Source organism: Bacillus sp. DU-106, assembly GCF_004799705.1.
In the GTDB taxonomy this organism is placed as follows: Bacteria; Bacillota; Bacilli; order Bacillales; family Bacillaceae_G; genus Bacillus_A; species Bacillus_A cereus.
Genome location: NZ_CP026607.1, coordinates 4,594,968 through 4,651,750 on the forward strand (window position 1 = coordinate 4,594,968; position 56,783 = coordinate 4,651,750).

Below are 56,783 nucleotides of genomic sequence, written 5' to 3' on the forward strand. Positions count from 1 at the left end.
TGCTACTGGCTCTTTTACCTTCATAACCATATCTTGATTCCATGCTTCTTCAGCAGTTTCTACAAGTTTCGCACCAGCTTGTACGTATTCTTCATCTGTAAAGCCAGATCCTAAACCTGCTCCTTTTTGAACAAAAACTTCGTGACCATTTTGTACTAAATGTACTGCTCCCGCTGGCGTCATTGCCACACGGTTTTCATTGTTTTTAATTTCTGTTGGAATACCGATACGCATGATTAGTTCCCCCTTGAGTTATGAAATGACCCCTGAATCATTTTTTAAAGCGCTTTCTACGCTCTTATATTTTAACATAATATCTCAATATTTGACAAAAAAATAACACGAGTTTTCCGATAGATTTAATTTTATATTAAAGGACAGTATTATCCGCACCTCTCAGCACAATGGATAAACTGTCCAATTATTCGAAACTTCATCTTATTTTATTCTATCGATGTCTATGAATAACATCCACTGCACCAGTCACTTCAATAATTGTACCGGTAATCATATCGGAATCGTCCTCACATAAAAACGAAATGGTTCTTGCAATATCTTCACCTGTTCCAGATCTACCAATCGGTGTGTTATGCTCTTTCAGCTGACGTGCTTCTTGAATAGTTGCCTCTTTCATATCGCCAATAATATCACCAGGACATACCATGTTCGCAGTGATACCATACTCCGCTTCTTCATAAGCAACTGTTTTCGTTAATGAAACAAGTCCTACTTTCGCTGCGGCAAAAGCTGAACGATAAATCCATCCCGGTGCACTATCCGCCCCTTGAAATCCGTAATTAATAATACGGCCAAAGTTCTGTTTTCTCATGACCGGAACGACAAGTTTTAATAAATGAAATACCGCTGTTAAATTTCCCTGAATCATTTCATTCCATTCATCTTCTTCATAATCAACTAACTTTTTTCGTTCAAATACATATGGACCAGCATTATTAATTAAAAAGTCAATTTTGCCAAAACGGCTCATCGCTTCTTCTACTATTTTATGTAAATCTTCCTTTTTCGTGACATCCGCTTGCACGAATTGTAGACGCTCTTCCACATCTTTATATGTTTCTTTCATCGTTTCCATAGCCGTGATATCGCTATGGTACGTTACTGTTACTGAATAGCCTTTAGCCAATAACTTTTCTGTTACTTGCTTTCCTAAACCTTTCGTACCGGCTGTAATGAGCGCATGTCTCACAAAACTGCCCCCTTTTAAATTGCTATACTTCATATGTAACAAGTTCTCGCTCCAATTACAACTAAAATGAATTGAAACAGAGTTTTCAAAATTCTGTAACGTTTCTGGCAAGCACGTTACCAAAATTTGTTTTATAATTAAGTTGTAAACAGTTATAAAACAGATTGGGAGGAATTTACTATGAATAATACATATACAAATATTTTAATCGCGGTGGATGGTTCTAAAGAAGCAGAAAAAGCCTTTAAAAAAGCAATTCAAGTCGCAAAGCGCAACAATGCAACATTAACAATTGCTCATATCGTTGATGTAAAAGCATACTCAGCAGTAGAAGCTTATAGCCGTGCAATTGCGGAACGTGCAAATCTATTTGCAGAAGACCTATTAGAAGACTACAAAAAAACTGCGCTTGAAGCTGGTCTTGAAAAAATTGAAACTGTATTAGAATTCGGTAATCCTAAATCAAAAATTTCAAAAGAAATCGCTCCAAACCATAAAGTAGATTTAATTATGTGTGGTGCGACTGGTTTAAATGCTGTTGAGCGTTTCCTAATTGGTAGCGTCTCTGAACATATTATTCGCTATGCGAAATGCGATGTCCTTGTTGTTCGTGGTGATGAAGAGCAAGGTGAGCTTTAATTTATAGATAAAACACCAAGTCCACATAGGCTTGGTGTTTTTCATTTTATAAACTTCACTATAAACAAAAGACATGCTACGACAACAACGGTAATTGCCAACACATAAGGCGGAAGAAACTTCAAAGACCATAATGCCATCATAATCGTCGCAACCGTTAAGTACGTTCGCCTTGCACCTTCTGTCATTTTTTTACGAAATAAGAAAACATACAAATAACCAATTGGCGGCGTAATAAAGCAAAGAACGTATATGATTTTTGATTTTAAATACCACTTTTGTTCTCCAAGTTTCTTTATATCCCCTTCTATTCTCTTATGCTCTTGTTCTTTCTCTTCTTCTACAAGCGGATTTTCCTCTTCTCCTCGCTTTTCTTTCATATAAGGAAGAAAGTGCATAAAAAAATAGTATGCGAATACGAATGCTCCAAATCCAATATTTACTCTTTCTAATGGAATATGTTCACTAAAAAAAGCAGCAGTAAGCACTAAAGACAAACAGTATGTCATCATCCAAAAGGAACGTTTTCTCTTTTTCCGTTCCATTTCTTTTTTGCCTTGTATATCTTTTCTTTTCGAAAGCCATATAGAAATAAAGCAATCTACCACAAATAGAGCAAAAATAAATATCGCAACGTGTACTGTTTCTAAATCCTCAAATGAAAAGATATTTGGGAATGCAACATGTAATACAATGAATGTGTACAAAATTAGCCCTATAAAATAAATACGTCTCATTTTCCATCCCTTTCTTATTTCCTAACATTACGTTAACATACATTTTTTAGAAATAGACGGACAAAATATATATGTGTAAAAAAGGAGGATGCTATATGGATGATTCTGAACGCATTATTTTAGATGTGAACGGCAAAGAAATTGAAATGCTAGATACGATTCGCACTCATTTTAAAGAGAAGCACGGCGTTGAACTAAGTAATGGTGCATTACTTCGTGATTTGATGGATATTGAGTATATTCGAATTACGGAAGATCGACATAAGTATGATTAAAAGAAAACGACTGCAGGCGAATGCCATCAGTCGTTTTCTTTCTTTATTTAAGCTCTTGATGTTTCCCGCCCATACCACCAGACTCATTGCTATCTTGGTGTACAGTTAGTTTATTTGTTTTCGCATCTTTTAAAACTCTATATGTATATGATTCATTTGGTTCATCTTTAAACTGTACATTCATACCATAAGAATCCATTTTGCTATAAAAGGCCGGTTTTATATATAAAATATCACTTTCTTTATATCCTTTATCTTGTAAATGCCACATCGTTGCGATAACCGCTTCTTCTCGCTTTTCTTTTTCACCAACATACATATATTTGTCCAAAAGAAACACTTTAGCATTTGCAATTAAGCTAATTAACAGTACAATGATCAACACTATTTTTTTCATAGACTTCCCCTAAATTGTTATTTTTTACTACATTGTAACTTAAATACTAGTAAAAAATAAAGTACGCCAGACTTTACTAGACTGGCGTACTTCCCAACTCAATTCTTAATAACTTCTTTCGTTAACCCCTTCGCCTTCTCCAAAGCGTTTTTGATTTGTTCAAACCCAGTCCCGCCAGCACTGTTACGACGCTTTACAGCTGCATATGGTGACAGCACTTCATACAAATCTTCTTCAAATAAGGAGCTCATTTCTTTATATGTTTCAAGAGAGACATCTAATAAATAAATTCCTTTTTGTGTGCAATATAGCACTAACTTTCCAACAATTTCATGAGCTTGACGGAATGGTAGTCCTTTGTTCGCTAAATAGTCAGCAATTTCTGTTGCGTTGGAGAAATCTTGCGTCACAGCTTGCCCCATTTTTTCTTTGTTTACAGTCATCGTTTCAAGCATGCCCGCCATAATATGAAGGCATCCTTCTACTGTTTTAACTGTATCAAACATTCCTTCTTTATCTTCTTGTAAGTCTTTATTGTAAGCGAGCGGTAATCCTTTCATTACTGTGAGTAAACTGAATAAATTACCGTATACTCTGCCTGTTTTACCACGGATTAGTTCCGCCATATCCGGGTTTTTCTTTTGCGGCATAATGCTGCTTCCCGTTGCATATTGATCGCTCATTTCAATAAATTGAAACTCTTGGCTACTCCATAAAATAAGTTCTTCGCAAAAGCGTGATAAGTGCATCATAAGCATAGAGGAGTTACTTAGGAACTCCAGTATGAAATCACGATCGCTTACTGCATCTAAACTATTTTCATAGATTCCATTAAATCCAAGAAGCTCCGCACTATACTCTCGGTCAATGGGGAATGTCGTTCCAGCTAACGCTCCTGCTCCTAATGGCGAAATGTTAATACGTTTTAACGAATCTTCATAACGATTCACATCACGCTCTAACATCCAAAAGTAAGCGAGAATATGATGAGCAAATGAAATCGGCTGGGCACGCTGCAAGTGCGTATAGCCCGGCATAATGGTTTCAATATTATTTTCTGCTTGTTGAACAAGAACAGTTTGCAATTGCTTTGTAGCTTTTATAATATGTTCTACCTTTTCTTTTAAATACAAATGCATATCTGTCGCTACTTGATCATTACGACTTCGGCCAGTGTGAAGTTTTCCTCCTACTTCGCCAATTTGTTCAATTAACATTTTTTCGATGTTTAAATGAATATCTTCTGCTTCTACTGAAAATTGTAGCTTATTCTCTTTTGCTTCTTTCAATAAATATTGAAGACCTATCTTTATTTTCTCTGCTTCTTCTTGCGTAACGATGCCTTGCTTTGCTAGCATCGTTACGTGTGCCATACTCCCATTTATATCTTGATTTACTAATTGTTGATCGAAGGAGATGGATGCTCCGAACTCTTCAACCCATGCTTCCGCTTCTTCTGTAAAACGTCCGCCCCAAAGTTTGCTCACGCTTCCACCTTCTTTTGATTCACTTGGCTGTATACTTTCGTCGGTAAACCGAATAATGAAATGAATCCAACTGCTGCATCATGATTAAATTCGTCCTGAGCAGTATATGTTGCTAATTTTTCATCGTATAAAGAGTATTCAGATTTACGTCCTTCTACAATCGCATGACCTTTAAATAATTTCACACGCACTGTACCTGTTACATTCTTTTGCGTTTCTTGTAAAAATGCATGAAGCGCTTGTTTTAAAGGCGAGAACCATAAACCATTATAAATAAGTTCTGTTATTTTCTGTTCAATCACTGGTTTAAAATGTGCTACTTCTTTTACGTGTGTTAAATCTTCCAACTCTTTATGCGCAGTGATTAACGTCATTGCTGCTGGGCATTCGTATACTTCACGAGATTTAATACCGACAAGACGATTTTCTACGTGATCAATACGTCCAACGCCGTGTTTTCCAGCAAGCGCATTTAACGTTTTAATTAATTCTGCAAGTGAATATGCAGTGCCATTTAAAGTAGTCGGTACGCCTGCTTCAAATCCGATTTCTACAAACTCTGGTTTATTCGGTGTATCTTCTAATGCCAATGTCATCTCATATGCATCTTCTGGCGGCGCTGCCCATGGATCTTCTAAAATTCCACATTCGTTGCTGCGTCCCCATAAGTTTTGATCGATTGAAAACGGGCTATCTAAATTAATCGGAATTGGTACATCGTTTTCTTTTGCATAGGCAATTTCTTCTTCACGTGACCACTTCCATTCACGTACAGGTGCAATCACTTCTAAGTAAGGATTTAATGCTTGGATAGAAACTTCAAAACGAACTTGGTCATTTCCTTTCCCTGTACATCCGTGTGCAACTGCAGTTGCGCCTTCTTGTTCTGCGATTTCTACTAATTTCTTCGCAATAAGCGGACGAGATAATGCAGAGACAAGAGGGTATTTCCCTTCGTATAATGTGTGTGCTTGCATCGCCATCAATGCATATTCATTCGCGAATTCTTCTTGAACATCAATCATATATGATTTAATTGCACCTACTGAAAGTGCCTTTTCTTTTACAAATGCTAAGTCTTTACCTTCCCCTAAGTCTAAACAAAGCGCGATAATATCATAATTCTTCTCTTGTAACCATTTAATTGCAACGGAAGTATCAAGACCTCCGGAATATGCTAATACAACTTTTTTCTTCTCCATTTTGCATCCCCCTAAGAATAAATATTCATTTTCTTTTATAATAATTCACACTTTACCACCTTTCACAAAATGTATCAAGAGTCATTTTCAAATTTTTTCAAACAATTTCGTCGAACTTCTTTCAGTTTTTCTGTACAATATAAGCAGGACAACGGGGGTGAACTTATGGAAAAGTATTTCTTATACGATGATCATCTAGGAATTGAAATTCCTCATTTACAAGAAGATTGGGAAGATATCCCCGAAAAAATTCAGCATGCTATTTTACTAAAATGGGAACAAGTTCGCGGGAAAATTCCTGATCGTATAAAAGAACTTGAGCACTATATTAATACAAAACAACATTATTTAAATAACGAAGAAGACTTCGAAGTTTCTTGTAAACTAAATTCAGAAATTGCCGATCTTGCTTCAATCATTAATGACCTTTGGCTTTGGTATCGACTCACTCAAAATGTATCTGAGGGGAAAGCACACCAATGAAAAAAGCATGCCCCTCAATTACTTTGGGTCATGCTTTTTTGTCGTAACATGATTTACAATATATTTCTTGTGCTGTTTTCGCCAAACATACATCGAATGGACCAACTAATATACTTCTTTCTTCCGGCAACTTTACAAAAGCAACAAGCTCTTCTTCATATTGAATTTTTTTCTGACATGAAATGCATATTAATTCTTTTCTTTTGAACATGTCTTTTAGCATACCTTCACTCTCCCCTTCATCTATCTATATTAATATAATCTCATAACAGTTAAGACTTGTAAAAAAATGACACATTCCGAATCGAATGATTCATATACTATGTACAAAGGGGGGTCTAAAGCTTATGCGTGCTTTCGTTATTATTGCTTTAACTTTTTTAAGTGTGATTAGTTGGGATGCGTTTTTTAAAGATAAAAGTGATGAAAAGAATACAACTGAATAAAACCCTTTTTTTCTTACTTATTGGACAAACCGTTACAAACTGTCCAATCCTCCGAAATAACTTAGGCTTTTCTACAAAAATATTTAAACATAACATTTTTTGTAGATTCCCTCCGTTTATTGTCGGTTTCCATCCGCATACATTTTTTAAAAGTATGATATAATAGTATAAATCTTGAAGGAAGGGATTTTGATATCATGATCGCTCGAAGGAGCATGTGGCATCGTATTGACGAATCATACACGTAGCGTATTTTTTAGCTCAGATACTTTAGTCTAGCGAAAAAAATACGAGAGTGGGGAAATTATGATTGCCCGAAGGATAATTTGGCAAAAAAAAGACTCTTCTTACACATAGCGTTTTGTTTAGGACTTAATTGTTACTAACTAAACAAAACAAAGAAGAGCAGGATTGCTAAATGACGAATCCTACTCCACGTTTTGTTTAGTCGTTTTAAGACTTAAACTAAAACGAAGGTAGGGAGAATTGATGGACGAGAGGATTATTCGTTATTTCTTCAGCGACATATAGCGTAGTTAGTTTTTTCGTAAACTAACTGAAAGCTACATGTGAGCTCGTAGTTAGTTTACAACACAAAAAGGACTACTAACTACGGAAAGAAGGAATAACGATGAGGAACATCCAAAGTCGGCAAATTATTAAAGAAATTTTTATGGTTTTAATCGGTTCATTTATTTTAGCAGCAGCGCTATATCACATTCACTTCCAAAACCACTTAACAGAAGGTGGCTTTGTAGGAATTGCACTATTCATTCAAAACTTTTATGATATTTCACCATCTATTTCAACTGTATTAATGGATATCCCAATTATTTTACTGTGCGCTTCATTTTTAGGTAGAAAAATGGTTGGTTATTCATTCCTAGGTTCAATTTCATTCGGAGTATTTTATTCCTTTATGGAAAATTATTCTCCATTTACGGTAGATTTATCAAATAACTTATTTATAGCTGCAGTAGTTGGCGGTGCGTTAGCTGGTATTGGACTCGGTTTTATATTACGATTTGGCGGTGCAACCGGTGGAGACGATATTTTAACAATTGTATTAAGTAAACGAACTCGTTTTACAATTGGGCAAATTTTCTTCGTCTTTGACGCGATTGTTCTTGCGCTTTCATTATATTATTTAAATTGGACAGAAATTGCTTTTACTATTCTTTCGATTGCCGTACAGGCAAAAACATTGGATTTAATTTATTATCCAAAAACAGAAAAAACAGCAGAAAAGCAGCCAGTATCTGTTCCAATGTCCAAAAAACATGCAACGAATTAAAAAAGCGAAAGGCTTCGGCCTCTCGCTTTTTTTATGCTCTTTTTTCTTTCTCGACTATATGGCGCACTTGATAAAATCTATTTGCAAATTCAGTAACGTTTCTTGTTAAACGATAATTCACTGTAGATCCAATTGCCATTCCAATTACCGGTATACCTTGGAATAATTTACGACGAAGAGCATAAATCGAAAATGTCTTCAAAATTTGTTTTAACACAACCTCAGTAGAAGCTGTTTGTAGCACTGCTTCGTCTCCTTCGTAAAAGAACGAATCTTCTTGCTCCAGCTCTTGCAATAAATTGTACCATGCATATTGCTGAAGTCTTCCTGGTAGTAATGACGCATGAAACACCTTTAACGCAAGCATCATTTCATACGGCTTGTTCACATCATGTCCAAATGATGTTGCAATAAGTTGGACTGCCTTCACATTTAACGCGATCATAACCGGAAAATCCGCCGTTAATAATAATAAACCTCCAGCACCTGTTGCCCCACCTTGTACAAATGAATATAGACGATGACGTGCTGTTTGCTGCTCTGCTATGTATGTTAATTGATCAATAGATAATGCTTTCAAATCTTCAAGCTGTTCAATCGATTCATCAAATAACCTTGATGTTCCTAAAATCCGATTACGTGCATCTAACTGTGCTTGTGAACTTTGAATAAATGCATGCAAATGAAAGAGCCATCCATCTGCTTTCGTGAAGAATTCTTTTCGCTTTTTCTCAGGTAATTTCGCAACTGTAGCATGTAACCATTTATCAAACACTTTTTGAAAATCGGTCGCTTCTTGCTCAACTAATTGCGCTTCCCATTCTTTTATATTGTCTAAAATGGCTTGTTCTCGCTTCGATCGCATCGTAACAACCACCTCGTTCGATTTTTTTCTATTGTAACATATTTCTGCTTATTCTTTGCAAATATGCTTGTCTATCTTTATTCACATACCATTTTTGAATGGCATAAAATATTAACAAAAAGGATGAGATAAATCACATGAATCTATCCGATATAAAAAAAGAATATAATGCGGTATTCAGCTTAGGACAAAACTGCTGGCCCGCTTGGGCATTATATCAATTAGAATTATCACCATTTTTTGGCGTTATTGATTTTATGCTAAGTCCCTCATTAGAAAAAGTGAATGTATTATTACAAAATCGATTTGACCGCTTTTTAAATTTCGAAAATTTATCCTTCATCTCATTTTGGGATGATGATGCAAAATTAAGATTAAGGGACAACCTTTATGAAATTGACTCCTGTCATGACTTTAAAACAGATGTAAATACACCAACTTCTTGGCCTTCTTATACAGAAATTAAGTTAAACTATGAACATCGTATTAATCGTTTTCTAGCTACAATTGAAACGGCAGAATCCATATTATTTATTCGAACTGGAGGAACATATGAAGAAGCATGTTCCCTAGAACAAATTTTATCTCAAATCGTTACACATACATTCTCTGTCCTGTTACTAATTCCTGCCGATATACCAACTATCACCCAAGAAGATTGGGGATTACAACGTATTTGCGTTATGAAATGTCCTATTATGGATGTATACCAATACAATGAAGCATTTTGGAAAGACTTATTTGATGGAATTACAATTAGACCGCACACTTAAATACACGATACTTTTATCACACCATACATTATAATCGTCCTTATACAAAACAAATAAGGAATGATTCTATATGTATCCACGTGCAAAAGCTTTCGGTCTTGCTATACATCAAGATCGCCTTCTCGTACAAGAATATTATACAGAAGGCGAAATATATTATCGTCCTCTTGGCGGTTCAATTGAACTTGGTGAAAAATCAGCACATACTGTTATTCGGGAGTTTAAAGAAGAGCTTCATACGGAGATAGAAATCACCAATTATTTAGGGTGTTTAGAAAATGTCTTTCATCTCGATGGAGACATTGGTCATGAAATCATTCAACTATATTCTTTGCGTTTATTAGACACGTCACTATATGAAATGAAAATATTAAATATACAAGATGAAGAAACAGTAGCGTATGCGAAATGGATTCCTATTACGGCATTCATTCAGAAAGAAAAAATATTATATCCAGATGGAGTTTTAAAATACATCCAAAAGAAAAAAGACGAAATCCTATAGGATCTCGTCTTTCTTTTCATATATTAACCAATATCTCCAAGACGTAGTACGTCACGAGCAATCATAACTTCTTCGTCAGTTGGAATTACGATAATTTTTACTGGAGAGTGTGGGAAGCTGATGAATGCTTCTTCACCGAATACGTTATTACGTTTTGCATCGAAGTATACGCCCATGTACTCAAGGCCTTCTAATACACGCTCACGAATAATCGCACTGTTTTCACCTACACCAGCTGTGAAGATGATTGCGTCTACACCTTTCATACGAGCAGTGTAAGAACCGATGTATTTGTGGATACGGCTTACGAATACATCAAGTGCTACTTTCGCACGGTGGTCGCCTTCTTCTTCTTTCGCAATGATGTCACGTAGGTCACTAGAGTAACCAGTAAGACCTAACATACCACTCTTCTTGTTTAATACGTTAACTACTTCTTCTACTGTTTGGCCTGTTTTTTCCATGATGTATGGAATTAACGCAGGGTCAAGGTTACCAGAACGTGTACCCATTGTTACACCAGCAAGTGGTGTGAAGCCCATAGAAGTATCGATAGATTTACCGCCTTCTACTGCTGCGATACTTGCACCGTTACCTAAGTGACAAGAAAGTAAGCTTAAGCTTTCAATTGGACGACCTAATAATTCAGCCGCACGCTCAGTTACATATTTATGAGAAGTTCCGTGGAAACCGTATTTACGGATGCCGAATTTTTCATAGTACTCATATGGTAAGCTGTATAGGAATGCAGATTCCGGCATTGTTTGGTGGAATGCTGTATCGAATACTGCTACTGCTGGTACGTTTGGTAATACTTCTTGGAATGCTTTAATACCAACAACGTTTGCTGGGTTATGAAGTGGTGCTAAATCGCTTAATTCTTCGATATCAGCTAATACTTCATCAGTAATTAAAACAGAGTCAGCAAATTTTTCGCCGCCGTGAACAACACGGTGACCGATACCGCCAATCTCATCTAGAGATTTAACGATTCCGTTTTCAGTTAACTTTTTAAGAAGCATATTAACTGCTACTGCGTGATCTGGAATGTTTGTAATTTCTTTTTGTTTTTCGCCATCTACAGTAATAGTGAAGATACTATCTTCTAAACCGATACGTTCTACTAAACCTTTTGTTAATACTGTTTCACTTGGCATTTCAAATAATTGGAATTTTAAGGAAGAGCTTCCTGCGTTAATCGCGATGATTTTTGACATCTAGTCTTTCGCCCCTTTTTCTCTTGGTAGTTGTGTGGATGTTTCCACAAACCGCTCGATTTTATCTGATCAAATTCACCAAATATGAAAACGTTTCATCATTAGCAAATTTTATACTCACGATTTTAATTTAAACATCGTCCGACATATATTTCAAGTGAAAAAATTGTAACACCAAGAAAAAATATATATTACAGATTTCAAAAAAATTCAGTTAAATCTTGTATATATTTAAAAATATGACATATTATATAAAACTGTACTACATGAATCACTAATGCTGTTACATATACCCAGCTTTATTTATGTGTTGCAAACCAAGTATTTAATTGATCCATAATGTCTTCCATCGCCTTCATGTTAGAGAATTTAGGCAACTCCACTAATAATGCCTGTTTTGGCATTGTTACATTAGCGCCTTTCTTTTGGAGAACAAATATACTTTTTGCATTTTTCTCGTTTTTAAACATGGAAACAGGAAGCTGTAATAACCCTTGAATAAAGCATGTTTCTTTAATAAATGCATGTAATTTTGGTGCCTGGTCACTTTCAAAAATGAAGTTTGGTACTAAGAAGAATAAGTAACCGCCCTCTTTCGTATGTTTCACACTTTGTTCAATAAATAAGTGATGGGCATACGACATTCCTTCATCTGCTTTTAATTTATATTCACTTGCACCGATTTCGTTTGGATAATAACCAACCGGTAAGTCTGAAACGACTGCATCAACTGGATCGATATAAAGTGGTGCTAGTCCATCTTGATGGAAGAATTCGATTGCATGCTTTTGTAAATTTGCATTTACTAAAGCAAGTTTAATTAGCACTTCATCCACTTCTACACCAAATCCACTCATTGTTAGTCCTTCTTTGGCGCTATTAAACACTGTAGTCATTAAATTACCTGTTCCAATTGCAGGATCTAAAACTGTGATCTCGTTTTGACCTTGCATAAATTTATGGAATAAGTAACTCATGAACATTCCAACTGCATCAGGCGTCATTTCATGATTCGCTTGTACGCCTTCTTTCATTCCTTTTAAGATGGCTAACTGAAATGCTTTACGAATTTCTTCACCTTTATATGTTTCTTCATTAAACGTACTATATTCACGATTCAGCCTTTCAATTGCTGATTCGGATAATTCCTCTTGTAAAATCGCTCCCTCAAACAAGTTATCACCTGTTTCTACAAGCGCCTCTAAATATGTTACATCTAATTCTTTACGTAAAACTACCGCAGAAGAATCAAAAATAGAAAATAATGTTTCTACTGTCTGACTCACGTACATTCCTCCTTCTCTCTTTTACACATAACTTATATCATACCACAAAGTGATTTTTTCCAAAAAGAAAAAGCGACCTCCTGTAAAGAGCTCCCCTTTAGTTATATATGATATAACGTTTTTTCTCATATATCGATGCTGTTACAGAGCAATATATGAGAAAAAACGACCTCTTTATAAGAGGTCATTCTCTTCACATTACTTCGCAGATTTAGCTGCTTCTAATGCTTCTTCATAGTTTGGATGGCTTGTACCTTCGCTTACGTATTCTGCGTAAACTACTTTGTCATTGCTATCTACTACGAATACTGCACGAGCAAGTAAACGAAGCTCTTTCATTACTAAGCCATAAGCTTCACCGAATGAAAGGTCGCGGTGGTCAGAAAGTGTAACAACATTTTCTAAACCGTTTGCTGCACACCAGCGTTTTTGAGCGAATGGTAAATCAGCGCTAATTGTTAATACTTTCGCGTTTTCAATACCTGCTGCATCTTGGTTAAAACGACGTGTTTGTGCATCACACACACCTGTGTCGATTGAAGGTACAACACTAATTAATTTCACTTCGCCTTTGTATGTTTCTAAACTTACTGGAGATAAGTCGTTTGCTAATACTTGGAAGTTTGGCGCTTGATCGCCAACTTTAACTTCTGTTCCAACTAAAGTCATTGGATTACCTTTAAAAGTTACGTTTGCCACTTGAAAATCCTCCCTTATTTAAACAAAATATGTACAATGTAAATGATAGTTTGTCCCTATCGATAATGCAAATAAAATCGCTTTATTTACAAAAAAATTAAAGAAGCTAACCTATTGATTAGCTTCTTTATTCGTTAAATTTGAAATTCAGGATCATCTTCTTTTCGTTTATCCATCATTTCTTTCACTTTATCAACAGCTTGTGGCGCTAATTCAATTATTTTATCGATGACGTGTGTTTGTTTATCTAAGTGCAATACTTTCACACCATCTCCATTTATAACAAGAAAGGCAACAGGATTAATAGAAACTCCTCCACCACTTCCCCCGCCAAATGGATGACGGCCTGAATGTTCTACTTTACCAAATTCACTTCCACCAGCAGCAAATCCGAAACTTACTTTCGAAACTGTAAGAATTACGCTTCCATCTGCCGCTTTAATTGGGTCACCAACAATTGTATTTACATCAGTCATTTGTTTTAAATGCTGCATTGCTGTTGTCATTAAACCTTGAATTGGATGGTCCATTCTATATCCCCCCTATGCTTGAACAGATTTTTCTGTCATACCAGATCTTTGTCTTCTCATAAATACGAGTAATTTGACGCCAGTTTTTATAGCGCGGAATATACGAAAAGATGCTGTTAACTCGCATCTTGATGCAAATCCTTTCCCTTGAAAAACTGGGGTAATTTCAAATTCTGGTACGTCGACAATATGCATATATTGTCCGACAACTCCAGCAGCCATACCTTTTGTCCCCCATGCATATCCAGTGACAATTCCAGTACTAGCTGCATCGCCTGCTCCAATTTGTGTATGCCATTTCCAACCATTGATTTTCACTCGTTTGAGAAAATCTTTAACAATAGTATGAACTTCTTGAAGCTTTTTTATCAGTTCACCAATGCTGTCAAGTTGCGCCATAATTTTATTATCGAGTCCGCCGTCCTCTTCAGCTTTTTCGATTTTCTGTCCTGTCTTTTTCTGCTGTTTTTCAATTCTTTCCAACACATCAAATGTATATCGAATCATCCATATTTTCACTTGAAGCAAACATTGCTTTTCCATTTCTGAATATAAAAATGTCACCTTAAGCTTTATTTTCGACAATAGTATAAACAAAATAAAAAGAAGAAGAATTATTATTCCAATTACGAGCCACTTCATACGTATCATCCTTTCACTCCGTACCCATTATCGACAAGTTTATTCATCGTTAAACAGAGTTCTATAAGATTGAATATAAAAATTTTTCTAAAAATAAAAAGGTATTTTGACAATTTATATCGAAATATATTATTTGAACATATCATCAGGGAACGGACTCTAATGATATGTAGCACGAAAAACAGAAAATTTAACTGCAGTGGAGGGATACATAATGGCAGATCGTCGCAATTTATTTTTCTTTTATGGTGATGACAAAGCAACGCTCGTTGAAAAAATGAAACCAATCTATCGTATTTTAGAAGAGAATGGATTTACCATATTAGATCATCCAAAAAATGCAAACGCTATCGTCAGTGTTGGAGATGATGCAACCTTCTTACAAGCCGTTCGTAAAACTGGTTTTAGGGAAGATTGCTTATATGCAGGGATTTCTACGAAAGATGAAATTTCGTTCTACTGCGATTTCCATATTGATCACGTTGATACAGCCCTTCAAGAAATTACAAAAAATGAAATTGAAGTGCGAAAATATCCAACAATTCAGGTAGATGTAGATCACAGTACATCTTTCCATTGTTTAAATGAGTTCTCATTACGTTCTAGCATTATTAAAACATTCGTTGTAGATGTTCATGTTGATGATTTATATTTCGAAACATTTAGAGGGGACGGTTTAGTAGTTTCTACCCCAACAGGAAGTACTGCTTACAATAAATCATTGCATGGTGCAGTTGTTGACCCGCTTATCCCATGTTTCCAAGTAAGCGAACTAGCATCTTTAAACAACAACACTTACCGTACGCTCGGTTCACCTTTCATTTTAAATCACGAACGTACATTAACTTTAAAACTAAGACCAGACGGTAACGATTATCCTGTTATCGGCATGGATAACGAAGCGCTTAGCATTAAACAAGTGGAAAAAGCTGTTGTACGCTTAAGCGATAAACAAATTAAAACAGTTAAATTAAAAAACAATTCTTTCTGGGAAAAAGTACAGAGAACGTTTTTATAAGATTAAAATAACCGCAGAATTATGGAATTCCATAATTCTGCGGTTATTTATTTACCCCGATTGACGCGAACAATACTCTCTTACTATCCGGCCGTTATTCTTGTCAGTTTTTGTCGGTAATTCGATATATTCCGAAAACCGCTCATATATTTTTACGCATCTTTTCTATAGACAACTTGGCCATCTATTACGGTCATTTCTGCTTGTACTTCTTTTATTTCTTCTGCCTCAATTTCAAAAATATTGCGGTCTAATATTGTAAAGTCTGCTTCATATCCTTTTGTAATTTGCCCTCGCTTCGCTTCTTTTCCAATTGCATAGGCACTTCCTGTTGTAAATAAAGAAACAGCCTCATATACCATTAATCTCTCCTCAGGCATATAGCATACACCGTCAATAAAACTTCTACGTGTAACAGCGCTATATATGCCTAGAAACGGATTTACTTGTTCAATGGGAGCATCTGAGCCACCGTTGCAGTGTAATCCTGCTTCCAGTAACGTCTTCCAAGCGTACGCATAACGAAGACGGTGCTCGCCTAGTTTTTCAATGACTGACGGAAAATCTGATGAAAGAAAGACTGGCTGTATATCGATAATGGCTTGCAAGTTTTTCATTCTTTCTATCAACTCTTCACGAGCAAGCTGACAATGAATAATGCGGTCACGTAACCCTTCTGCTGGTGGATATAATTCGAGTGCATCAATGACATATTCAAGCGATAAGTCACCGATAGTATGAATCGCAACTGGCATATGTAAATCTCGTGCTTTCTTTACTAATTCCGCAAGTTCTTCACGTGAGAAAATCGCAACTCCATTTGTTTCCTTCGCATCTTCATACGGTTCACTTAATAATGCTGTTCTTCCGCCAAAAGAACCGTCAGAGAAAATTTTCATTGCTCCAAATTCAATATAATGTTCATTTTCATATTCTTTTCGTTCATGTGCTACTTCATGGTGAACGAGCAAATGGGCTTTAAATGGCATTTCTTTTATAACGTGAGAAAACGCATTATATGTTTTTCTAAAACCACCATAATAATTTAAATCTTCCGTATGCCCGCCAACAAGTCCGTATTTCCAGCAATCTTTAATCGCTGTTTGCAGAGCTCTTTGTAAATAAGCTTCATCAATTTCTGGCTGAACATGTTTAATTAATTCTTGCCCTTGTTCATATAAAAGCCCTGTTAACTTATTTGATGAATCCCTACCAATTTTCCCGCCTTTTGGATCTTCTGTCGCTGCTGTTATATTCGCTTCTTGCAGTATGTATGCATTCACCCATGTAACGTGACGACAAACTCTCTTTAATAAAATGGGATGTTCTTTCGAAATTTCATCTAAATCACGCGCGTGAACATCTTTCGTATCTGTAAAGTTATTTTCATTCCATCCTTCTCCAATAATCCAAGAGCCCTTTGGAGCTTCTTCCACTCGCTTCTGAACAAGAGTAAGCACTTCGCCATAAGATGTACAATTTGATAAATCTAGACGGAGTAATCTCTCTCCATGCCCAATAAGATGCATATGACTATCAACGAGACCTGGGATCATTGTTTTGCCTTTTAAATCGTACAATGTAACCGCGGCATATTGGTTTTCTAACTCTTCTTTACTTCCAACATCAACGATCGTACCGTTTTCAATGTAAACAGCGTCCACTTTTTCATTTTCTTCTCTCATTGTGTAAATGGTGCCGCCATACCAAATTTCTCCCATATATCCCATCTCCTTTATTTTTTATTGTATAAAAAAAAGCACCATTTCAAAACATGGTGCTTTTCTAAAAATTACTTTTGTTCAGTAGTAGACGTTGTAACTTGCCATTCAATATTAAATTTATCTTTCACTTGTCCGTATGCTGGGCTCCAGAATGTTTCTTGAAGTGGCATGATAACTTCTCCACCTTCTTGTAACTTATCGAATACTTCTTTTGCTTTTTCTGCATTACTAATTTGAATTGCGATTGTTACTTGAGATCCGATTGCATGCCCTTGACCTGGGAATGTATCAGAAATCATAAGATCCGTATTACCAACTTTTAAAGTAGCGTGTAAAACGCGCTCTTTCGCTTCAGCTGGAATCGGGTATTCTGGATTTTCAGGCATGTCACCAAAAGTTTGCATGACTTCTACTTTTGCATCTAAAGCCTCTTTATAAAACTGTACAGCTTCTTGCCCACTACCATCTAAAACTAAGTACGGATTAATACCTAAAATCATACGGACACCTCTTTTTTAAATTTATAAAATCGAACTTGTGTTCGTTTTTATTTTATCATTGATTTACATTTCATTCAACTATTTACTTCACTGTTTTCAAAATTATTTTGACGGAATCTCCATCTCTTGTTTTCTAAGTTCAATACGGCGAATTTTCCCAGAAATCGTTTTTGGTAGTTCATCTACAAATTCAATTTTGCGAGGGTATTTATATGGTGCAGTGAGTTCTTTGACGTGTTGTTGGAGTGTTGGAATTAGTGTTTCTTCGTTCTTTTCTATATTCTCTCTTAATACGATAAATGCCTTCACGACACTTCCACGAATTTCATCAGGACTTGCGACAACTGCACATTCTCTTACGTAAGGATGTTTTACAAGTGCATCCTCTACTTCAAACGGCCCGATTGTATAACCAGAGCTAATAATGATATCATCGCCGCGCCCTTCAAACCAGAAGTAGCCGTCTTCATCTTTCTTCGCTTTATCACCTGTAATATAATAATCACCGCGAAATTGCATCGCTGTACGCTCATCGTCTTTGTAATATTGTTTAAAGAGGGCCGGCGTTTCAATGTGAACTGCAATATCACCAACTTCGCCTACTTTAACTGGAGTACCTTCCTCATTTACGATATCGACATGGTTACCTGGCGTTGGTTTCCCCATTGATCCTGGTCTAATATCCATCCCTTTCATTACACCAACAAGTAATGTGTTTTCCGTTTGTCCATAGCCGTCTCTCACTGTAATATGAAAGTGCTTTTTGAACGTTTCAATGACTTCTCTATTTAACGGCTCACCTGCCGATACAGCGCTATGTAATGCCTCTAAATTGTACTGGCTTAAATCTTCTACCTTTGCCATTAATCTATACTCAGTCGGTGTACAACAAAGTACATTCACCTTATTATCGTCTAATAAGTTTAGGTACGTTTTCGGTTCAAACTTACCGTGATATACAAACCCTGTTGCCCCTGATCCTAAAGTTGCTAAAAACGGGCTCCAAATCCACTTTTGCCAGCCTGGACTAGCTGTTGCCCATACAATATCATTCTCTTCAATTCCCAGCCAATTTGGAGCGCTCGTACGTAAATGAGCGTATGCCCACGCATGTGTATGAACGACACCTTTTGGATTTCCTGTCGTTCCTGACGTGTAAGATAAAAAGACCATATCTTCTTTATCTGTCTTCGCCATTTCTAACATGTCACTCTCTGTTTCTAACGCTGTTTTTAAATTAATCCATCCATCTACTGACTGCTCGCTCAGGACAAATTTTCGAAGAGATTCCATCGCTTCTATATCATCAAACTGCCTAATATACGGCTCATAGCTTACTATCGCTTTTACTTCTCCATGTCCAATTCGATATTCTATATCTTTTTTACGTAACATTTCCGAGCTTGGAATTACGACAAATCCTGCTTTAATAGCAGCAATATACGTCATGTACGCTTCAATTAAACGCGGCATCATAATGAGAAGCTTGTCCCCTTTTTGCAAACCACTTTTTATAAAAGCGTTTCCAATTTTATTCGCACCTTGCATTAATTCAGCGTATGTAACTTCCCTTCGATTCCCTTTATCATCTTGCCAAATTAAAGCTAACTTCCCTTTATCACCTGTATATTTCTCTATTTCAGAAACTAAATTATAAGACGGTGGCGCCAACAATTCTTCTCGCTTCATAAAATATCCTCCCTTTTCTTTATGCCTCCTTTATATAATAAAGAATTTTCAGTTAATTTTGAACCCTCTTCTTTTGACAAATTTTTCAGTTCTGTCGAATTAGTAAACGAAATTACATCGACTTACCGACAAATAGCGACACAACACAAAAAAGAAAGAGCGGGAGAACCCGCTCTTTCTAAGCCATCATATGGGATTATTTTTGGTAACCGCCTAATTGTTGCTCAGCTAGTGAAACTAGACGTTTAGTGATTTCACCACCAACAGAACCGTTAGCGCGAGCTGTTGCATCAGCTCCAAGTTGAACACCAAACTCTTGAGCGATTTCGTATTTCATTTGGTCTAATGCTGATTCAGCACCAGGAACCGCTAATTTATTTGTGCTACGTGACATGTTATATCACCTCCTTGTGAGTATAGAGTGTGATAAATAACATGACTTCATACACGTTTTAGATATGGTAATTTATGGTTTTAGAAAAGTTCTTCAAATTTTTCTTCTTCCGCCACTACTTCTACCGTTTGTAATACCATTGTTTCTTTGTTCGCTACAGCTTCATCGATTAATGGTGTGAAATCGTATTTCGCTTCAAAACGATTTGCTTTTTCACGTTTCGGCTTCGTCGCTGGGCTTGCTGGTGTGAATACAGTACAGCAATCTTCATATGGACGAATTGAAATATCATACGTGCCGATTTCTTCAGCGATTTTAATAATCTCTAATTTATCCATCGTAATAAGCGGACGAATAACTGGGTAGTTTGTTACTTCGTTAATCGTATGCATACTATCTAACGTTTGGCTTGCTACTTGTCCAAGACTTTCACCAGTCGTAATTGCAAGTGCGTTACGCTCCTCAGCAATACGTTCTGTAATACGCATCATCATACGGCGCATAACCGTCATTGAATAGCTAGATGGGATTTCTTTATTAATCGTTTTTTGCACTTCTGTAAACGGAACAAGGTGAAGCGTTACTCGTTTACAATACTTCGTTAACTCTTGTGCTAAATCGATTACTTTTTGTTTTGCACGCTCACTTGTGAAAGGTGGACTATGGAAGTGAACTGCTTCCACAGATACGCCGCGTTTCATCGTTAAGTAAGCTGCTACTGGGCTATCAATACCACCAGAAAGAAGTACCATTACTTTTCCGCCAACGCCAACTGGTAAACCGCCAGCTCCCATACGCTCATCGCACATGATATAGCTATAGCCACTGCGGATCTCTACGCGTACATTTACATCTGGATTATGAACATCTACTGTAATATCTTCTGTATTTTCTAGAATGTGTCCGCCAATCTCAGGTAATAATTCCATCGTTCTCATTGGGAAATGCTTATAAGAACGGTGTACAGTAATTTTAAATGTTTTCACATCACCTTTTACTTGTAAGAAAGCTGCTAATGCACCTTCTTTAATGTCTTCTAATTCTGATGGTACTTTCATCGCTAAGTTAAACTTATGAATACCAAATACATCCTTCAATCTTTCAGAGACTGCTTCATGATCTTCACCATTTAACTGGATGTACATACGATCATGTGTTGCATCGATTTTAATATTTGGGAATTTTTTCAGTTTGAACTTCACGTTATCTTTTAATGTGCTTACAAACTTAGAACGGTTCTTACCTTTTGTCGTCATTTCTCCGTAACGCACTAAAATATATTCATATTTCAACATAATTTCTTTACCTCATCACTTCATATAATTTTGGCATCGTCTCTTTTACAATACCTTCAAATTGTTTTACTTCTTCCATTGTGTTTTCTGGTGCCAAACTAATACGAATAGCGCTTGCAGCTGCTGCATGCGGCACTCCCATTGACACTAACACTCTGCTCACTTCATTTGCTTTTGAAGAACAAGCAGATTTCGTTGACACATATACACCGTGTTCTTCTAAAGCATGAACGACTACTTCTGGTTTTAAACCAACAAATGATACATTTAAAATGTGCGGTGCTGCATATGCAAGCGACGTGTTAATCGTTACATCTTCCATCTCTTTAAAGAAACGAACAAGCTCTGCTTGTAAACTTTGCAAATGAGCTACCTTTTCTTTCACTTGTTCCATTGTCATGCGAAGTGCTTTCACCATCGCTACAATGCCAGGTAAATTCTCTGTACCAGAGCGATACTTAAGCTCTTGTTGACCACCTGATAAAATCGGATCTAATCTTACGCCATCGCGTACATAAAGAAGACCCGTTCCTTTTACACTGTGGAATTTATGTCCAGATATTGAGCAAAGATCAATATGAGACGCATATAAATCAAGCGGTACTTTCCCTATCCCTTGTACATGATCTACATGGAATCTTATTTTCGGATGATTCGATAATAACGTTCCAATTTCAGCAACGGGCTGAATTGCTCCAGTTTCGTTGTTCACATGAATAATTGACACAAGAATCGTATCTTCACGAAGTGCTCGTTTCACATCTTCTACCGACACAACACCATGCTCGTTAACCGGTAAATATGTTACATCAAACCCGAGTTCTTCTAATTGCTTATATGCCTCAAACACAGACGCGTGTTCAATATTTGTTGTAATGATATGTTTGCCACGCGAACGATTCCTCATCGCTATCCCTTTAATCGCAAGGTTATTCCCTTCCGTTCCACCTGATGTAAAAATAATTTCAGAAGGTTTAACACGAAGAAGCTGCGCTGCAATCGTTCTTGATTGTGTTAATAGACGCTCTGCCTCTCCTCCAAGCGAATGAATAGAAGAAGGATTACCAAAATATTTCCCAGCAACCGTCACGTACGATTGAAGAGCTTCTGGATATGGCTTCGTCGTCGCACTATTATCAAAATAGATCATCGTTCTTCCCCTTTCAGCGCTATCACATCGTATAATCATATCATAAATACGTGTCATTACGCTAAGACTACGCAAAGGTTCCATTTTATCTCGATTGGTGAAGGCTAATAATTGTCGAGGATGCCCTCCTATTACAGTTTCACTTTATCCCGCATGAACGGGCAATAAGACTCTCACCTCAAAATCCAGTTAGAGCAAAGAAGTTAGGTAGGAGTCGGGCTGTCCGTAAATGCCCGATTGGTGAAGGCTAGTAATCAATGGGGATGAGTCCTCCTACTGATTACAGTTTCACTTTATTTTGAAACGAATAACCTTGCTGTATTCCGCTATTCATTATAGCAACATCGTCTGCAAAATTACACAAAAAAACAAACCCTTTTATGAAAGGGTTTGTTCATTGTCTACATATTCAGCTATTTTTTGAACAACGCCAGGTTCAAGTTGCTCTAATACTGAAGCCGCTTGTTCTAAAGCTGCATCGTATTGGTATTCACGGAATAATTTCTCAGCATAATTTAAACTTTCTGCTAGGTTTTCATCATGACTACGGTAACGGTTACCGTACTGAATTAATTTTTCCACTAAATATGCTTGTCCAATTAACTCTTCTGTCATTTCAGCCACACCGTTCACAGTTGTGTATGCTTCTTCTAAACTGCTATTTACAGCGTTCATATTTAACGGCTTCACTTCTAATTGTTCATATACAGCTTGCATTGCCATTTGCCCTCTTTTTAAATCTTCCATAATACTCTCTGGAAGACCTGGCAAATTCGACTTTTGCATAAAGCGTTTCGTTTCGAAAATAGTATTTCGCATTTCTTGTAACTTCTCACGTGCTTCAAATTCTTCTTTGCGCATCGCTTGCAGCATTTCTTTATATTCTGCATGAAGTACTTTTAACGTTTCACATTGCTCATAAACCTCTTCTAGTTCCTCACGAATAATAGAGAAGGCAATATCTTGTTCTGCAACGCGTAATTGTAGCATTTCAAAACGTTTCGTTAAAATGTGCATTTGCTTTTCAATTACTTTTTGAGACTCAATGTCTTTATCTTGTAACTGATAGCTTTGTTTTACAAGTTGTGTTTCTGTTTTCGTTTCAATCGTTTCGATACGCATTTCTTCTAAGTCATCGTAAACAGAAAGTGTTTTTTGCTCCACATAATGTCTCGCATGTACTTCTTGTTCCAATTGATCGTAGAAGCCATCTAAACGTGTTTTTAAGTTTTCTACTTTTTCAGCCGCTTCTGTTATATGAAGCTCCTGTATATCCATTAAACATGTTTGTAGTTGTTTCGTCATATCGCGAACTTCTTTAGGGACTTCCAAATAATCTAATACATAACCTTGTCTTACCATATCATTATGTCCGTGTAATAAATCTTCCAGCTGAACTGGTAACGTCGCTTGACACTCTACCAATAAATCTGGAATTTGGTGAATAATGATTTCTAAATCTGCTAAACCTTCTTCCAAACTAATAACAATTTCTCTCGCTTTTAAATAGTCGCCATTGTTTGTTGCTTCTTCAAAGGTTTTAAATTTCTCAGATTCAGCGTCTAGCATCTCTTCGATTTTCTGCTCTGCTGCTCCATACATATGTCTATGAGCAAGAACACTCTTTTTCATACTACGATATGTATCACGTAACCCTTCAATTTCCGAGCTATTTTTCTCATGGCTTTCTAACAATTGCTGTAATTCATTTAAAACACCTGTAATACGATTATCAGCGTCATCTAAACCACTTATGGATTCGTTCATCGCATGCTTTGCTTTTCGGAAGGAGAATTGCGAGGCGAATTTTCGCGCTTGCGCTAAATCTTTGTCAGCTTTCGGAAGGGTTGTTGATACAATTTCATCCCATTCTTCACGCCATTTACCAAACAGTTCTTCTGTTTGACCCGTCATGTTTAAATCTTTTACCCGTTTTAGTTCATCTGCCACAGGTTTATCTTTTATCTCTTGTTTCCACTGCTCCAGTGCTTCAATATCTTTATATGAACGATTTCTTATCACAAGCTCTATCATGAGCAGCACTAGAATAGAGCTTACTACAATGATAACGATCGTCAGGATAGAATCCATGCAAAAAAGCCTCCTAGTTATATCTCTTTTTTTGTCCGTTCCGTTTATGAAATGGAAGGCATTATGTATAAAAAGGGAATTCCCCTATATTTAACAACTAACAATGTACTAATCATACCATGTAATGGTTTGTTTTTGACCTAGTTTTTTTTAAAATTTCATGTTTCTTTCAATGTGATTGTAATCTTTCTCAATATTCCGCCTACCTCACTCCCTATCCTCAAATGATTGTAATAACAAACAATCTTTCGTATGGGATACGAAATAAATTTTCCGCATGAGTGGTGGTTCAACAGAAATTACATGTACATTTCCTTGCCTTACAGACTGCTCTACTGCCCTTTCTGGAAGTAACGTGATACCAAGGCCAGCTTTTACCATTGCAAGCATCGGTTCTGCGTAAGATGTTTCCACAGCTATAGTTGGTTTTACACCTATTTCATGAAACATGTTCATAATCATTTTCCTTACATCACATATTTCTGGATATACAATTAATTTTTCATTGTGCAGCTCTTCTATTTGAATGACTATCTTCTCTTTGTACGGATGATTATTTGAAACGGCACAAACAATTTTCTCTTGTTGCACTTCTTTTATATACGTAGCACCTTCTACTACTGAATCGATGAACATCGCGTCAATCTCCCGCGCTTTAAATAAATCTCTTAATACTTCCGTATGCCCGATTTGCCATTCCACTTCGAACTCATCACCTAATATATTTTTACATTCTGATATGTAATGCTCCGCTAAACTCGGTAGTATACCAATTGAAAACTTCCGGTTCTCTTGATACCCCCTCATTTCTGTTTTCACTTCATTTATTTGCTCCAAAATCGGTAACATTCTTTTTATAAATAACTCTCCTGCCTCCGTTAACTCTACTCCTTGCGCAGAACGTTTAAGTAAAGTAACCTCTAAATCCGCTTCTAACTTTTGAATTTGTTTACTAAGCGCTGGTTGTGATATATGTAAAATCTTACTTGCCTTTGATAAACTTCGCGTATGCTTCACTTCAATAAACGATCGTACTGCCTCCAAATCCATCGTACACACCTCTAACAAAAAGTTATAACCGTTATAAGAAATCGATATTTCCTCCTATAAACAATTACTCTTTATACTTATTTCATCAACTTACTATAACGAAATGTAAAGGGGAAAGATACTCTTGAACAAAAAACAAATGCTACTCGGATCCTTTCTATGCTTACTCGCCGTCACTGCCTGGGGATTTATGTTTCCTGTAATGGCAAGTGCTCTGCAATTTATCGATCCATTCTTCTTCACAACGCTTCGCTATGGATCAGCAGCTATTATTTTTCTTATTTTGCTATTAATTACTGAAGGAAAGACTTCACTCCGCTTAGAAAAAAGAACACTTTCTCTATTCTTTTACGGGACAGTCGGTTTCGCGGGGTATGGTTTTCTCGTTTTCTACGGACAGCAACTTGCCGGACCTTCCGGAGCAATCCATGCAGCTATGATTCAATCCCTTATGCCACTGATTGCCTTATCACTGCAATGGATAACCCAAAATCGCCGCCCACAAAACTATACATTCCTTTGTATGTTCGTTGCATTACTTGGCGTTATGCTTGTCATTTCAAAAGGAAATATTGAATTACTATTTGGAGCTGCAAGCCACTTATCAACAAATATATTGATGCTATGCGGCGTTACTTGCTGGGTCATTTATACAAACGGGGGTGCTCGTTTTCAATCTTGGTCACCACTTAGGTACACGACATTAACTTGTTTATTTGGCTCCATTTCACTCATCGTTATTGTTACTTTCTTAACGTACACAAATATAGTTACTATGCCGTCACTGCGTACAGTTGTGAGCGTTCGTTTTGAGCTCTTTTATATGTCGATTATCGCAGGCGTTATCGCTGTATTTTGCTGGAATATGGGAAATCGCTATATTTCATCTATTAACGGCATATTATTTATGAATTTAGTTCCTATCCTTGCACTGATCGGTTCTATCTTTCGAGGTTATACAGTCGATAAAATTGAAATCGCTGGAGCTGCATTAACAATTATAGCGCTATTATGTAACAATTTATGGCAAAGAAAAGTAAACATAAAAATCCCCACCTCAGTTCGTTAGGTGGGGATTCTTCACATATGAACAGCTCTTGGCCATTCATGGTACATATTCGCCTTACATAATGCTTGTCCCATCCATTGCTCAATCTCTTTCGTGTACATTTCTATGAAAAATGTCTCAGACGGGAAAGAATGCAGTACTTCTGATATATATTGTGGATATAAAAACGGCATATTTATCATACCTTTTAATTGCGTCATAAACATTGTAAATGATACTTTCTGAAATTCTTTTTTCATTTGTCCTTGTCTAATCATTTGTTCTATATAATATCTTTCTTTAGAAAAATAAACGGTCATCACTTCACGAATTAATGTCGTATCAAGCGAAAGCTCTCGGTAGAAGAAACGTGTTAGTTCTCTATTTTCAAATTGATATCGTAAAATCCCGCGCACCATTTGCACCATCACATCTTTAGCCGACAAATACTCTCTCTGTTCAAACGACATTTCAATCACATGAATATATCCTTCTAAAAAATCAGTAATAAGCTGTTCTAATAAACCTTGCTTCCCAGCAAAATAATATGAAATATTCGCTACATTCACATCCGCTCGCTTTGCAATGTCTCGCACCGATGTTCCATCATACCCTTTCGTATTAAACAACGATATTGCCGCATCAATTACTTTTTGTTTCGTCTGCTTCATGCGCTCACTTCCCCTCACTGAACAGCTATAGTTTAAATTTCTTGACTTTTAAGACAAATTCCTTTAATTTTCTATCGACAAAGTCATGTGAAATACATCGTATTTTGCTAATATTTTACACATCTCGATAAAAAAGGAGCTGTTTCCATGTTTACTAAAGAAAGTTATGCAGGATCTCGCGTGCAGCAATATGAGACAGTAATTAAACAACTGGATGCGTTATTAACTGGCGAATCAAACGTAGTCGCAAACTTATCAAATGCGTCCGCATTATTAAACCAATTTTTAGATCGCGTTAATTGGGTTGGCTTTTACGTAACAGAAGGAAATCAGCTTGTCCTTGGACCGTTCCAAGGAATGCCTGCTTGCGTACGCATTCCATTTGGACGAGGCGTTTGCGGCGTAGCAGCTGAAACGAAAACAACACAGCTTGTAGCAGACGTTCACCAATTCCCAGGTCACATCGCTTGCGATAGTGCTTCTAATTCAGAAATCGTTGTACCGATTGTGAAAGAAGGAGCTGTCATTGGTGTACTTGACATTGATAGTCCTGAAAAGAATCGTTTTGATGAAGTAGATCAGCGCTATTTAGAAAAGTTTGTGGAAACACTCCTAAAACATATGTAAAAAGAAAAGAGCGAGTTATCGATTTAGTACGCCCTGTACAAAACCGATAGCTCACTCTTTTTTCATTGATTTACAGTAGATATTTTCTTTAATGCCTGCTCTAAATCAGAAACGATATCCTCCCACGATTCTAAACCGACTGATAAGCGTATTAAATTATCGAAAATGCCCATTTCTTTTCTTAGTTCAGCTGGAATCGCAGCGTGCGTCATCGTTGCTGGATGCTGAATTAACGTTTCTGTATCTCCTAAACTCACCGCAATTGTAATAAAGTGAAGATCATTAATAAACGCTTGCGTCTCTTCTTTTCCGCCTTTTACTGAAAAAGAAATAACACCGCCCCCGCGTTTCATTTGACGAGATGCTAACTCCCCTTCTGGATACCAAACACCTTCTACCGCATCATGTTTTCTTAGGAACGATACAATTTTTTCTGCATTATCACAATGACGATCCATTCTTACTGCTAACGTCTTTAACCCGCGTAATAATAACCACGCATCAAACGGTGCCATAATACCGCCGATATCCTTTCGCATCGGGCGAATCTTTTCAGCTAATGCTTTCGTTTTACAAATTGTTACGCCTGCTACAACGTCACCGTGACCACCAATATATTTTGTCGCACTATGCACAACAGCGTCACAGCCAAGCTCAAGCGGTCTTTGTAAATAAGGTGAACAAAATGTATTATCAACAATAACAAGTAAGCCATTTCGCTTTGCAACCCGAATCACTTGTTTTAAATCAATTAATTTCATTGTCGGATTAATCGGTGTTTCAACGAAAATAAGCTTTGTATTTGGGCGAATTTTATTTTCAATATCAACCTCTGTCTCCATATCACAAAACGAATGCGTAATCATAAATTTTTCTTCTAACACTTCTAAAAAACCGTACGTGCATCCATATAATCCATTTGAACAAATAATATGATCTCCAGCTTTTAGAAAACCGATTAACGTTGCTGAAATAGCTGCCATACCAGATCCGAAGGCAAGTGCTTCTTCTCCTCCTTCTAACACCGCCATACGTTCTTCAAATAATTTCACAGTTGGATTTCCAAGCCGTGAGTAAATATAAGATGGATCCACTCCCGCAAAACTCGCCTCTCCTTGCTGCGCAGTCTCAAATGTAAATGTAGAAGTTTGAAATAAAGGTGGTGTTAAACTTCCTTTATGTTCCTCAGGTGTATAACCGTAATGAATTAACGCTGTCTCCATATGCTTCTTTTTCATAAAAACATCCCCCTTATGTTTTTATTGCCGCATATTCATCCATAAAAATTTGATGAACGTTTTCCTTCATTTTATGTAAGCGTTTTATTTGTGTTTCTATCTCTTCTTCTATATTGTTTTAAATTCCTTCTTATATTAATTTCCAAAATTTATATGCATAAAACAAAAACGTACTCGCTTGACGAAACTCTGGGTAAAAGATATAATAGCGTTTGTGTAAAATAAAAAGGCAGCCTTGTAATGTGAGTTTATCGTTTGTATTTTGTTCCTCTACGGAGGTGTATCTCGTAACTCCCTGCTGCTGGAGCGAAGGTACATGAAAACAAAATGCCCGTAAATATCGATTACGTCTGTTTTTATTTTACGTAAATAAAAACATTTTTAAAGGAGGAGTCAACTATGGCTCGTTATACAGGTCCAGCTTGGAAACTGTCTCGTCGTCTTGGAATCTCTCTAAGCGGCACAGGAAAAGAATTAGAAAAACGCCCTTACGCACCAGGTCCTCACGGTCCTAACCAACGTAAGAAACTTTCAGAATACGGTTTACAATTACAAGAGAAACAAAAACTTCGTCACATGTACGGCATGACTGAGCGTCAATTCCGTCGCACATTTGACCAAGCAGGTAAAATGCCTGGTAAGCACGGCGAAAACTTCATGATCCTTCTTGAAGCTCGTCTTGACAACTTAGTTTACCGTATGGGCTTAGCTCGCACTCGTCGTGCAGCTCGCCAATTAGTAAACCACGGTCACATCATGGTTGATGGCGCTCGCGTAGATATCCCATCTTACCGTGTAAAACCTGGTCAAACTATCAGCGTTCGCGAAAAATCTAACAGCCTTGTTGTTGTTAAAGAAGCGATCGAAGTTAACAACTTCGTACCAGAATACTTAACTTTCGATGCTGACAAATTAGAAGCTACTTACACTCGTCACGCTGAGCGTGCTGAGTTACCAGCTGAAATCAACGAAGCATTAATCGTAGAGTTCTACTCTCGTTAATGACAAAAAGCCAATCCTGTGGATTGGCTTTTTTCGTTTATATATAAAATAAAATTATTTATTTTCCTCTTTTTGAACATATACATAAGCATCTTTCTGCTCTTTATGTACATCCACCTTCGAATTCTCTGCAAGCTGACCCGCATTTAGCAAAGAAAAAATAATGAGCGCTTCTAGTGACATTTTGTTTTACCACTCCTTTCTATTTGTTATACATTTATCATACCGCTTACATGTGATTTCCGTATGAACTCGAAAAGGAGATTACAACAAAAAGGTTACAGGCCTATGAATGCACGCTATAATAACCATTAAATAGGAGGTGGATTCTTTTTGACAATAAACCAAATGGTTCAACTCGGAAGTTCATTTATGCTATTTATTACTTCAGCACTGATGAGTTGGTATCAAGGGAGTAATTTAATAGATAATCCTGATGAATGGAAATATAGCGCTAAGTTTACGAATTACTTCAAAGGCACCGTTTCAAATTACCAAGATATTTATCAAATCGATTTCTTTATATATGCAGCAAAATTTTATCCAACAGCATTTATCGTTATGCTAGTTAGTTTACTTTATATGCTCATATTAATTCTTTATATTCTATTTTCAAAAAAAGATCCGGCGATTTAAATCCATACATAAAAAACCCCGAATCATAAACTTTTCAGCCTATAATTCGGGGTATTATTTGTTTATATTCGTTTCTAATTAGTAACGAATTAAGAAATATTTCTTTTTACCGCGGCGAATGATTGTGAATTTACCCTCGATGCGGTCGTTTTCTGTTACAACGTAGTCTAACGCTTGTATACGCTCACCGTTTACGTAGATTGCGCCGTTCGTTACATCTTCACGTGCTTGACGTTTTGATGGAGAGATTTTACTTTCTACAAGTAAGTCGATTAATACTGTATCTTCTGCAGTACGTTCTACAGATGGTACGTCTTTGAATCCTTGTTCGATTTCGCTTGCAGTTAGTTCTGCTACAGAACCGCTGAATAATGCAGCTGAAATTTTGATTGCTTGCTCTAATGCTTCTTCACCGTGAACAAGTTTTGTCATTTCAGAACCTAATGCTTTTTGTGCTGCACGTTTTTCTGGCGCTTCAGCTACTTGCTTTTCAAGCTCAAGAATTTCTTCATGAGATAAGAATGTGAAGTATTTTAAGTATTTAACAACATCGCGGTCATCTGTGTTAATCCAGAATTGGTAGAACTCGTAAGGAGTTGTTTTCTCTGGGTCTAACCAAATTGCGCCACCTTCTGTTTTACCAAACTTCGTACCGTCAGATTTAGTAACAAGTGGAATTGTTAAACCGAATGCTTTCGCATCTTCTTCTGATTTACGGATTAATTCAAGACCCGCTGTAATGTTACCCCATTGGTCACTACCACCGATTTGTAGGCGACAATTATGGTGTTGGTATAAGTTTAAGAAGTCGTATGATTGTAAAATCATGTAACTGAACTCAGTGAATGAAATACCAGTTTCTAAACGAGATGCTACTGTATCTTTTGCTAACATATAGTTTAAACCGAAGTTTTTACCGATATCGCGTAAGAATGAAATTACATCTAAGTTACCAAGCCAATCATAGTTGTTAGCCATTGTTGCTGGGTTGTCCACGTTTTCAAACTCTAAGAAGTTTGAAAGTTGGTTTTTAATGCTTTCTGTATAGTAAGCAACTGTATCTTTCGTATTTAATGTACGCTCTGCTTTTTTACCACTTGGGTCACCGATCATACCAGTGCCACCGCCAACAAGTGCAATTGGTTGGTGACCAGCTAATTGGAAACGACGTAACATTAATACTGGTAACATATGACCAATGTGTAAGCTATCTGCTGTCGGATCGAAACCACAGTATAATTTAACGCTTTCTTTTTCTAATAATTGCTCAAGTCCCTCAGCATCTGTTTGCTGATTAATTAGACCGCGAAATTCAAGATCTTGTAAAATACCCATATCCTACATACTCTCCTTTAAGTTCATTACTGGCGTGAAGGTTGAAAACATAAAAAAATCGCCCCTTCAAATAAGGGACGATTTTGATTATCGCGTTACCACCCTAGTTGCAGGCAAAAAAAGCCTACCACCTTATTTACATAACGGCTTAGCACCGTCTTTTCCCTTTTGAATACAATTCAATCGAAAAAAGATGCTCTAGGGGCGTAATTCGCGATCATCTATGTGCTGATTTTCACCGGCCATCAGCTCTCTAAAACAGGGAAATGATCACTACTTCTCCCTTTCCACGCTCAATTATTCATATACTTTTCTTTATACCATCATTTATATAGGCATGTCAAATAGAGGTCAGGTTTCCCTTCTTGTCAATCCTTTACAACACCATAAAGAGTATCGTAATAAGAGAAAGAATTGGAACCCCAACTAATAACGATACATGAAACACAATCGATAAATCATTCCCAATGGTCGCCTCCACAGGATCTTTCGTTGGGGAACCAAGAAACCCGATTAATCGATCGAATCGACTTACCGTTTTTGGAAAGTCTGGTATTTCTACATGATCACTATCTAAATGTTGCTTTAACTTATATTCACTCTTAAAGGGATTTTCGCTCAATTTCGTCCACCTCCAGCAATTGTTTCAATTTCTTTATCCCGTTATGAAGTCTCGATTTCACCGTTCCAATCGGAATGTTTAATATCTCTGCAATTTCTTTTTGCTGCATGTCATGATAATAAGAAAGGATTAGGACCGCTCTTTGCTCTTCTGGAACTTTCAAAATTGCTTCTCTTACTGTGAGCCGATCTTCGTGAGAAAATTCTTTTTCCGGAATCGGCACTAAAAATGGCAAAAGCGTACGCCACTTTTTTCTCCTATTTAATTTATTAATCATAAGACGATAACCAATTTGAAATAAATACGTTTTTATTTTACCTTTTTCAAGTTCATACATATGTTTCTTACGCTCTAGCGTCAAAAACGTATCTTGCACAAGATCGATACTTAATTGTTCATCTCGGTTAAATCGATATAAAAATGTGTATAGCGCTGGTTTGATTAAAACATATAGTCTTTCTCCCGCTTGTTTATCTCCACTTTGATACGCAAGCATGAGCTCCTCCTCAATCCCAATCTGCGCCATGATTTTTGATCTCCTTTATTCCTTTTAACGTTAATGAAATACGGGAAATTAAATATGCAATCGCAATAAAAATCCACAATTGTGATTGATTTGTAAAAAATTGCACATATGGGTTTTGAATCGTAAATCCCATTGCAACTAAAGTATTTAACGCTTGCACACATATGCATGCATACAACGCAAGGCAGACAGAAATAGTGTCAAATACATTCCAGCGAAAATACACTTTTGTTTTTGTAAAATCAATTTTATATCCATTTTTCCGTACTATATGTTTTCTATCAAATGGAATAATGATTGAAAACAGAACACTCATTATAACTCCAGCTGTAAGCATTGATACTCTATATCCAATTGGTATCGGTAAGAAAAGACCACAAGAAAATACGACTATAATTCCAAGTAAAGCAAAAGCAAGAAGTAATTTATTAGACATATAAAAGCCTCCCTCATCTATTCTTTCATAAATGTATACAGACGAGGAAGGCACTTCGTTCAAATATTATTTTAGTTTTTTTATAATCTTTGCAGGATTCCCGCCAACTACTACATTATTAGGCACATCTTTCGTTACGACAGCACCAGATGCGATCACCGCATTGTCTCCAATTGTTACACCTGGATTAATAATTGCTCTTCCGCCAATCCATACGTTATCGCCAATTGTAACTGGTTTTCCGTATTCTGATCCGCTTATACGCTCTACCGGATCAAGTGGGTGCGTTGCTGTATAAATGTGAACACCTGGAGCTAACATACAGTTCACTCCGATTGTTACCGGGCATACGTCTAAAATCGTACAGTCAAAGTTCGCGTAAAAATTTTCACCGACATGAATGTTATAGCCGTAATCACATCTAAAAGAAGATTCAAGATGAATATTATCTCCTGTCGTTCCGAATAATTCTTTTACGATTTCGCTACGCTCTTTTAATTGCTCTTCTGGCGTATCATTTAATTTTCTCGTTAATATACGTGCTTGCTCTCTTTCTTGTACTAAAACTGGATCAGCCGGTATGTACATTTCTCCTAGTATCATCTTTTCCTTTTCTGTTTTCATCATACTATCCCCTTTAACTTATATATACAAGTTCATGATATCATAAAAAAGAAAGGCCTGAACATTTTTCGTTCAGACCTTTCCCTCTTAATCTTCCATCGTTGATAAGTCACCTGTTGGTAAATTCAGCTCCCACGCTTTTAATACGCGGCGCATAATTTTACCACTTCTCGTTTTCGGTAATTTATCTCTAAATTCAATTTGTCGTGGCGCTGCATGAGCTGCTAGGCCTTTCTTTACAAATTGACGAATTTCTTCTTTTAATTCATCAGATGGTTCGTATCCTGCTCGAAGTGCGATAAATGCTTTAATAATTTCGCCGCGCACCGGATCAGGAATACCAATTACACCAGCTTCTGCAACAGCAGCATGCTCGATTAATTTACTTTCTACTTCAAACGGACCAACGCGCTCACCTGACGTCATAATTACATCGTCGATACGTCCTTGGAACCAGAAGTATCCATCTTCATCCATATAGGCAGAGTCACCTGATACGTACCAATCTCCCGGCATGAAATAAGATTCATATTTTTGCTGGTTATTCCAGATCCCGCGCATCATAGATGGCCAACTTTTCGCAATTGCTAAGTTACCCATTGTGTAAGGAGGCACTTCATTTCCTTCATTATCAACAATCGCTGCTTTCACACCTGGAATTGGTTTACCCATTGAACCTGGACGGATTTCCATACAAGGGTAGTTACAAATTACTTGTCCACCTGTTTCTGTCATCCACCACGTATCATGAATACGAAGTCCAAATGCATTCATACCCCAGCGAATTACTTCTGGATTTAACGGCTCACCAACGCTTAATACGTGACGAACTTGTGATAAGTCATATTTTTTAATTGCGTCTTGTCCAGCTCCCATTAACATACGGAATGCTGTTGGTGCGCTGTACCAAACCGTCACACCGTAATCTTGCAGTGCTTCATACCAAGCTTCTGGACTAAAGCGTCCACCTAAAATAACATTTGACGCTCCAACTAACCACGGTGCGAAAATACCGTAAGCTGTTCCAGTTACCCAGCCCGGGTCAGCAGTACACCAATATACATCGTCTTCTTTTAAATCTAATACCCACTTCGCCGTTTGATAGTGCTGAACCATTGCGTTTTGCGCATGAAGCACACCTTTTGGCTTACCAGTAGAACCAGACGTGTAATGTAGAATCAAACCGTCTTCACGGCCTAACCATTCAATATGTAATTCTTTTGAAGCTTGTTCAAATAACGGATTGAACGCTACCGTTTTACCGCCTTCTTCTACATTATCTCCAACAAGGAAAACTGTTTTTAAAGCCGGTAAATCATTTAATGGTACTCGCTCTAATAATTCAGGCGTTGTAATTAACACCTTTGCTTCGCTATCTTCTAAGCGATCGCGAACTGCGCCTTCCATAAATGCTTCAAATAGCGGTCCAACAATTGCTCCTAATTTCACTGCACCTAAAAGTGCGAAATATAACTCTGGAGAACGTGGCATAAAAATAAAAACGCGATCGCCTTTTTCTACATCGCCATAATTCTTAAGGACGTTTCCTGCTTTATTAGAAAAATCCTTCATTTCCTTAAATGTATATTTCTCTTTTCGCGATCCATCTTGATAATAAAGAGCTACTTTATTCTTTCGATCGGATTTCGCATGCTTATCAATTGCCTCATACGCCATATTTACTCGGCCTGTTTCATTCCAAGTAAAGTTTTTATTAACCTCTTCCCAGTTAAAATTCGCGTATGCCTCATCATAATTCGGCAAATTATTTTCTCCTTTAATGACAGGAAGCGTTTCTACTTTCATACTTTACATCCCCCTCCTATGTATTCTATTATCTATTATAATGACATTATTTAAAATTTTCAGTATATTTGTTGATTTTTAGACAAATTTTTAATGACAAATTTCGATTCACATCGCATATATTATAAAGTACGATATTAATAGATTCACAAACCCTCAAGGTGGTGAGCAATACATTGATTCATAAAAAAATATATAATGCTAGAAACTTAAAAACAGCGAAAGGCACTTTAATTATTGAAGGTCCTGTCTCTACACATAACTTAGAAATGTATGAGTTTCATCCAGACTTAATTGCGTTTCGTCCTGCCGAGCAACAATATAAAGCAATTGTCGAAATTTCTAAATTACCAGAAGCTCGTCTCATTATTGCTAGACATGACCAAACAATTGTTGGATATGTTACATACTTGTATCCTGATCCACTTGAACGATGGTCAGAAGGAAAAATGGAAAACTTAATTGAGCTTGGGGCAATTGAAGTAGTCCCAGCCTTCCGCGGGAGTTCTGTCGGAAAGAACTTACTAGAGGTTTCTATGATGGACGATTATATGGAAGATTACATTATATTGACGACTGAATATTATTGGCACTGGGATTTGAAACAAACAGGATTGAATGTGTGGGAATACCGAAAAGTAATGGAGAAGATGATGAATGCTGGCGGGTTACAATGGATGGCTACAGACGATCCTGAAATTTGTTCACATCCTGCCAACTGTTTAATGGTCCGCATCGGTAAACGCGTTGATACGGATTCTATTCAAGCTTTTGATCGTCTACGTTTTCACAATCGTTTTATGTATTAATAAAGGGGGCAACTGGAATGATTGTAGAAGAAATTATGAATCAAAATGTAGTTACATTACATCCAAACGATACAATCGAAACAGCAATCCGAACGATACGCACGAAAGGCATTCGGCACATTCCAATTGTCGATCAAAATAATCACGTCGTAGGCATTATTTCTGATCGGGATGTAAGAGATGCAAGTCCGTCTATTCTAGATGAACAAGTTTCACTCGATATGCTACAGCAACCGCTCGAACTTATTATGAAACATCCTGTTATGACTTGCCATCCTCTCGATTTTGTTGAGGAAATTGCTACTTTATTTTTTGAAAATAAAATTGGCTGTCTTCCTGTTACAAAGGCCGGGAAGTTAGTTGGAATCATTTCTGAATCTACAGTATTACACACGTTAGTAAAATTAACAGGAGCACATCAACCAAGTTCGCAAATTGAAATTCAAGTAAAAAACGAACCTGGTATTCTTGGAAAAGTCGTTGCTATTTTTAGTGATTTACAAATAAATATCGTGAGCGTTCTCGTCTATCCAGCAAAAGATGAGAATGATAAAGTACTCGTTTTCCGCATTCAAACGATGAATCCTCTAAAAGTGATTGATGCACTTGAAGCAGAAGGCTACCGCGTATTATGGCCAAACATCATGGGGATGCAGGCATGAGTAGCGCGTTTATTTATTCGGATGACTTCCGGGGCTATTCATTTAGCCCTGATCATCCTTTTAACCAACTGCGCGTCACACTTACGTATGATTTATTACAAAAGGGCGGTTTCATCTCTCCCTCTCAAATCATCTCACCACGGACGGCTACAGATGAAGAAATCGCCTACGTTCATACAGAGGAGTACATAAATGCGGTAAAACGTGCTGGAGAAGGAAAGTTAGAAAAATCAATTGCAATGTCCTATGGACTCGGAACAGAAGATACACCGATGTTCCCAAATATGCACGAAGCAAGCGCATTGCTCGTTGGTGGTACATTAACAGCTGTCGATGCTGTTCTTTCTGGGAAAGTAAAGCACGCACTTAATTTGGGCGGCGGCTTACATCACGGCTTTCGCGGCAAAGCATCTGGCTTTTGTATTTATAACGACAGTTCTATCGCAATGAAATATATTCAAAAGAAATACGGTTTACGCGTCTTATATATTGATACAGATGCTCATCACGGTGATGGCGTACAGTGGTCGTTTTATGATGACCCTAACGTATGCACAATTTCATTACATGAAACTGGTCGCTATTTATTTCCTGGAACTGGCGCTGTAAATGAACGCGGACAAGGTAATGGCTATAGTTATTCTTTTAACGTTCCACTCGATGCTTTTACAGAAGATGAATCGTTCTTAAAATCATATCGAACTGTTGTAAAAGAAGTTGCAGCGTACTTTAAACCGGATATTATTTTAACGCAAAATGGTGCTGACGCACATTATTATGACCCACTTACACATCTTTGTGCGACAATGAATATTTACCGTGAAATACCGAAGCTCGCTCGTGAAATTGCAAATGAATATTGCGACGGTCGCTGGATCGCTGTCGGTGGCGGTGGCTATGATCACTGGCGCGTCGTTCCAAGAGCTTGGGCACTCATTTGGCTCGAAATGAACAACATCCAAAACATCTCAGGTTATCTCCCTCCAGAATGGATTGAAGCTTGGAAAGGACAAGCAGAAACAGAACTTCCCCTCACATGGGAAGATCCAGACAACATGTATAAACCTATCCCCCGTAAACCAGAAATTGAAGAAAAAAACGCATTAACTGTAGCGAAATCCCTTGAAATTATTCGGAATAATATGACAAAATCTTTGTACTAAACGAAAAGGAGGCTCGTTTTTGAATAGCCTCCTTTTATTTATTGTCGGTTTCTGTCGGTAAGTCGATATATTTTAATAATCGCTGATATATTTCGAAATGCGCCGATATATTTTCATTTCATAACAGCCTGGCCCAACTTTTATGAGAAAAGGTAGTGATATTATGTGGAAACGACAAATGATCCACACGAAACGTGGTACATTTGAACTCTTTACAAAAGGAGATGGCGAATCGCTTTGTATTACACATCACTATTCACAATTTAATGAAACTGGTGATTACTTTGCGGATGTTTTTACTGCTACGCATCGTGTATTTCTCATTAATTTACGAGACGCTGGTAACTCGTTAAAAGCCAATTCAGAAAAAGAATTAAGCATGATTGAAACAATCCACGACTTGGAAGCCATACGAGAAGCATTACAACTTCCAACATGGCATTTCGCTGGCCATTCAACAGGTGGTATGCTTGGACTTTTATATGCAATTACATATCCACATTCCTTACAATCATTAGTCGTAGCAGGAGCTGCAGCAAGTAACTATACCGAAACACCATTCTGCATTTATCACCCAGCACATCCACAGTTTCATTATATGCAAAAACTCATCGAAAACTTAAAAAGCCCTCACCTTACAAATGAAGAACGGAAAGAACTATCTACTAAGAGAACAAAATTATCATTGTATAAACCAGAAAACTACAACTCTTATTTTTGTAAACCAATCAATAAAACAATGTCCATTAGCCGGATGAATGCTTTCGCCAATGAATATCCTTCATTTGATTTAAGAGAGAATTTACCTTCCATCCAAACAAAGACACTTATTATATGCGGAAGATATGATGTACAGTGCCCAATTCAATATTCTATCGAGATACATGATGGGATACGTAATTCTATCTTCATTCCATTCGAAAACAGCAACCATTATCCTTTTTTAGAAGAAGCTGCTCAGTTTACTTCTACTACTCAAACATTTTATAAATCGTTATTACCATTATTATCAATAAAAACTAAACACTGACAAAAAGCTCATAGCCTCTATACGACTATGAGCTTTTTTCAAATGAAATATTTCACACTAAAAACAACTAAAAAAACAAAAGAAATAACAACTAAACCCACATCAAGTAATACCGACTTTTTATCTCTATCTTTTAAACTTACCTTAGAGCTAGAAATGCTTTTAATTACCCAAAAGATCGCAAAAAAGAACCAACCGAAATGATCATTCGTAGAATCTTCATCATAAAACATTTGTATTGCACCAATAATCAATAAGATAAGTACGATATTAGTTCCAATCTTTAAAGTCTTATTTGATTTATTATCTTTTAATATATCCCCCAACATATAGCTCGCTCCCTATGCTCTCCTCTGTTTTGTTTCTCTTTACATTTTAACACAAATTACCTATTTCTTCCTTTTCGTTCGAATAACATACAAAAAACCTGCCAATTACTCGGCAGGTATATTACACGTTAAAACGATAACCAGCTCCCCATACCGTTTCAATATATTGCGGGTGAGCTGGATCTCTTTCAATTTTTTCACGTAGCTTTCTAATATGAACGACAACAGTTGCTAAATCACCAGCAGAGTCTAATCCCCAAATGCGTTCAAATAGCTGTTCTTTATTTAATACTTGATTTGGGTTTGTGACAAAGAATGTTAATAAATCAAATTCCTTCGTTGTAAATGCCACTTCTTCATTGTTTATAAAAACTTTCCTCGCTCGTTGATCGATAGAAATTCCGTGAATATATAACGTATCGCGTTGCTTACTTACATTTCCTAATAATCTTTCATAACGAGAAATATGTGCTTTTACTCTTGCGACTAATTCACTCGGGCTAAACGGCTTCGTTATATAATCATCCGCTCCTAATCCGAGTCCGCGAATTTTATCTATATCTTCTTTTTTTGCTGAAACAAGTAGAATCGGAATATCTTTTACAGCACGTATTTGTTTACAAATTTCGAATCCGTTCATTTTCGGAAGCATAATATCTAAAATAATTAAATCATAGTCTTCTTGCAGGGCTATTTGTAAACCTGTTTCTCCTGAATGCTCTACATCAACTTGGAAATCATTAATTTCTAAATAATCTCGCTGTAATTCTGCAATACTTACTTCATCTTCTATTAATAAAATTCTTTTCAATTTACTCACCACATTCCTCTACTTTTTCCAATGAGAAGAAAATGCTTGTGCCTTTACCAAGCTCGCTTTCCGCCCAAATTTCCCCGCCATGTTCTTCAACAATTTGCTTCGCTATTGCTAAACCAAGTCCACTTCCACCTGTGCTAGAATTCCGCGATTGTTCTGCACGATAAAAACGTTCAAAGATATAAGGTAGCGTATCAGATTCTATACCTGATCCATTGTCCATCACTTTCACAATAACTTTATTATTATTACTCGATACTGTTACAGTAATTTTCTTCTCTTCTTTATCCATGTATTTCACACTATTATGAATTAAATTTGATATAACTCTATTTATCTTTTCGCAATCAGCCGTTACATATAGTGGTGATGTATGTAATTGCAAGTTAACTTCTATACCTTCTTTACTTAAATCCATTTGCATCTCTTCGATTAACTCTTGCATAAACGTATTCAATTCAACCGTTTCAAACTGAAAGGGAACTCGATTCAAATCGAGCTTTGAGAATAAAAATAATTCATCAATAAGTGTATCCATATGTCTTGCTTTCGTATGGATAGTTGTTAAATACTTATCCATTTTTTCTGGCGTATTTGCTACTCCGTCCTTTATTCCTTCTACATATCCGATAATTGATGTAATCGGTGTTTTTAAATCATGAGAGATGTTTGAAATAAGCTCTTTTCGATTTTCTTCATACTGCGTTTGCATCTCTATCGATTCTTTTAATCTCTTCCTCATTTCCTCAAATCCTTGATTTAATTGCCCTATTTCATCGTGTGATGTAACTGGTATTTGAAAATCTAAATTTCCTTCTTTAATTTTCTCCGTTGCGCCTTTCAATACAAAAATTGGTTTTATTACACTTCTTGAAACGAGGTAACTTAATAATCCAATGAGTAAAATGGCTAGTAGTAAGAGCGCTACGAATAAGATTGGAAATAATTTTTGTGTAAGATCTACAAATGAACTTTGCTTTTTTAATACAAATATACTTCCCTCTTCTTCCTGAGGAAAATAAAAATCAAACTTTACATATCGATAAAATGTATCGCCTAGTTCCGTTGTACCACGACTATTAATATTTGCTGATTCAAATTTCGGAAGGGCTTCTTTTAAAGATACACTTTCAAATACGTTTGAAGCATATGAAAGTGTTTCTCCTTTTCTTACTACTATTTTCACACCCTCTTTTTCTATTGCTGAGACAAACGACTCATCTAACAATTGAGATTGATGCTGTTTAGCTGCTGACTTCAACTCAAGATAGGCATTCTCTTCTTCTGGTGTAAGCGGCTTTTGAATGTAAGAACTTTTATAGAAATTTTTCACTGCTTCCAAGTCACCTGTTATCGAAAAAACGATTAAAAATCCCGCGACTAATATAAGCGTAATGGAAACGAGGATAACAGCAATATAAGAAAATAAAAACCTTGTTTTAATAGACATATCTTAAATCCTCACTTTATCAAACCTTATTATTTATAAGCATAAAAATATATGTTCAATTACTCAAGCGATTTTATAGTAATTTTAGCGTCAGTTTATAAAAATTTAATGTTCCTATTTTACAGTTGAAATTAGGAGGTTGAAATTCCATGTTCAAAAAAACATTCAGTATGATATGTTGCGTAATTTTTTTACAAGGATGCTCGCAAGAACAAGAAGTAAAAAAGGAGATGGCAAACATGGAGACTGCACTACTAGCAGCTACTGAAAAAAATGAAACGAATACTGTTATATCTTTACTAAAACAAGGCGCAAATATAAATGCGACGGATAGTCAAGGACGCACTCCGCTTATGATTGCTACATACAAAAATGATGTAAAAACCGCAAAGGCACTTATCAAAGCCGGTGCTGACGTAAATATTCAAGATGACATGAAAAATAATCCCTTTCTATACGCCGGTGCGGAAGGTTACTTAGACATTTTAAAACTAACAATTGATGCTGGTGCAGATCCTACGATTACAAATCGTTACGGCGGAACAGCTCTTATCCCAGCTTCAGAACATGGCTATATTGACGTCATAAAAGAACTCCTCACTCGAACAAATATTGATGTAAATCATGTAAATAACCTGGGATGGACAGCTTTAATGGAAGCCATCGTACTAAGTAACGGAAACGAAACACAGCAACAAGTCATTCGCCTTCTTATTGAGCACGGTGCAGATGTAAATATTCCAGACAATGATGGTGTTACCCCGCTAGAGCATGCTCGCGCTCATCACTTTGAGGAGATAGAGAAGATTTTGTTAGAAGGCCGTAAGTAAAAAGCTAATTTTTGCCTTCCTCCCCCACCCTATGCTACATTTAAGCCGTTACATTAATATTAATAGGGTGGGAATAAATATGAACAAACCTAAAATTGGGATGATTGGACTTGGAAGTATTGCGCAAAAGGCCTATCTTCCAACACTTACAAAAGAAACTGATTGGAATTTTGTAGGGGCGTTTACACCTAACGCAGAGAAAAGAAAACAAGTTTGCCAGCAATACCGAATTCAAGACTTTCATTCTATTGAAATGTTAGCTTCGGAATGCGATGCAATCTTCGTTCATAGTTCAACTGCATCGCATTATGAAATCGTTTCTGAACTTCTAAAAAAAGGGATCGACGTTTATGTTGATAAACCGCTAGCAGCTACAGTGGAACAAGCTGAGCAACTAGTCGAGTTAAGCGAGAAGTATAACCGAAAATTAATGGTCGGATTTAATCGCAGATTCGTTCCTATGTATGTCGCTGCCAAAGAACAGGCTAATGATATTTCATGGATTCGAATTGAAAAGCATCGTACAAATAAAGTCGGGCCATATACGTACGACTTCACTATGTTAGATGATTATTTACACATTGTAGATACCGCTCGCTGGTTAGCTAATGATGACCTTAACGCCGTTCACAATATGATGCAAATCAATGAAAAGAATGAACTTCTTTACGGACATCATACATATACAACTCCAAGTGGACTGTTACTTTCTACTGCAATGCATCGCCATGCCGGTACAAATTTAGAACAAATTGAACTTGTAACGCCAGGGAAAATCATTCGCGTAAAAAATATGAATACATTTGAAATTGAACAGGAAAACTCAGTTTCACAAAGTGGTTCCCCATCATGGGATACGACGTTAAAACAACGTGGTTTTGAAGATGCTGTTCATCATTTTATTGAGTGTGTACAAGGCGATACAAAGCCTGTTGTAGATGGATTAGAAGGATTAAAAACGCAGCAAATGCTACAATCTTTACTAGATGATGTAAACAAAAATTAAAACGGATACATTTTTCAGAATTTACTTTCATTCCCATTCCCTCTTTATTTCTCTCGTAAATTTCTATAGAATATGTTGATAGGAATTATAAATTTCATAATGAATCGTGGAAAGGATGGGATTAACACATGTGGAACGAGTTTAAAAAATTCGCTTTCAAAGGGAATGTCGTTGATTTAGCTGTCGGGGTTGTAATCGGTGCTGCATTCGGTAAAATCGTTAGTTCTTTAGTAAAAGATATCATCACACCATTACTTGGTATGGTATTAGGTGGCGTTGACTTTACAAGTTTACACTTTGGATACGGTAAATCTGCTGTTATGTATGGTAACTTCATCCAAACAATTTTTGACTTCTTAATTATCGCAGCTTCTATCTTTATGTTTGTTAAAGTTTTCAACAAACTAACATCTAAAAAAGAAGAAGAAAAAGAGGAAGAAATTCCAGAACCAACAAAAGAAGAAGAACTTCTTGGCGAAATTCGCGACTTACTAAAACAGCAAAACTCTTCTAAAGATAGAGCATAATTGAACGGATAAAAAGGCATGTCCCCTCGGGACATGCCTTTTCTATATGCTATAACGTTTCCGAATTCATATGAATAAATAAAATAATACCAGCAACCATAAGTACCATAATGCTACCTGCAAATAGTGTAATACCAATAAACATTAAACTTGTGCTCATATCTACTGATACACTTTCAATAAAAATAGAAATTACATACGTGATAAGGGCAATTCCTGCAAGAATACTTCCTGGAACAAATCGCTTTAAACCATTTTGTTTTAACGTCATATATGCAAAAATAGCAGTCATACAAAGCGTAATTATCCAAAGAACGATCATCTCTTTTCCCCCCTCACAAGCCTTTTCTTTCTATTATACATGACATTGCCCTATAATAGTTAAATTTGCACTTATGTGACATATAACAAGGAATAGCCCCATCTATAGCGAAGGCATTATAACATACACTTATACAATAAGGAGGCTTTCATTTGGAATATACTACTACATATAAATTAGAGCTATCCGAACGATTCGATTATGTTACGATTGACTTAGACAAACAGTTTTTTTACATCGAAGTTGTAAATTTACAAAGTAATATAACTGTACTAAAAATATCAATTAACTTGCAAAAAGACGAAACGATGGTAGAGGGAAATATAATTCATTATGATACTTTTCACGTAGATGCATTATTACAAGGATTGAAATATGTTGCTCGAACATGTATTGATCACAATTTAAAAAATCAAAAGGAACTGTTTGCATTTTTAGAAGAAAATTAGCTCTAACAAAAAATGGTTATTTTTTCTTTTTATTGATATAATTGTTATATAGAAATATTCTTTATAAGGGAGTGTTCATAATGATTTGGATTTCACTAATCGTATTAGCTTATTTCATCATTCTCGTCCCAATACAGTACAACTACATTAAAATGCTCAAAGAAAAACAGAAAAAATGAGTGTCTCACAAAATGAACTATATGACAACATGTCTTATGAAGAATCCCAAGTACATTACCATTATCAAAGTAACGTATTTACAATACCTGCTTCGCTTGTCGCAAGTATTATTTATAAAGTGAACCATGCAGCATAATATGTACGCTGTAAAATTATTGTTTGAGTCTGTTCATTCTAGTGAGCCTGATTCTACGAAAATTGATGAGCATTATGAAGAGAATCACGATACACTTTTTGAAGAAAGTATTATTCTTGTTAAAGCAAACAGTTTGGAAGAAGCTCATGCACTAGGTGAACAAATTGCTATACAGTCTGAGCATACGTACGATAATATGTACGGCGAGCAAATAACATGGACGTTTCGAAAACTATTGCATGTGTTTGAATTAGACGATACCCCATTTGAAACCGGAAAAGAATTGTATGCAAGATTTTTACACGTTAAGAAAGACGAAATGGTAAATGCAGTCGTACAAAAATACTATCCTGAATACGAATAAAAGCTCACAGCAATCGCTGTGAGCTTTTTTATACTTACTTCGTTGAATCTCTAAATTGGATACGGTGAGGTAAGATAACAGTGTGATCTTCCACTTTTTCTTTGTTCATATACTTTGTTAATAGACGCATTGCTACTGCACCGATATCATACATCGGTTGAACAACTGTTGAAAGCTGCGGACGAACCATTAATGCAAGGCGTGTATTATCGAAACCAAGTACTTCTACGTCAGTTGGTACGTTTAATCCAGCGTCTTGTGCTGCATGGATTACACCTAGTGCCATTTCATCAGAAGATACGAAGATTGCTGTTGGCTTTTCATCATTGCTCCAAAGCTTTTCGAATGCTTCGATACCTGAGTCATATGTGTAATCTCCATCGATTACAAGATTTTCATCATATGAAATACCTGCTTCTTCTAAAGCTTTTTTATAACCTTGTAACTTCTTCGCGCTTCCCGCTTTATCAATGAAAGGACCAGAGACGAAACCGATACGTTTATGTCCTTGCTCGATAAAGTGCTTCATTGCATCATAAGCTGCTTGTGTATAATCAATATTGACTGATGGCGTTTCATTTTGCTCATCAAATGATGCTGCTAATACAATTGGTACTGGAGATTTTTTAAATTCTTCAATGTGAATGTCTGTAATATCTTCACCCATGAAAACAATTCCGTCCACTTGTTTTCCAAGCATCGTATTTAATAAATGGAACTCTTTCTCTTTGTTTTGGTCAGAGTTACTTAAAATGATGTTATATTTGTACATTGTTGCGATATCTTCAATTCCACGAGCTAGTTCTGCATAAAACGTATTTGAGATATCAGGAATAATAACACCTACTGTAGTTGTCTTCTTACTTGCTAGTCCACGTGCTACCGCATTTGGGCGGTATCCTAAACGATCAATTGCTTCTAATACTTTCTTTCTTGTTGTAGGCTTTACATTTGGGTTACCGTTCACAACGCGTGATACGGTAGCCATTGAAACGTTCGCTTCACGCGCTACATCATATATTGTTACGTTCATCTCATCGCACACTCCTTCTATTTTTGTTATCTATTTTTATGTATCGGTTACTTGAATGAAAAAAAGACATCAACTCTATTTGCAGATGCCACCAATCGTCCCGAGTTCTTCCTTTTACTAATGATACGATAAAAACGCAGGCTCATACAATATTTTCCCGCAAAAGTTTCGAAAAAATTCGCTTCTTTTCTCGTATTTTCGTATTTTTTATGAAAAAAGGGCATTTTTTGTAAAAAAATAGATGTTTCCTTAGTAGAAATCTTATTTTAAGCAGTACGATAGTAAATGAAATTTATATCGGCGATTTTTCGAATATATCGACTGTAACTCGAAATATATCAGCGATTTTCCAAATATATCGACCGCAACTCTAATTATATCAGCGATTTTTTAAATATATCAACTTACCAACAAAAATCGACAATGACAGTCGCTATACAATAGGAGAAAGCTGTTCCAAAATGCCTTTTTGGAACAGCTCATTAAAAGTTTTTATAATTTACTTCCAAATGATTTTAATTCATTCATAAAATCATTGAACTGCGGTATATTCATTTGTTGCGCTGCATCAGATAAAGCTACAGCTGGATCTGGATGTACTTCAGCCATAATTGCGTCTGCACCAATTGCCATCGCTGCTTTTGCAGTTGGTAAGAGAAGGTCACGTCGCCCTGTAGAATGCGTTACATCGACAACGACAGGTAAATGTGTTTCTTTCTTTAAAATCGGCACAGCGGAAATATCAAGCGTATTACGCGTCGCTCTTTCATACGTGCGAATACCTCGTTCACATAAAATAATGTTCCCATTTCCCTTTGCCATAATATATTCTGCCGCATTAATGAATTCTTCAATCGTTGCTGATAGACCACGTTTTAATAATACTGGTTTATTCACAGCACCAGCTGCCCTTAGCAAATCAAAGTTTTGCATATTGCGAGCGCCAATTTGAATAACATCAACGTAATCTAATGACATCTCAATATCATTCGGATTTAAAATTTCACTAATAACAGCCAAATCATATTCATCTGCTACCTGGCGCAAAATTTGTAATCCCTCTAATCCAAGACCTTGAAAATCATACGGTGAAGTACGTGGTTTAAACGCACCACCACGCATTAATTTCAGACCTTGCCCTTTCATTGCTTCAGCAACTTGACGTACTTGTTCATAACTTTCCACTGCACACGGTCCCATAATAAAATGCTGATTTCCGTCACCAATTTTTTCACCATTAATTTCAACAATCGTATCTTCTGTTTTTTTCTTACGAGAAACAAGTAATGCTTTACGATGATCGTCTTCTTGTAATTCTAAACCAGCTTGAAAAATTTGTTTGAAAATATGTTGTAAAGTCGAAGTTTCAAATGGACCATTATTATTCTCTGCAATTAAATCCAGCATATTTCTTTCACGTACAGGATCAAAACGTTTCACACCTTGTACTTCTTTTAAATTACCAACTTCTTGTACGAGACGACCTCTTTCGTTTAGTAACTCTAATATTTGTAAATTAAGTTGATCAATTTCAGAACGTAAACGACCTAATTGTTGTGATGCCATAAGAAAGCCACCTCTTTCAAATTCCTATATGTTACTTTTTTAAGATAATTTATTATAGCTGATACATATACGATTGTCACACGATATACAGCAAGGAATTACTATCAAAAAACATTATATATTTTCATTTAAAATAAAAAAAAGACAGTTTACATACTGTCTTTTTTTACAAGAAGGAAACAAACGGTTTATCACTGTTTTTCTCTTTTATAATAACGGCCTCAATTTTACTCTCGGACTTGATCTGTAATTGTACTTTCGCATCTTTAGGCAATTTGTCTAACATGCCTTGAGCAGCCAATTGGGTAAGAGCCATTAATTCTGTTTTACCGTTATATTTAATAACAATATTCATATTTAATGTATCCATTTGATCTTTCTTATAAGAAACTTTAGCGTTGACTGGAATAAAATCTCCATTAGAAAAACCTTTTATTTCCTTAGCAAAGTTATTTATTTTTGTATTATCTTCTCCATGTGCTTGTGTAAATTCATCAGAAGGATATGAATACGACTTTTCATCGATCGTACTCCAATTTCCAAGGTTCGTATCATTCTTTTGAACAGTAGCACTAGCAATATACGTACCATTTTTTAAAGAACTTGTACTTTCTTGCTTAAAGATAGCAAACGTAATTGGAGATTTGTTATATTTATCATTTTTGTTAATAGCTTCAATAAGTTGTTTAGCAACTTCAGTCCCTTTAGACATAGCCTCTTCATTCGATACACTTGAAGACATAGCTAAGCCAATCATAACACCAGATAAACTTAATTCATTTGAATTCTGTTTTCCGAAATAATCTTGTTCTATAATATTTGTCAAAACTGGCGCTTCTACTTTCGCAACTAGTTCATCAATTAGTTTCTCTGGAATATACTGGTTTAATTGCAGTACGTGACTCTCTGTATCAAATTGCTGCGTTGCAATATTTATTAAACCATTTTCATACTCTGCTAAATCTAATTTAGAATTTGTTTTTATATTAGCTGTATTAATAACCTTTTGTTCTTTTAAAGGAATAACAGTTCTATAATAATCTTTAGAAACAGCAGTTCTCGGAATCATACTTTTTTCTTTTGTATCTTTTTGTATAACTTCATCCTTCTTACTAATCGTATTACTATTGTTACTACAAGCTCCCAGTAATAAACTTACGACTGCGAAGGATAATGCCATTTTCTTCATTACTTAAAACCTACTTTCAACAATCTAGTTATTTAGTTTGAACTATTAATAGTGTACCACTAAATATATTTCAACAAAAACAAAAAAAAAGAAGCAAGCACCTTTAGCTTGCTTCTTTTTACTTTATATTCTCTTCTAAAGCATCTTTTTTAATATTCCAATGAGATGTATTCCATACTACCATCCCATCTTTTATGTATAACACTTGCGGTGATTCATGTCTAATACTGTATTGTTCTGCAACACGATTTGACACATCTCTCGCATCTTGTACGTATAAGTAATACGCTGGTACTTCTCTTTCTTCGCTGCAATACGCTTGAAATTCTGTGTATGCACCGTGACTAATTGGGCATGTCGTACTGTGTTTAAAAAGAACATACGGCTCGTTCTTTTCTACTAAGACTTCAAGCTCTTCAATTGTTTCAAGTTTTGTCATATTCATCACGATTCACCTCTCATACGAAATCTAGAGCGTTTCTCTTTCTTTTCAACTTTTTTCTCAATTCTTTCTAATTTACGCTCTTCTTTTTCAACCTTCTTCTCTTGTCTCGACGCACGGTAATGATTGTATACTTCAATCGCCGCACTGCTCCACTGTACAACTTGCGCTACTTTATCAGCGTTATTTTCAATTTCGTCCGTTACAGAGTCTGATACATTACGAAGCTTCGTATTTAAAGATTGGATTGTCGTTCCAATCCCATCTACACCCGCTACCACTTTATTTAATGACTGTGACTTCTGTTGAATATCATCAGCTAACGCATTCGTTTTATGTAATAATTGCTCTGTCTCTACGCTAATTCCTTGCATTTGTTTTTCTAAACCTTCTAACGTGCTTGCAACGTTTTCTAACGTCTTCTGAACCGATAACAACGTTCTACATACATACACTACTAATACTGCGAAAGCAACCGCGATAATAGCCGCACTTACATATAAAAGAACTTGCATTTCATCACTTCCTTTATCTTTTTCATACTTTCCCCTATTATACAATCATTTTCCGTTTCATTCTAATCCCTATCTCATCATTAGAATTTTCATACTTATTCGTTAACTGTAACATAAATCATTCAACAAATTCCACTAAGTAGGTTACAATAGGAGAGGATACATAATTAGTAGGGAGGCTTTACATATGAAAGATCCACGTATTGAAAAGTTAGCATACAATTTAATTAACTACTCTATCCGCTTACAAAAAGGTGAAAAAGTATTAATTGAAAACTTTGGCTTACAAAAAGAACTTGTAACTGCACTTGTAAAAGAAGCATATGCAGCTGGTGGTTTCCCATTCGTCTCTTTAAAAGATCATCAAGTAGATCGCTCTTTATTAATGGGTGCTACTGAAGAACATTTCGAACAAATCGCTGCATATGAAGCAAGCGTAATGAAAGACATGGACGCTTATATCGGCCTTCGCTCTGGCGATAATATTAATGAACAAGCTGACGTTCCAAGTGAGCGTATGAAAGTTCATGGCCAAACAGTTGGTAAAAAAGTTCATAGAGACATTCGCGTTCCAAAAACACGCTGGGTTGTTCTTCGCTACCCAAATGCTTCTATGGCACAGCTTGCTAAAATGAGTACAGAAGCTTTCGAAGACTTCTACTTTGAAGTATGTAACTTAGACTACGGTAAAATGGATAAGGCGATGGACAGCCTTGTTACATTAATGAATAAAACAGATAAAGTTCGTTTAACTGGTCCTGGAACTGACTTAACATTCTCTATTAAAGACATTCCAGCAATTAAATGCTCCGGTCATTTAAACATTCCAGACGGTGAAGTATACTCTGCACCAGTTCGTGATTCTGTTAACGGTACAGTTTCTTACAACACACCATCTCCTTACAACGGTTATACATTTGAAAATGTACAACTTAAGTTCGAGAACGGCCAAATCGTTGAAGCAACTGCAAACGATTCAGAACGCATTAACAAAATCTTCGATACAGACGAAGGCGCACGCTACGTTGGTGAGTTCGCAATCGGCGTAAACCCATACATCTTACATCCAATGGGAGACATCCTATTCGATGAAAAAATCGATGGCAGCTTCCACTTCACTCCTGGACAAGCTTACGACGATGCATGGAACGGTAACAACTCGAACATCCATTGGGACTTAGTATGTATCCAACGCCCTGAATACGGCGGCGGCGAAATTTACTTTGACGACGTACTAATCCGTAAAGACGGGCGCTTCGTTGTACCTGAATTAGAAGCTTTAAACCCAGAGAACTTAAAATAATAAAAAAAACGCTCGGGATTTTTCCGAGCGTTTTTTTTATTAATACTTTAATAACTCTTTCGCCACATCTTCTGGCACTTTAAAACTCATTTTCTTATTTTTCATTTCAACTTCGACATAAGGGACATCTTTATATACTGTCATCGTACCAATTTCATGTAACTCTTTTTTATCTTTACTCGAATCCAATAATTTCGGTGTATCCTCTTGATACATTGTAAATGTTTTCCCTTGCGGAGTATCTAAAGGAGCCGATTGCATTTTCCACTTATCCATTTTCATGACTTCAAACAGCTTTTCAATTTTTTTCTTATCGGTAATTACTTTTTTCTCACTTGAATCAGTAAGTGATTCAATTTCAACTTTTTGTGCCTTTTCTAAGTTCATATCAGCCTTTTCCTTCTTCGCACTACACCCTATTAAAAGAAAGGATGCAGTTAACAGAAGTAAAAATAACATAAGGGCTTTTTTCATTTCTAATCCCCCTAACTACATAGTGCTACTTTTCTCACTTTTTGTTTGCTGAAAATGAAAATAATATAAAAGTGCCACTGCAATAGTACTTATTAATATTGGTATATATAAGGGCAAATCCCATTTCATATATACTCTAGTGCAAATAGCAAGCACCAGTAATATTTCTAAGCAAAACAAAGCTTTTACATATTTCATTTCTTACCCACCATTTCTATTTTCACATGTGGATTTTCTTTTTCGATAAGCGCCAAAAATTCATTCATATCTTGCGGCATCGCAACCATATGTACTTTATATGCATTCGTCGTAATTTCAAGAGACTTTCCGACCTGACGTATAATTCTCACATCTTTTAATACAATATCATCATTTAAAATACCGTACTTTAATACGCCATTTTCTACTTTATGTTTTTTAATAAATACTTCCCAAACGAGTGGTACATTTACAATGAAGCATAAACCCATCCCAATCAACGCTGACATCCAATGCGCTTTATTAGTGAAAAGCATGACAATTGGATATATAAACATAAAAACTAACGTAAGGCAAACGAAAATGACTACTGACTTACTTCTTTGAATTGGAAAGTTCATACCTACACCCCCTAATCCAAATTATACCACTATTTCCATTTTAGTTCATAGAAAAAGGCCATTTCTAAATGACCTTTTACACAATGTACCTATAAAATTTCTTATCTACCTGTAGCACCGGAAAGTTTTTCGGCAACTCGTCTATACTCACACTTTGAAAACCATTCTTTTCATAAAAGCGATGCGCCGCTAAAAATTTCACTGTCGTTCCTAAGTAAATATCTTTCAGCTTTTTATTCTCAGCCCATGAAATTGCTGTTTGGAGCAACTTATGTGATGCACCCCACTCTTTTCCGCGAAATTCTTTTTTTACGAACATTTTTCTTAACGCTACTTGATGATTCCCAATATCTAATAAAGCTACTGTTCCAACTACTTTACCATCATAATTTGCTACCCAAAAGTTTCCATGATTCCTTTGATAAAATGTTTCTATTTCAAGCAGGTCTGGCTGCTCTTCTTTCGTAATGGGGACATTGTACTCTTTTTGCTGAATATGAACGATAAGATTTACTACTTCGTCTTGAAATTTACTTTCATACGGAACAATATGAATCTTCTCGTTCATCGAATCTCCTTCCACTCTGAAGCTAATAAACTATATACAGCGATATCGTGGAAGTGATCGTATAGCCATTCTTCATCTCTTAAAACACCGTCTAACTTAAATCCTAAACGTTCTGGGATCGCGCGGCTTTTCACATTTTCAACACCGCATCTAATTTCCATTTTATTTAATTTTAAATTCTCAAATGCATAGTGAAGTACAGCCTTTACGCTACGCGTCATAATGCCTTTCCCGCCAGCATCTTCTGCCAGATAATATCCAAGGCTCGCCACTTTCTTCCCCCAGCTCACTGGATGAATGCCTACCATCCCAACAAGCTTCCCTTTATAACGTATGCCACTTTCAAAACCGTCTCCCTCTGCAAACTTCTTTAACCACATCGGACAAATCTCATCATAAGCATCAGCAGATTTCGTCCCATCTACCCAAGGAAGCCATCTTCTTAAATGGTTACGGTTTTGATTTATTAATTGATATAGTTCCTCTTTATGATGTTTTTCTAGTAATTGTAGTTCGATTTCGTCATCTACTCGGAGTGTGAACATATTTTTTAGTCCCCTTTTTAGTTTTCTTATTATTCTAACATTTATATTTCAAAACGCGTACCAATATATCAACGATTTTTGAAACATATCGAACACAACTCCATATATATCGACGTTTCAACATTAATGCACAACCACGACAACATAAAAAAGACGCACAGCCAAGCTATGCGTCTTTTCTATTATTTCTCTGCAACTTGAACTTCTTTTACGTAAGCCGCTTCGAATTTTTGGATGTCACCTGCGCCCATGAAAATTAGAACGCCGTTTTTATGTTTCTTTAATACATCCGTTGTTGTATCTGTAATTAATTCTGCACCGTCAATACGCTTTTGCAGATCTTCGATTGTTAATTCACCTTTGTTTTCACGTGCTGATCCGAAAATATCACATAAGTATACTTGGTCAGCTTTGCTTAGGCTTTCTGCGAACTCATCTAAGAACTTTTCTGTACGTGAGAATGTATGTGGCTGGAATACAGCGACAATTTCACGCTCTGGATGTTTTTGACGAGCAGCTTCAATCGTTGCATTAATCTCTGTCGGATGGTGTGCGTAGTCATCGATGATTACTTGCTCTCCCATCGGCTTTTCATTAAAGCGACGTTTTACGCCTTCAAAAGTTGTTAATTGATGTTTTACTGCTTCTACATCAACATTTTCATAATGGCAAAGCGCGATTACTGCTAACGCATTTAATACGCTGTGATTGCCGTATCCTGTAATTTTGAACGTATCATAGTACGTGTTACGAACGAATACATCAAATATCGTACCATCTGTTCTCTTTTGAATGTTGCGTGCTTGGAAATCATTATCTTCTCCAAATCCATAGAAAATAACAGGTACTTTCGCTTGAATTTTTTGAAGTTCTTCATCATCTCCACATGCAATAATGCCTTTTTTCACTTGCAATGCCATCTCTTGGAATGCACTGAATACATCATTGATGTCTGCAAAATAATCTGGATGATCAAAATCAATATTCGTCATAATTGCATAGTCTGGATTATAAGACAAGAAATGACGACGATACTCACAAGCTTCAAATACAAAATACTTACTATTTTCTACCCCATGCCCTGTTCCATCTCCAATAAGGTAAGATGTTGGGTGTGCACCTTGCATTACATGGGCTAACAAACCTGTTGTTGATGTTTTTCCGTGTGCACCAGTTACAGCAACACTTGTGTATTGGCTCATCAGGTCACCTAAGAAATGATGGTAACGATGGACTGGGATGTTTAATTCTTTTGCTGCTACGATTTCTTCATGCGTATCAGGAAATGCATTTCCTGCAATAATCACTTGTCCTTCTTCTACATTATTCTTATCAAAAGGAAGGATCGAGATACTACGCTTTTCCAACGCTGTTTGTGTAAAGAAACGCTTTTCATAATCAGACCCTTGAACAGTATGCTTCATATCATGAAGAATTTGCGCTAATGAACTCATTCCTGTTCCTTTAATTCCTACAAAATGGTAAACTGTCATCTTAAAGAACCTCCAACATTTCGAACTAATACAACGGCCTATCTATAAGACAGTATATGAATCTTTTCTTATTTTGGTAATCATCATACATTTTTGATGTAGTGAAGTTATTCTTTCCCTTCACTTATCAGGATAAACTCGTACGTACTTCTTTATATGTCCATAATAAGTCCATTATAGCAAAAAAGAAGCCGCTATACTATGATAACAGAAAAACTGATAGGGTCAATCACCTATCAGTTTTTCTCTCTTTTACATCTCTTCTCTTTTTTCTAATTGAACACGCTCTAAACGTGGGTTTGGACGATATTTACGACCAGCTTTTGCTTCTGGTTTCCCATTTAGTTCTACATTATCACCAGTAAAGCCAATATTCATTTTTAATAAGCTACTTCCTACCCCGTATATGTCAACAGGTACGTTTTGAGCTTCAAATTCACGAATACGCTTCTCATCAAATCCACCAGTTACAACGATGTCTACATGCTGGAATCCTTCTTCATCAAGTGCTTTACGAAGTGCGAATACAAGCGATGGGTTTACACCACGTGGATCGAATGTTCCAAGTACTTCTGGGTGGCGAATAAAGTATTGATCAATCATCGTGCGGGACGTATCTACACGTACACCTTTTAATGTTGATCCAAATTCACGCGCTACGCGAAGTGCATCTGTAATGACATCATTGTTGTAATCAATTAATACAACTAATTCATCTTCTGGGAATTTCTTATGATATGCTTTTGCCGCTTCCACAACATCACCATTAAACATTTGAATTAATGCGTGAGGCATCGTCCCCATACCACTTTTGCC

Annotated in this window: 67 protein-coding genes, 1 pseudogene and 1 other annotated feature (2 of these 69 cut by a window edge); of the genes and pseudogenes, 22 read left to right on the forward strand and 46 right to left on the reverse strand. The window is 36.4% G+C overall.

The window, feature by feature from the left end:
- Together ald and C3Y97_RS23370 are read right to left on the reverse strand one after the other, a co-directional pair.
- Positions 1–234, reverse strand: partial view of an alanine dehydrogenase gene (gene ald, locus C3Y97_RS23365; protein ID WP_001219403.1) — the 5' end (the start) only. The gene continues 900 nt to the left of window position 1, outside the view; the window shows 234 of its 1,134 coding nt (coding positions 1–234); the start codon lies at positions 232–234; the stop codon falls past the left edge of the window.
- Positions 235–448: 214 nt separating this feature from the next.
- Positions 449–1,240 carry an SDR family oxidoreductase gene (locus C3Y97_RS23370; RefSeq protein ID WP_002024902.1) on the reverse strand — a complete coding sequence of 264 codons (792 nt, stop codon included), beginning with the start codon at positions 1,238–1,240 and terminating at the stop codon, positions 449–451.
- 147 nt (positions 1,241–1,387) lie between these two features.
- Between C3Y97_RS23370 and C3Y97_RS23375 the strand changes: the two genes are divergently transcribed.
- Positions 1,388–1,846 (forward strand): universal stress protein, encoded by a 459-nt coding sequence (locus tag C3Y97_RS23375; RefSeq protein ID WP_001066673.1) that lies wholly within the window; start codon positions 1,388–1,390, stop codon positions 1,844–1,846.
- Between the two features lie 41 nt (positions 1,847–1,887).
- Here the strand turns inward: C3Y97_RS23375 and C3Y97_RS23380 are convergent, their stop codons facing one another.
- Positions 1,888–2,583, reverse strand: a complete 696-nt coding sequence (locus tag C3Y97_RS23380; RefSeq protein ID WP_001252878.1) for a hypothetical protein — start codon at positions 2,581–2,583, stop codon at positions 1,888–1,890.
- Between the two features lie 95 nt (positions 2,584–2,678).
- Here C3Y97_RS23380 and C3Y97_RS23385 point away from each other — a divergent pair, with 95 nt between their 5' ends.
- Positions 2,679–2,858 (forward strand): hypothetical protein, encoded by a 180-nt coding sequence (locus tag C3Y97_RS23385; RefSeq protein WP_000342760.1) that lies wholly within the window; start codon positions 2,679–2,681, stop codon positions 2,856–2,858.
- A 43-nt stretch (positions 2,859–2,901) separates the two neighbouring features.
- Here the strand turns inward: C3Y97_RS23385 and C3Y97_RS23390 are convergent, their stop codons facing one another.
- The 3 genes from C3Y97_RS23390 to C3Y97_RS23400 form a co-directional block, all read right to left on the reverse strand.
- Entirely contained in the window at positions 2,902–3,255 is a 354-nt protein-coding gene (locus C3Y97_RS23390) for a DUF3139 domain-containing protein (protein WP_000725032.1), read from the reverse strand.
- 98 nt (positions 3,256–3,353) lie between these two features.
- Positions 3,354–4,742: an argininosuccinate lyase gene (gene argH / locus C3Y97_RS23395; protein WP_017656263.1), complete on the reverse strand. Its 1,389-nt coding sequence runs from the start codon at positions 4,740–4,742 to the stop codon at positions 3,354–3,356.
- On the reverse strand, positions 4,739–5,944 hold the full coding sequence (locus C3Y97_RS23400; RefSeq protein WP_000412315.1) for an argininosuccinate synthase: 1,206 nt from the start codon (positions 5,942–5,944) through the stop codon (positions 4,739–4,741). The genes argH and C3Y97_RS23400 overlap by 4 nt, the downstream gene beginning before the upstream one ends.
- A 165-nt stretch (positions 5,945–6,109) precedes the next feature.
- Between C3Y97_RS23400 and C3Y97_RS23405 the strand changes: the two genes are divergently transcribed.
- Positions 6,110–6,427: a radical SAM protein gene (locus tag C3Y97_RS23405; protein ID WP_071740841.1), complete on the forward strand. Its 318-nt coding sequence runs from the start codon at positions 6,110–6,112 to the stop codon at positions 6,425–6,427.
- 28 nt (positions 6,428–6,455) lie between these two features.
- Here the strand turns inward: C3Y97_RS23405 and C3Y97_RS23410 are convergent, their stop codons facing one another.
- Complete coding sequence (locus C3Y97_RS23410; RefSeq protein ID WP_000910272.1) at positions 6,456–6,650, reverse strand: hypothetical protein; 195 nt, start codon at positions 6,648–6,650, stop codon at positions 6,456–6,458.
- 854 nt (positions 6,651–7,504) lie between these two features.
- Here C3Y97_RS23410 and C3Y97_RS23420 point away from each other — a divergent pair.
- Positions 7,505–8,167: a YitT family protein gene (locus C3Y97_RS23420; protein WP_001244515.1), complete on the forward strand. Its 663-nt coding sequence runs from the start codon at positions 7,505–7,507 to the stop codon at positions 8,165–8,167.
- A 31-nt stretch (positions 8,168–8,198) separates the two neighbouring features.
- Here C3Y97_RS23420 and C3Y97_RS23425 read toward each other — a convergent pair whose 3' ends face one another.
- Positions 8,199–9,032, reverse strand: a complete 834-nt coding sequence (locus C3Y97_RS23425) for an EcsC family protein (RefSeq protein WP_001256850.1) — start codon at positions 9,030–9,032, stop codon at positions 8,199–8,201.
- A gap of 137 nt (positions 9,033–9,169) precedes the next feature.
- Here C3Y97_RS23425 and C3Y97_RS23430 point away from each other — a divergent pair, with 137 nt between their 5' ends.
- Together C3Y97_RS23430 and C3Y97_RS23435 are read left to right on the forward strand one after the other, a co-directional pair.
- The gene (locus C3Y97_RS23430; protein ID WP_001053728.1) at positions 9,170–9,805 is read left to right on the forward strand and encodes a DUF1796 family putative cysteine peptidase; all 636 of its coding nucleotides are present in this window, start codon (positions 9,170–9,172) and stop codon (positions 9,803–9,805) included.
- Positions 9,806–9,875: 70 nt separating this feature from the next.
- Positions 9,876–10,310, forward strand: a complete 435-nt coding sequence (locus C3Y97_RS23435) for an NUDIX hydrolase (protein ID WP_000283485.1) — start codon at positions 9,876–9,878, stop codon at positions 10,308–10,310.
- A 23-nt stretch (positions 10,311–10,333) separates the two neighbouring features.
- On the opposite strand, the gene ackA is transcribed toward C3Y97_RS23435, so the two are convergent.
- The 5 genes from ackA to C3Y97_RS23460 form a co-directional block, all read right to left on the reverse strand.
- On the reverse strand, positions 10,334–11,527 hold the full coding sequence (gene ackA / locus C3Y97_RS23440; RefSeq protein ID WP_000034575.1) for an acetate kinase: 1,194 nt from the start codon (positions 11,525–11,527) through the stop codon (positions 10,334–10,336).
- A 299-nt stretch (positions 11,528–11,826) separates the two neighbouring features.
- On the reverse strand, positions 11,827–12,813 hold the full coding sequence (locus tag C3Y97_RS23445) for a class I SAM-dependent methyltransferase (protein WP_000084367.1): 987 nt from the start codon (positions 12,811–12,813) through the stop codon (positions 11,827–11,829).
- Positions 12,814–13,011: 198 nt separating this feature from the next.
- Positions 13,012–13,512 carry a thiol peroxidase gene (gene tpx / locus C3Y97_RS23450; RefSeq protein WP_000024526.1) on the reverse strand — a complete coding sequence of 167 codons (501 nt, stop codon included), beginning with the start codon at positions 13,510–13,512 and terminating at the stop codon, positions 13,012–13,014.
- A gap of 134 nt (positions 13,513–13,646) precedes the next feature.
- On the reverse strand, positions 13,647–14,042 hold the full coding sequence (gene ytfJ, locus C3Y97_RS23455) for a GerW family sporulation protein (RefSeq protein WP_000350003.1): 396 nt from the start codon (positions 14,040–14,042) through the stop codon (positions 13,647–13,649).
- 12 nt (positions 14,043–14,054) lie between these two features.
- The gene (locus C3Y97_RS23460; protein WP_002164419.1) at positions 14,055–14,693 is read right to left on the reverse strand and encodes a DUF2953 domain-containing protein; all 639 of its coding nucleotides are present in this window, start codon (positions 14,691–14,693) and stop codon (positions 14,055–14,057) included.
- Positions 14,694–14,898: 205 nt separating this feature from the next.
- On the opposite strand from C3Y97_RS23460, the gene C3Y97_RS23465 reads away from it, so the two are divergent.
- Entirely contained in the window at positions 14,899–15,702 is an 804-nt protein-coding gene (locus C3Y97_RS23465; RefSeq protein ID WP_000785180.1) for an NAD kinase, read from the forward strand.
- 152 nt (positions 15,703–15,854) lie between these two features.
- On the opposite strand, the gene C3Y97_RS23470 is transcribed toward C3Y97_RS23465, so the two are convergent.
- The 8 genes from C3Y97_RS23470 to C3Y97_RS23505 form a co-directional block, all read right to left on the reverse strand.
- On the reverse strand, positions 15,855–17,423 hold the full coding sequence (locus tag C3Y97_RS23470) for an amidohydrolase (RefSeq protein WP_000503978.1): 1,569 nt from the start codon (positions 17,421–17,423) through the stop codon (positions 15,855–15,857).
- Positions 17,424–17,494: 71 nt separating this feature from the next.
- The gene (locus C3Y97_RS23475) at positions 17,495–17,926 is read right to left on the reverse strand and encodes a VOC family protein (RefSeq protein WP_000600350.1); all 432 of its coding nucleotides are present in this window, start codon (positions 17,924–17,926) and stop codon (positions 17,495–17,497) included.
- Positions 17,927–18,028: 102 nt separating this feature from the next.
- Positions 18,029–19,615: an acyl-CoA synthetase MbcS gene (gene mbcS / locus C3Y97_RS23480; RefSeq protein ID WP_000817767.1), complete on the reverse strand. Its 1,587-nt coding sequence runs from the start codon at positions 19,613–19,615 to the stop codon at positions 18,029–18,031.
- 196 nt (positions 19,616–19,811) lie between these two features.
- Positions 19,812–20,009 carry an alpha/beta-type small acid-soluble spore protein gene (locus tag C3Y97_RS23485; protein WP_000091640.1) on the reverse strand — a complete coding sequence of 66 codons (198 nt, stop codon included), beginning with the start codon at positions 20,007–20,009 and terminating at the stop codon, positions 19,812–19,814.
- A gap of 80 nt (positions 20,010–20,089) precedes the next feature.
- Entirely contained in the window at positions 20,090–21,304 is a 1,215-nt protein-coding gene (gene thiI, locus C3Y97_RS23490; RefSeq protein ID WP_000922337.1) for a tRNA uracil 4-sulfurtransferase ThiI, read from the reverse strand.
- Between the two features lie 7 nt (positions 21,305–21,311).
- Positions 21,312–22,454, reverse strand: a complete 1,143-nt coding sequence (locus tag C3Y97_RS23495; protein WP_000638992.1) for a cysteine desulfurase family protein — start codon at positions 22,452–22,454, stop codon at positions 21,312–21,314.
- Between the two features lie 378 nt (positions 22,455–22,832).
- On the reverse strand, positions 22,833–24,545 hold the full coding sequence (ezrA, locus tag C3Y97_RS23500; protein ID WP_000377313.1) for a septation ring formation regulator EzrA: 1,713 nt from the start codon (positions 24,543–24,545) through the stop codon (positions 22,833–22,835).
- 207 nt (positions 24,546–24,752) lie between these two features.
- The gene (locus C3Y97_RS23505) at positions 24,753–25,595 is read right to left on the reverse strand and encodes a LysR family transcriptional regulator (protein ID WP_071740844.1); all 843 of its coding nucleotides are present in this window, start codon (positions 25,593–25,595) and stop codon (positions 24,753–24,755) included.
- 124 nt (positions 25,596–25,719) lie between these two features.
- Between C3Y97_RS23505 and C3Y97_RS23510 the strand changes: the two genes are divergently transcribed.
- Complete coding sequence (locus C3Y97_RS23510) at positions 25,720–26,664, forward strand: DMT family transporter (protein ID WP_061457762.1); 945 nt, start codon at positions 25,720–25,722, stop codon at positions 26,662–26,664.
- Positions 26,665–26,675: 11 nt separating this feature from the next.
- On the opposite strand, the gene refZ is transcribed toward C3Y97_RS23510, so the two are convergent.
- Positions 26,676–27,314 (reverse strand): forespore capture DNA-binding protein RefZ, encoded by a 639-nt coding sequence (gene refZ, locus C3Y97_RS23515; RefSeq protein ID WP_121868107.1) that lies wholly within the window; start codon positions 27,312–27,314, stop codon positions 26,676–26,678.
- Between the two features lie 147 nt (positions 27,315–27,461).
- Here refZ and C3Y97_RS23520 point away from each other — a divergent pair, with 147 nt between their 5' ends.
- Positions 27,462–27,941: a GAF domain-containing protein gene (locus tag C3Y97_RS23520; protein ID WP_000494340.1), complete on the forward strand. Its 480-nt coding sequence runs from the start codon at positions 27,462–27,464 to the stop codon at positions 27,939–27,941.
- A 62-nt stretch (positions 27,942–28,003) separates the two neighbouring features.
- Here the strand turns inward: C3Y97_RS23520 and megL are convergent, their stop codons facing one another.
- Positions 28,004–29,179, reverse strand: coding sequence for a methionine gamma-lyase (gene megL / locus C3Y97_RS23525; RefSeq protein WP_000726616.1), 1,176 nt, complete (start codon positions 29,177–29,179; stop codon positions 28,004–28,006).
- A gap of 399 nt (positions 29,180–29,578) precedes the next feature.
- On the opposite strand from megL, the gene rpsD reads away from it, so the two are divergent.
- Complete coding sequence (gene rpsD, locus C3Y97_RS23530) at positions 29,579–30,181, forward strand: 30S ribosomal protein S4 (RefSeq protein ID WP_000135315.1); 603 nt, start codon at positions 29,579–29,581, stop codon at positions 30,179–30,181.
- 54 nt (positions 30,182–30,235) lie between these two features.
- Here the strand turns inward: rpsD and C3Y97_RS23535 are convergent, their stop codons facing one another.
- Positions 30,236–30,364: a hypothetical protein gene (locus C3Y97_RS23535; protein ID WP_000050944.1), complete on the reverse strand. Its 129-nt coding sequence runs from the start codon at positions 30,362–30,364 to the stop codon at positions 30,236–30,238.
- Positions 30,365–30,529: 165 nt separating this feature from the next.
- On the opposite strand from C3Y97_RS23535, the gene C3Y97_RS23540 reads away from it, so the two are divergent.
- Positions 30,530–30,817 carry a YjdJ family protein gene (locus tag C3Y97_RS23540; protein ID WP_002198228.1) on the forward strand — a complete coding sequence of 96 codons (288 nt, stop codon included), beginning with the start codon at positions 30,530–30,532 and terminating at the stop codon, positions 30,815–30,817.
- Between the two features lie 78 nt (positions 30,818–30,895).
- Here the strand turns inward: C3Y97_RS23540 and tyrS are convergent, their stop codons facing one another.
- From tyrS to acsA, 6 genes are all read right to left on the reverse strand, one after another.
- Positions 30,896–32,152 (reverse strand): tyrosine--tRNA ligase, encoded by a 1,257-nt coding sequence (gene tyrS / locus C3Y97_RS23545; protein WP_000512080.1) that lies wholly within the window; start codon positions 32,150–32,152, stop codon positions 30,896–30,898.
- A 70-nt stretch (positions 32,153–32,222) separates the two neighbouring features.
- Positions 32,223–32,451 (reverse strand) — a binding site (T-box leader).
- A 77-nt stretch (positions 32,452–32,528) separates the two neighbouring features.
- Entirely contained in the window at positions 32,529–32,774 is a 246-nt protein-coding gene (locus tag C3Y97_RS23550) for a hypothetical protein (protein WP_001293787.1), read from the reverse strand.
- Positions 32,755–33,300: an RNA polymerase sigma factor gene (locus C3Y97_RS23555; protein ID WP_000057201.1), complete on the reverse strand. Its 546-nt coding sequence runs from the start codon at positions 33,298–33,300 to the stop codon at positions 32,755–32,757. Before C3Y97_RS23555 ends, C3Y97_RS23550 begins: the two co-directional genes overlap by 20 nt.
- A complete protein-coding gene (locus C3Y97_RS23560) occupies positions 33,281–33,736 on the reverse strand; it encodes a hypothetical protein (protein WP_078186239.1) in 456 nt (151 codons plus the stop codon). Before C3Y97_RS23560 ends, C3Y97_RS23555 begins: the two co-directional genes overlap by 20 nt.
- 66 nt (positions 33,737–33,802) lie before the next feature.
- The gene (locus C3Y97_RS23565; RefSeq protein WP_002026426.1) at positions 33,803–34,363 is read right to left on the reverse strand and encodes a maltose acetyltransferase domain-containing protein; all 561 of its coding nucleotides are present in this window, start codon (positions 34,361–34,363) and stop codon (positions 33,803–33,805) included.
- Positions 34,364–34,447: 84 nt separating this feature from the next.
- On the reverse strand, positions 34,448–36,166 hold the full coding sequence (gene acsA / locus C3Y97_RS23570; protein ID WP_136363671.1) for an acetate--CoA ligase: 1,719 nt from the start codon (positions 36,164–36,166) through the stop codon (positions 34,448–34,450).
- Positions 36,167–36,342: 176 nt separating this feature from the next.
- Between acsA and acuA the strand changes: the two genes are divergently transcribed.
- From acuA to C3Y97_RS23590, 4 genes are all read left to right on the forward strand, one after another.
- Positions 36,343–36,975 (forward strand): acetoin utilization protein acetyltransferase AcuA, encoded by a 633-nt coding sequence (gene acuA / locus C3Y97_RS23575; protein ID WP_000581388.1) that lies wholly within the window; start codon positions 36,343–36,345, stop codon positions 36,973–36,975.
- Positions 36,976–36,992: 17 nt separating this feature from the next.
- A complete protein-coding gene (locus C3Y97_RS23580; protein ID WP_000634583.1) occupies positions 36,993–37,637 on the forward strand; it encodes an acetoin utilization AcuB family protein in 645 nt (214 codons plus the stop codon).
- Entirely contained in the window at positions 37,634–38,800 is a 1,167-nt protein-coding gene (gene acuC / locus C3Y97_RS23585) for an acetoin utilization protein AcuC (protein WP_000092830.1), read from the forward strand. Before C3Y97_RS23580 ends, acuC begins: the two co-directional genes overlap by 4 nt.
- Before the next feature lie 142 nt (positions 38,801–38,942).
- Positions 38,943–39,830, forward strand: coding sequence for an alpha/beta fold hydrolase (locus C3Y97_RS23590; protein ID WP_002041890.1), 888 nt, complete (start codon positions 38,943–38,945; stop codon positions 39,828–39,830).
- Positions 39,831–39,868: 38 nt separating this feature from the next.
- Here the strand turns inward: C3Y97_RS23590 and C3Y97_RS23595 are convergent, their stop codons facing one another.
- The 3 genes from C3Y97_RS23595 to C3Y97_RS23605 form a co-directional block, all read right to left on the reverse strand.
- Positions 39,869–40,159 carry a hypothetical protein gene (locus tag C3Y97_RS23595; RefSeq protein WP_000900162.1) on the reverse strand — a complete coding sequence of 97 codons (291 nt, stop codon included), beginning with the start codon at positions 40,157–40,159 and terminating at the stop codon, positions 39,869–39,871.
- Between the two features lie 121 nt (positions 40,160–40,280).
- Complete coding sequence (locus C3Y97_RS23600) at positions 40,281–40,970, reverse strand: response regulator transcription factor (RefSeq protein WP_002195828.1); 690 nt, start codon at positions 40,968–40,970, stop codon at positions 40,281–40,283.
- Between the two features lies 1 nt (position 40,971).
- On the reverse strand, positions 40,972–42,426 hold the full coding sequence (locus C3Y97_RS23605) for a sensor histidine kinase (RefSeq protein WP_000023865.1): 1,455 nt from the start codon (positions 42,424–42,426) through the stop codon (positions 40,972–40,974).
- 149 nt (positions 42,427–42,575) lie between these two features.
- On the opposite strand from C3Y97_RS23605, the gene C3Y97_RS23610 reads away from it, so the two are divergent.
- The 3 genes from C3Y97_RS23610 (at position 42,576) to mscL (ending at position 44,789) form a co-directional block, all read left to right on the forward strand.
- Positions 42,576–43,256: an ankyrin repeat domain-containing protein gene (locus tag C3Y97_RS23610; protein ID WP_000474105.1), complete on the forward strand. Its 681-nt coding sequence runs from the start codon at positions 42,576–42,578 to the stop codon at positions 43,254–43,256.
- A 79-nt stretch (positions 43,257–43,335) separates the two neighbouring features.
- Entirely contained in the window at positions 43,336–44,262 is a 927-nt protein-coding gene (locus C3Y97_RS23615; protein ID WP_001039693.1) for a Gfo/Idh/MocA family protein, read from the forward strand.
- A gap of 128 nt (positions 44,263–44,390) precedes the next feature.
- Positions 44,391–44,789: a large conductance mechanosensitive channel protein MscL gene (gene mscL / locus C3Y97_RS23620; protein ID WP_000267011.1), complete on the forward strand. Its 399-nt coding sequence runs from the start codon at positions 44,391–44,393 to the stop codon at positions 44,787–44,789.
- A gap of 49 nt (positions 44,790–44,838) precedes the next feature.
- Here the strand turns inward: mscL and C3Y97_RS23625 are convergent, their stop codons facing one another.
- Positions 44,839–45,111 (reverse strand): DUF3917 domain-containing protein, encoded by a 273-nt coding sequence (locus tag C3Y97_RS23625; RefSeq protein WP_000636589.1) that lies wholly within the window; start codon positions 45,109–45,111, stop codon positions 44,839–44,841.
- A gap of 152 nt (positions 45,112–45,263) precedes the next feature.
- On the opposite strand from C3Y97_RS23625, the gene dhp61 reads away from it, so the two are divergent.
- The 3 genes and pseudogenes from dhp61 (at position 45,264) to C3Y97_RS23640 (ending at position 46,240) form a co-directional block, all read left to right on the forward strand.
- The gene (gene dhp61 / locus C3Y97_RS23630) at positions 45,264–45,560 is read left to right on the forward strand and encodes a protein Dhp61 (protein ID WP_000456864.1); all 297 of its coding nucleotides are present in this window, start codon (positions 45,264–45,266) and stop codon (positions 45,558–45,560) included.
- A gap of 80 nt (positions 45,561–45,640) precedes the next feature.
- Positions 45,641–45,876 (forward strand): annotated as a pseudogene (locus C3Y97_RS23635) (DUF3949 domain-containing protein).
- A 1-nt stretch (position 45,877) separates the two neighbouring features.
- Positions 45,878–46,240 carry a DUF4288 domain-containing protein gene (locus C3Y97_RS23640; RefSeq protein ID WP_002182963.1) on the forward strand — a complete coding sequence of 121 codons (363 nt, stop codon included), beginning with the start codon at positions 45,878–45,880 and terminating at the stop codon, positions 46,238–46,240.
- 34 nt (positions 46,241–46,274) lie between these two features.
- On the opposite strand, the gene ccpA is transcribed toward C3Y97_RS23640, so the two are convergent.
- The 5 genes from ccpA to C3Y97_RS23665 form a co-directional block, all read right to left on the reverse strand.
- Entirely contained in the window at positions 46,275–47,273 is a 999-nt protein-coding gene (gene ccpA / locus C3Y97_RS23645; protein ID WP_001103297.1) for a catabolite control protein A, read from the reverse strand.
- Between the two features lie 492 nt (positions 47,274–47,765).
- A complete protein-coding gene (locus C3Y97_RS23650) occupies positions 47,766–48,839 on the reverse strand; it encodes a bifunctional 3-deoxy-7-phosphoheptulonate synthase/chorismate mutase (protein WP_000168209.1) in 1,074 nt (357 codons plus the stop codon).
- Between the two features lie 166 nt (positions 48,840–49,005).
- Positions 49,006–50,028: a CamS family sex pheromone protein gene (locus C3Y97_RS23655; protein WP_000738025.1), complete on the reverse strand. Its 1,023-nt coding sequence runs from the start codon at positions 50,026–50,028 to the stop codon at positions 49,006–49,008.
- Positions 50,029–50,146: 118 nt separating this feature from the next.
- Positions 50,147–50,473, reverse strand: coding sequence for a bacillithiol system redox-active protein YtxJ (gene ytxJ, locus C3Y97_RS23660; protein WP_001057469.1), 327 nt, complete (start codon positions 50,471–50,473; stop codon positions 50,147–50,149).
- Positions 50,473–50,985, reverse strand: a complete 513-nt coding sequence (locus tag C3Y97_RS23665) for a DUF948 domain-containing protein (RefSeq protein WP_205688514.1) — start codon at positions 50,983–50,985, stop codon at positions 50,473–50,475. Before C3Y97_RS23665 ends, ytxJ begins: the two co-directional genes overlap by 1 nt.
- A 187-nt stretch (positions 50,986–51,172) precedes the next feature.
- Here C3Y97_RS23665 and C3Y97_RS23670 point away from each other — a divergent pair, with 187 nt between their 5' ends.
- A complete protein-coding gene (locus C3Y97_RS23670) occupies positions 51,173–52,288 on the forward strand; it encodes an aminopeptidase (protein WP_000654729.1) in 1,116 nt (371 codons plus the stop codon).
- Between the two features lie 39 nt (positions 52,289–52,327).
- On the opposite strand, the gene C3Y97_RS23675 is transcribed toward C3Y97_RS23670, so the two are convergent.
- From C3Y97_RS23675 to C3Y97_RS23705, 7 genes are all read right to left on the reverse strand, one after another.
- Positions 52,328–52,762, reverse strand: a complete 435-nt coding sequence (locus tag C3Y97_RS23675) for a hypothetical protein (protein WP_000709855.1) — start codon at positions 52,760–52,762, stop codon at positions 52,328–52,330.
- A 15-nt stretch (positions 52,763–52,777) separates the two neighbouring features.
- Entirely contained in the window at positions 52,778–52,960 is a 183-nt protein-coding gene (locus C3Y97_RS28210; RefSeq protein ID WP_000878324.1) for a hypothetical protein, read from the reverse strand.
- Positions 52,957–53,361: a PH domain-containing protein gene (locus C3Y97_RS23685; RefSeq protein ID WP_001010641.1), complete on the reverse strand. Its 405-nt coding sequence runs from the start codon at positions 53,359–53,361 to the stop codon at positions 52,957–52,959. The genes C3Y97_RS28210 and C3Y97_RS23685 overlap by 4 nt, the downstream gene beginning before the upstream one ends.
- A 76-nt stretch (positions 53,362–53,437) precedes the next feature.
- Entirely contained in the window at positions 53,438–53,929 is a 492-nt protein-coding gene (locus C3Y97_RS23690) for a GNAT family N-acetyltransferase (protein WP_001003091.1), read from the reverse strand.
- On the reverse strand, positions 53,926–54,474 hold the full coding sequence (locus C3Y97_RS23695) for a GNAT family N-acetyltransferase (RefSeq protein WP_000494663.1): 549 nt from the start codon (positions 54,472–54,474) through the stop codon (positions 53,926–53,928). The genes C3Y97_RS23690 and C3Y97_RS23695 overlap by 4 nt, the downstream gene beginning before the upstream one ends.
- Before the next feature lie 182 nt (positions 54,475–54,656).
- Positions 54,657–55,967 (reverse strand): UDP-N-acetylmuramate--L-alanine ligase, encoded by a 1,311-nt coding sequence (gene murC / locus C3Y97_RS23700; RefSeq protein WP_000219468.1) that lies wholly within the window; start codon positions 55,965–55,967, stop codon positions 54,657–54,659.
- A 252-nt stretch (positions 55,968–56,219) separates the two neighbouring features.
- A protein-coding gene (locus tag C3Y97_RS23705; RefSeq protein ID WP_000658370.1) for a nicotinate phosphoribosyltransferase crosses the window boundary here: on the reverse strand, positions 56,220–56,783 show its 3' portion. Its footprint extends 555 nt past the window's final position; the window shows 564 of its 1,119 coding nt (coding positions 556–1,119); its start codon lies off the right edge, out of view — the gene reads right to left on this strand; it ends in the stop codon at positions 56,220–56,222.

Coding starts and splice junctions, on each gene's coding strand:
- C3Y97_RS23505 (WP_071740844.1), bottom strand. CDS start 25,595: ATGGATTTGGAGGCAGTACGATCGTTTATTGAAGTGAAGCATACGCGA.
- C3Y97_RS23375 (WP_001066673.1), top strand. CDS start 1,388: ATGAATAATACATATACAAATATTTTAATCGCGGTGGATGGTTCTAAA.
- C3Y97_RS23675 (WP_000709855.1), bottom strand. CDS start 52,762: ATGAAAAAAGCCCTTATGTTATTTTTACTTCTGTTAACTGCATCCTTT.
- C3Y97_RS23615 (WP_001039693.1), top strand. CDS start 43,336: ATGAACAAACCTAAAATTGGGATGATTGGACTTGGAAGTATTGCGCAA.
- acsA (WP_136363671.1), bottom strand. CDS start 36,166: ATGAAAGTAGAAACGCTTCCTGTCATTAAAGGAGAAAATAATTTGCCG.
- acuC (WP_000092830.1), top strand. CDS start 37,634: ATGAGTAGCGCGTTTATTTATTCGGATGACTTCCGGGGCTATTCATTT.
- mscL (WP_000267011.1), top strand. CDS start 44,391: ATGTGGAACGAGTTTAAAAAATTCGCTTTCAAAGGGAATGTCGTTGAT.
- C3Y97_RS23400 (WP_000412315.1), bottom strand. CDS start 5,944: ATGGAGAAGAAAAAAGTTGTATTAGCATATTCCGGAGGTCTTGATACT.
- C3Y97_RS23485 (WP_000091640.1), bottom strand. CDS start 20,009: ATGTCACGTAGCACAAATAAATTAGCGGTTCCTGGTGCTGAATCAGCA.
- C3Y97_RS23370 (WP_002024902.1), bottom strand. CDS start 1,240: ATGAAGTATAGCAATTTAAAAGGGGGCAGTTTTGTGAGACATGCGCTC.
- ccpA (WP_001103297.1), bottom strand. CDS start 47,273: ATGAACGTAACAATATATGATGTAGCGCGTGAAGCGAACGTTTCAATG.
- thiI (WP_000922337.1), bottom strand. CDS start 21,304: ATGTTGAAATATGAATATATTTTAGTGCGTTACGGAGAAATGACGACA.
- C3Y97_RS23470 (WP_000503978.1), bottom strand. CDS start 17,423: ATGGGAGAAATTTGGTATGGCGGCACCATTTACACAATGAGAGAAGAA.
- C3Y97_RS23535 (WP_000050944.1), bottom strand. CDS start 30,364: ATGTCACTAGAAGCGCTCATTATTTTTTCTTTGCTAAATGCGGGTCAG.
- C3Y97_RS23640 (WP_002182963.1), top strand. CDS start 45,878: ATGTACGCTGTAAAATTATTGTTTGAGTCTGTTCATTCTAGTGAGCCT.
- ackA (WP_000034575.1), bottom strand. CDS start 11,527: ATGTCAAAAATCATCGCGATTAACGCAGGAAGCTCTTCCTTAAAATTC.
- C3Y97_RS28210 (WP_000878324.1), bottom strand. CDS start 52,960: ATGAAATATGTAAAAGCTTTGTTTTGCTTAGAAATATTACTGGTGCTT.
- ezrA (WP_000377313.1), bottom strand. CDS start 24,545: ATGGATTCTATCCTGACGATCGTTATCATTGTAGTAAGCTCTATTCTA.
- C3Y97_RS23420 (WP_001244515.1), top strand. CDS start 7,505: ATGAGGAACATCCAAAGTCGGCAAATTATTAAAGAAATTTTTATGGTT.
- C3Y97_RS23410 (WP_000910272.1), bottom strand. CDS start 6,650: ATGCTAAAAGACATGTTCAAAAGAAAAGAATTAATATGCATTTCATGT.
- refZ (WP_121868107.1), bottom strand. CDS start 27,314: ATGAAGCAGACGAAACAAAAAGTAATTGATGCGGCAATATCGTTGTTT.
- C3Y97_RS23560 (WP_078186239.1), bottom strand. CDS start 33,736: ATGTCTAATAAATTACTTCTTGCTTTTGCTTTACTTGGAATTATAGTC.
- C3Y97_RS23495 (WP_000638992.1), bottom strand. CDS start 22,454: ATGATCTATTTTGATAATAGTGCGACGACGAAGCCATATCCAGAAGCT.
- C3Y97_RS23605 (WP_000023865.1), bottom strand. CDS start 42,426: ATGTCTATTAAAACAAGGTTTTTATTTTCTTATATTGCTGTTATCCTC.
- C3Y97_RS23690 (WP_001003091.1), bottom strand. CDS start 53,929: ATGAACGAGAAGATTCATATTGTTCCGTATGAAAGTAAATTTCAAGAC.
- C3Y97_RS23380 (WP_001252878.1), bottom strand. CDS start 2,583: ATGAGACGTATTTATTTTATAGGGCTAATTTTGTACACATTCATTGTA.
- ytxJ (WP_001057469.1), bottom strand. CDS start 50,473: ATGAATATGACAAAACTTGAAACAATTGAAGAGCTTGAAGTCTTAGTA.
- C3Y97_RS23430 (WP_001053728.1), top strand. CDS start 9,170: ATGAATCTATCCGATATAAAAAAAGAATATAATGCGGTATTCAGCTTA.
- megL (WP_000726616.1), bottom strand. CDS start 29,179: ATGAAAAAGAAGCATATGGAGACAGCGTTAATTCATTACGGTTATACA.
- C3Y97_RS23465 (WP_000785180.1), top strand. CDS start 14,899: ATGGCAGATCGTCGCAATTTATTTTTCTTTTATGGTGATGACAAAGCA.
- C3Y97_RS23595 (WP_000900162.1), bottom strand. CDS start 40,159: ATGTTGGGGGATATATTAAAAGATAATAAATCAAATAAGACTTTAAAG.
- C3Y97_RS23685 (WP_001010641.1), bottom strand. CDS start 53,361: ATGAACTTTCCAATTCAAAGAAGTAAGTCAGTAGTCATTTTCGTTTGC.
- C3Y97_RS23655 (WP_000738025.1), bottom strand. CDS start 50,028: ATGAAGAAAATGGCATTATCCTTCGCAGTCGTAAGTTTATTACTGGGA.
- C3Y97_RS23390 (WP_000725032.1), bottom strand. CDS start 3,255: ATGAAAAAAATAGTGTTGATCATTGTACTGTTAATTAGCTTAATTGCA.
- C3Y97_RS23555 (WP_000057201.1), bottom strand. CDS start 33,300: ATGGCGCAGATTGGGATTGAGGAGGAGCTCATGCTTGCGTATCAAAGT.
- murC (WP_000219468.1), bottom strand. CDS start 55,967: ATGACAGTTTACCATTTTGTAGGAATTAAAGGAACAGGAATGAGTTCA.
- C3Y97_RS23385 (WP_000342760.1), top strand. CDS start 2,679: ATGGATGATTCTGAACGCATTATTTTAGATGTGAACGGCAAAGAAATT.
- C3Y97_RS23610 (WP_000474105.1), top strand. CDS start 42,576: ATGTTCAAAAAAACATTCAGTATGATATGTTGCGTAATTTTTTTACAA.
- C3Y97_RS23665 (WP_205688514.1), bottom strand. CDS start 50,985: ATGCAAGTTCTTTTATATGTAAGTGCGGCTATTATCGCGGTTGCTTTC.
- ytfJ (WP_000350003.1), bottom strand. CDS start 14,042: ATGGACCATCCAATTCAAGGTTTAATGACAACAGCAATGCAGCATTTA.
- tyrS (WP_000512080.1), bottom strand. CDS start 32,152: ATGGGTATTTTACAAGATCTTGAATTTCGCGGTCTAATTAATCAGCAA.
- C3Y97_RS23460 (WP_002164419.1), bottom strand. CDS start 14,693: ATGATACGTATGAAGTGGCTCGTAATTGGAATAATAATTCTTCTTCTT.
- C3Y97_RS23425 (WP_001256850.1), bottom strand. CDS start 9,032: ATGCGATCGAAGCGAGAACAAGCCATTTTAGACAATATAAAAGAATGG.
- C3Y97_RS23435 (WP_000283485.1), top strand. CDS start 9,876: ATGTATCCACGTGCAAAAGCTTTCGGTCTTGCTATACATCAAGATCGC.
- C3Y97_RS23520 (WP_000494340.1), top strand. CDS start 27,462: ATGTTTACTAAAGAAAGTTATGCAGGATCTCGCGTGCAGCAATATGAG.
- rpsD (WP_000135315.1), top strand. CDS start 29,579: ATGGCTCGTTATACAGGTCCAGCTTGGAAACTGTCTCGTCGTCTTGGA.
- C3Y97_RS23475 (WP_000600350.1), bottom strand. CDS start 17,926: ATGATTTTAGGTATTAATCCGTACTTAGTTTTAGATGGTAGTGGGCAA.
- C3Y97_RS23590 (WP_002041890.1), top strand. CDS start 38,943: ATGAGAAAAGGTAGTGATATTATGTGGAAACGACAAATGATCCACACG.
- C3Y97_RS23565 (WP_002026426.1), bottom strand. CDS start 34,363: ATGATGAAAACAGAAAAGGAAAAGATGATACTAGGAGAAATGTACATA.
- C3Y97_RS23540 (WP_002198228.1), top strand. CDS start 30,530: ATGGTTCAACTCGGAAGTTCATTTATGCTATTTATTACTTCAGCACTG.
- C3Y97_RS23580 (WP_000634583.1), top strand. CDS start 36,993: ATGATTGTAGAAGAAATTATGAATCAAAATGTAGTTACATTACATCCA.
- C3Y97_RS23625 (WP_000636589.1), bottom strand. CDS start 45,111: ATGATCGTTCTTTGGATAATTACGCTTTGTATGACTGCTATTTTTGCA.
- C3Y97_RS23695 (WP_000494663.1), bottom strand. CDS start 54,474: ATGTTCACACTCCGAGTAGATGACGAAATCGAACTACAATTACTAGAA.
- C3Y97_RS23650 (WP_000168209.1), bottom strand. CDS start 48,839: ATGGCATCACAACAATTAGGTCGTTTACGTTCTGAAATTGATCAACTT.
- mbcS (WP_000817767.1), bottom strand. CDS start 19,615: ATGAAGCGAGAAGAATTGTTGGCGCCACCGTCTTATAATTTAGTTTCT.
- C3Y97_RS23670 (WP_000654729.1), top strand. CDS start 51,173: ATGAAAGATCCACGTATTGAAAAGTTAGCATACAATTTAATTAACTAC.
- C3Y97_RS23405 (WP_071740841.1), top strand. CDS start 6,110: ATGGAAAAGTATTTCTTATACGATGATCATCTAGGAATTGAAATTCCT.